The organism is Stappia sp. BW2, assembly GCF_008107695.1.
Taxonomy (GTDB): domain Bacteria; phylum Pseudomonadota; class Alphaproteobacteria; order Rhizobiales; family Stappiaceae; genus Roseibium.
The window spans coordinates 1,032,461-1,090,131 of record NZ_VIRG01000066.1 but is presented as its reverse complement, the minus strand read 5'-3'; the positions used below and the strand labels follow the sequence as shown (position 1 = coordinate 1,090,131).

Below are 57,671 nucleotides of genomic sequence, written 5' to 3'. Positions count from 1 at the left end.
TGTCTGCTCAGCCGGCTTCAGGACGATGCAGTTGCCGGCGGCAAGTGCCGGAGCCAGTTTCCAGGCTGCCATCAGGATGGAGAAGTTCCACGGAATGATCTGGCCGACAACGCCGAGCGGTTCATGAAAGTGATAGGCGACCGTATCGTTGTCGATCTCCGACATCGATCCTTCCTGGCCGCGCAGGACACCGGCAAAATAGCGGAAATGATCGACGGAAAGCGGAATGTCGGCGGCTGTCGTCTCACGGATCGGCTTGCCGTTGTCCCAGGTTTCCGCCTTGGCCAGAATATCGAGGTTCTGCTCCATGACATCGGCGATCTTCAAAAGGATATTGGCGCGTTCCGCTGCCGGGGTCCGACCCCAGCCATCCTTGGCCGCATGTGCGGCATCCAGCGCCAGATCCACGTCGGCGGCGTCGGAGCGGGCGATTTCGCAGACCGTATTGCCGGAAATCGGTGTGATGTTGTTGAAATACCGTCCGTTGACCGGGGCAACGAATTTGCCGCCAATGTAGTTGTCGTACCGGGATTTGAACGGAGACGTCGTGTCGACGTTAAAGCTTGGCATCTGGTTCATCTGGGGTCCTCCACAAGATCGGCAGTCAGCCAACCGAAGCTGCAACTGACCGAAGGTCCCGGTCCTCCACCGGGAATGGGCAGACTGTGCGGGAGGAGGTCGCGCGGCGATAGATGGGGGAATGTGTAACTGTGCGGCATGTGTCTCAGTTCTGAGACAGGTTGGCCGCGATTTCAGTCGACGCCGAGCCGTTTCATACGCCGATAAAGGGTTGCCCGGCCGATGCCGAGCGCGCGGGCCGCTTCGGAGACATTGCCACCGGCCCGCGTCAGGGCACGGATGACGGCTGCCCTTTCAGCCTTTTCAAAACCGCTCGGACCATCCTCCCGGCCAAGCAGATCGGAAGCGGGCAGGGGTTTCAGAGGGCCGCTTGCGCCAAGCCCGAAGGCCTTTCTGGCAGCGCGAGTCGCGCCAAGCACGATGTCGTCGCCGTCGACCGCGAGCAGCATCGCGTTGTCTGTGCTCTCGCCATCGGCGACAATGATACGGGCTCCGGGAAAGGCGGCTCGGAAGGTCTCGATCTCGATCTGTCTTGCTGTCTGCGAGACCATGGCGGCAATCAGCCGGTTGAAGGCTTCCGTCTGGTCGGACCGTGCGGAGGAGACGTCCAGGGCCCCGGCAAGCCGTCCGTCCGGGCCATAGATTGGCGCGTCCATGCAGCTCATGCCGACGTTGCGTGCCAGAAAGTGCTCCTGCCGGTGGACGATGAGATTGCGTTCTTCGGCGAGGCAGGTGCCGATTCCGTTGGTTCCGACGGCGGCCTCACTCCAGTTGGTCCCCTTGCTCAAGCCCCAGTCCTGAAAGGTATCCGCGTCGGCGGAGGTGCAGCGCTGGTCGAGGATGACACCGTCCGCATCGGTCAGAAGAACCGTGCAGCCGGACTGACCGACCAGGCCGAAAAGCTGATCCAGCTTGGAGGCTGCGATCGTCAGGAAAGCCCCCGTCTCTTCCAGGCGCTGGCAAAGCTGGTCGTCGCCGAGGCGCTGAGGAGGCTTGCCGGTGGCTGGATCCAGCCCATATTTGTCGATGGATCTACGCCAGGACGCCGCGATCCGGGAGAGCGCAGGCGCGGACGCGGATTGCACGGTTCGTAAAACTGTTTCGACGTGATCCTTCATTGTCGCGATCAGCGGTCCAAAGGCCTCCGGCACTTTCAGCCGGTTTCAAACCCTGAACCCGTTCCTCCCATGAACGCTCGTTTGAACGCAAAGGATGGCGGGATTGGAGGGCGATTGCAAGATGTCTGTCCGGCGGCGGTCCAGGATCTGTGACATGCAAGGTGCCCCCTCGACGGGCTTCTGTTGACATGCCGGAAAATCACCCGAAGAAGTACGTCCGCGTTAGGCTGCGTAGGGGAATAAACGTATTTCCTGTTATTTCTCCGGATGGTCTTCTGAGGAAAGAAGAAACCTGGAGTGATAATGTTAAAGAAGTTCGCGAAAAAGTAGTAAAATAAACTCAAGATGAGACTTAAAAGCAGAAATATGGCTGGAGCAGATTAGAGCGGCTTTAAGCAAATTCGTATAATCACACTATAAAATCCTGGGGGGCACCAGATGTACGGAATGCTGAACGAAGGCATTCGTAGCTTCGTTACGGAAAATCATGGACCTGAGGCTTGGCAAAGCATTTGTGAAACCGCGGGCCTGGATCAACTCGAATTCGAACGAATGTCGAGTTACGACGATGCCATCACTTACAAACTGATTGATGCCATCTGCGGCTTCACCGGTCTTCCCTTGGCGGATGTCATGGCCATTTTCGGCAGATACTGGGTTGACTTTGCGGGTGCTTCGCATTTCGGCAATCTCATGCGGCTTGCCGGCAATTCCTTCATCGAGCAGTTGAAGGGGCTCGACGACATGCACGACCGCATCCTCCTGACGATGCCTCATCTGAAACCGCCTTCCTTTGAGGTAGAGCAGAGGGACGATGGATCCTGTATTCTGCATTACTATTCCGAGCGCGAAGGACTGGCGCCGATGGTGATCGGCCTTCTGCACGGCCTAGCCTCGGAGACCGGTGAGCACATTGAGGTTAGCCAGGTCGCGGCGAAATCCGAGCAGTGCGATCACGACATTTTCGAAGTCAGGATTCTCGACAAAGCGCCACAACCTTCCAGCACCGGGGCCTGAATTTGACTTCATCCAAACTCGATCTGAGCGGCAAGGCCATCAACATGCTTTTTCCCATGCATGTCGTGCTGGACAGTCGCGGACGGATCGAAGGCCTTGGCCCAACACTGGAAAGGGTCCTGGGGACAGGCATTCTGGAGGCGGATCTCTTTGACGTTTTCACGGTGGAACGACCGCGAAACGTCAGGTCTATCGCAGATATCCGCGAGAGGCTCGGCACAAAACTGGTTCTGCGGGCGCATCTGCGAGACGGCGAGCCGGTACAGTTCCGCGGGTTTGCATTGGCCGGCGCGGACGAGGACACGATTTTCCTGGATCTGTCTTTCGGCCTCCACCTGTCCAAGGTCGTGGAACGTTTCAAGCTGACGGAAGCAGACTTCAAACCGAACGATTTTTCCATCGACCTTTTCTATTCCTTCGAAGCGCAGCGCACGCTTCTGGAAGACAGTCAGAAAATGGCCTCCGCACTCAAGGCGGCGAAGATTGAAGCGGAAAAGAAGGCCTCCCAGGACCCGTTGACGGAAATCGCCAACAGGGGAGCCCTGCACCGCCGCCTGGAAGACGTGTTGCATTTGCCGAACAAAGGGCAACTTTTTGCCCTGCTGCATATCGATCTGGATCAGTTCAAGTCGATCAACGACAATTTCGGCCACTCCGCAGGCGACATGATCCTCATGCGGACAGCGGAGGCAATGACATCTTTTTCCGGTCCGAACGATCTTCCAGCGCGCCTCGGCGGTGATGAATTCGCACTGTTTCTGGCGGCTCCCCCGGACAGGGAAGAGCTCTATGCCATGGCGCTGCGCCTGCTGGACGAGATCTCCATGCCGATCCGCTACAACGGGCAGAACTGTCAGGTTACGGCAAGCATAGGCATCGTGCTGTTCCACCCCGGCCAAGTCCAGAACGCCGACAGATTGATCGCGCATTCCGATATCGCGCTCTACGACGCCAAGACGACCAGGTCGTCCGTCAAAGTGCTGTCAAAGGAAATGATCCGGCGGCATGAGGAGACCAGCAGGCTCGTCTCGCTGATTGAGGAGGGGCTGAAACTCAGTCAGTTCGTTCCCTACTTTCAGCCGCAGATAAACAGCATGACGGGCCAGGTTTGCGGCCTGGAAGTTGTCGCCCGCTGGCAGACCGAGATGGAAGGGGTGCTGCCGCCGGCCCGCTTCCTGGAAACGGCGACCAGGGCGAATATCATGTCGGAAATCGACCGCCAGGTGCGCCGCAAGGCCTTCACGCATTTCGCAGAGTGGAAGGCTGAGGGCAAGGATATCGGCAAACTCTCCCTGAACGTGACCGCATCGAACCTCAGATCGGAGCAGTTTGCCGCGATTTTGCAGAGCGAACTTGATGACGCGGGCCTGACACCCGGCGATATTCAACTGGAACTTCTGGAATCAATCCTGTTCGAACAGTCGGACCAGGGGTTGATCGCCCAGTGCCGCAATCTGGAACAGGCCGGTTTTGCTCTGGCGCTTGACGATTTCGGCACGGGTCACTCTTCCATCGCCACCTTAATCGAAACACCTGTCGCGACCTTGAAGATAGATCGGTCGTTCGTCTCCGGCCTCGACAAAAGTCCGAAGATGCAGAGGATTGCGGGTGCCATGCTGGCGATGGCCCAGAATATGGGACTGGATGTTCTGGCCGAGGGAGTGGAAACCCGCGCGGAACTGGAGTTCCTGGAAAACTGTGGCTGCCGGCTGTTTCAAGGGTTCTACTTCTCACCACCCCTCGGCGCGGTGGAAATCCGGGAGTGGCTCGATGTCTGGGCGCCTGACCTGAAATGCGTGACGGCCTGATCGGGCCAATATTCCTGCCGTAAATAAAGAAAACCCCGTCTCCTTTTCTGGGAAACGGGGCTAAGTGGATTTCGCGGGGAACGCGAAGTCTCCTCTTTGGAGTGCCTGCTTATGCCTGCAGGCGGGATCTGATTTCCTTGCGGAGATCGTCGATAGGTGACGTCTTTCCGCCTTCGTTTATGTGCCAGAACGTCCAGCCGTTGCAGGCTTCCTGCCCCTGTACCAGGGCACCGACCTTGTGGATCGACCCGGTATGGTCGCCGGACTTGAGTGAGCCGTCCGCACGCACGATGGCAAGATGTTTGCCTTTCGGGCAGCTGAGTTCCGTGCCCGGCTGCAACAGTCCGCTCTCCAGCAACGTGCCGAACGGAATGCGCTTCTGGGCCCGCTTGCCCTGCTGCATTTCCAGCGATGCGGCGTCACCCGTCTCGATGGCCGAGATACGCGCCGTGGCCGCGTCGATATAGTCCTGCTCACGCTCCACCCCGACGAAGTGACGGCCGAGTTTCTTGGCGACGGCACCGGTGGTGCCGGTTCCGAAGAACGGGTCGAGCACGACGTCTCCCGGCTTGGAGGAGGCCGTCAGAACACGGTAGAGCAGGGCTTCCGGTTTCTGGGTCGGATGCACCTTTTGTCCGTCCTTGCCCTTCAACCGCTCGGCACCGGTGCACAGCGGCAGATGCCAGTCGGAGCGCATCTGAAGGTCCTCGTTGAACGTCTTCAGAGCGTCGTAGTTGAAGGTCGGCTTCGCATCTTTCGACTTCACCGCCCAGATCATGGTCTCGTGGGCATTGGTGAACCGTTTGCCACGGAAGTTCGGCATCGGGTTGGACTTCAGCCAGACGATATCATTCATGATCCAGAAGCCGAGATCCTGCAGGATCGCGCCGACACGGAAGATGTTGTGATAGGAGCCGATCACATACAGCGAGCCATCCGCCTTCATGACCCGGCGAATGGCCAGAAGCCAGGCCCGGGTGAAAGCGTCATAGGCTTGAAAACTTTCGAACTGGTCCCAGTGATCGTCACAGGCATCCACCTTTGACTGATCCGGCCTGTGCAAATCGCCACCCAACTGAAGGTTGTAGGGCGGATCCGCGAAGACCAGGTCCACAGAACGGGACGGCAGTTTCTCAAGGGCGGCTACGCAGTCGCCCTTCAGGATCGTGTTTAGCCAGGAAGCACCGGCTTCCGGTTCATTGGATAGACGGGGTGCCACGGTGGACACCCCGGTACGCAGTACACTCATTGCGACGCAATACCTCACGCAATTTCGAGTGTCATGGTTACCGGGTTTGGTAAACCAGCGGTTAAGCGATCGAAACAAAAATTCCCTTTGAATCAAAGCTTTGTTTACAATCGTAAAAGCTGAATGAGAAGTTAATGACCTGTCCCGACCGAAAAGGCCAGAATTCTGCTGATTTCGTTCAGACTGCGACCGGAAGTTGCTTTCCATTCGTTAAAAGCAGCCTGAATCGCATTCAGATTTTTTTTCGACAGGGAGTCCTTCTCTATGACATTTTCTCGGATGAGGGCGTTAACCACATCGCCGGAGAGGACGAAACTTTCCTTGCCCATGAAGCGCAAAGCGATTTGCCCGGTGTTGCCGCCGAGCCGGCTGCCCCGCTTCTTGAGCAGCTCCATCAGACCGATCTGGTCGTTCACCGGGTAATGCGCGAAAAATTTGGCTGCGCTGCCGTGTTCCCTGCCAAGCTCCTTCAGGAAAATCGCGTTCTGCTGAACGGACCGGATCTTGGCGCCATTGCGCACGATGCGTTTGTCGCCCAGCAGTTCCTCGAACGCTTCGTCGGGCAAGAAGGCGAGGCGGGCGACGTCGAAGCCCTCGAAGGCCTCTTCGAAGCCCGGCCACTTCTGATCGATCACTTTCCAGCTGAACCCGGCCTGAAAGACGCATCTGGTGAACATGGCAAGCCAGCGGTCGTCACCGATCCTCTCCAGGTCCTCCACCGTTTTGGGAGCGTCATGCTCTGCGAGAAGAGCGTTGAGCGCCTCCGGTCCGCCCTTTTTCTCTGCGGCCAGAGCTTCGATGTCTTCAAAGGAACGCATGCAAATCTCCGTCTCGCTGCAAATAGCCGCCCCCCCCCCCCGTAACCCTCATCAGGATGAGGAGCAGGAGGGGAGGTCGTCGGAGAAAACCTTAGCGCTCCTGGATCTGTTGTGTCCGTTCAAATTTGCGCAGGGCCAGCGAAAGCGTGATCGTCATCATCAGGTAGATGAGGGCGACGACGTTATAGGTCTCGAAATAGCGGAAGGAGCCTGCCGCATAGACCTTCCCGAGCTGGGTGATATCCGCGACCCCCAGAACCGACACCAGCGAACTGTCCTTGATCAAGGCGACGAAATCATTGCCGAGCGGTGGCAGAATGGTCTTCAGCGCCTGCGGGAAGATAATGAGGCGGAAGCGCAACCAGCCGTTCATGCCAAGTGCTTCGGCTGCCTCGATCTGGCCCTTGTCGACGGCCTGGATACCAGCCCGGAAAACCTCGGCGATAAAGGCCGAGTAACCGATTGTCAGTGCAAGAACCGCCCGCCAGAGCAGCGGAAAATCCCGGGTGCGCAGAAGGTCCAGCCCCAAGGGCTCCAGAATGGCGTTGACTGCCCCGATGAACAGCGGGGTCGCGACAAAGGCGATATAGAGCAGCAGCACGATGATCGGCATACCGCGCACGATTTCGACGTAGAATCGCGCTGTCTGCCGCAAGACAATCGATCCGGACAGCGAACCGAGTGCCAGCAGCAGCCCGAGCACGGAGGCGCAAAAGAAGGCGACCAGCGTTACGAAGACCGTCAGTCCGATACCGCGTGAAACCGTTGCCATGACCTGCGAATAGATATTGTTGGTCGCAATCTGGAACAACAGAAAGGCCGCGACACCGACGGCAACCACAAGCCAGTAGGGGAAGTCTTCCTTGGGCGCGCCGGACGGTCTCTTGTTGCGGAACATGGCTTGGTCTGGGCTCCAGCGGTGTTTACGGCGGTTCAAACGAAAACGGCCAGCATCGGGGCTAAGAACAGCCCGGATACCGGCCGTGGGTTGGAAAGTCCAGCCGCCTGCGGACGGAGATTGGCTTTACTGAGCGGCTTTGTAGTCGAAGAACCACTTCTTGTTGAGGGCATCCAGCGTGCCGTCGGAGCGCATGCTGGCAATGGCCGCGTTGACCGGTTCGATCAGGTCCGAGCCCTTCGGAAAGATGAAGCCGAAGTCTTCCGAGCCCATCGGGTCGCCAATCAGCTTGAAGGTGTCCGGGTTGGTCGAAACGTAACCCTGGCCGCCGGTGCTGTCGGTCAGAACCAGATCGACGTCACCAGTCTTCAGCGCCTGAACCGCGGCTCCGAAGGTTTCGAACAGCTTGATGCGCGGGTTGGCTTCGTCGCCATCCAGCACTTCATAGACGGTCACATAAAACGGTGTGGTGCCCGGCTGGGCGCCGGCCAGAAAATCGCTATTGGCAGCAAAGCCCTTGGCGTCGGTAAACCGGTCCTCGTCGGCGCGGACCAGCATGAACATTTCGGACCGCATATAGGGGACTGAAAAGTCCACCTGCTCGGCGCGGTCGGCGCGAATGGTGATACCGTTCATCGCCATGTCGTATTCGCCGGCCGATATGGCGGGGATCATGGCGTCCCAACTGGTGTTCTCGAAAGTGACGTTCAGGTTCAGCCGTTTGGCGATCTCGGCAACGGCATCATATTCCCAGCCGATTGCCTCGCCGGACTTCGGATCGACGAACTGCAGCGGCGGGTAGGTATTTTCCGTGGCGATAACGACGTCCCGGCCGCCAAGATCCGGCAGATTGTCGGCAAGGGCGGAGACGCCTGCGCCAATCAGGGAGGAAACGGCAACCGCAAGGGTCAGGACAGTGTTTTTCATGGGAAACTCCAGGTCAGAAATCAGCCGAAGCTTAGCCGCTTGCAACGCTTTGGGAAAGCCTGCTCAAATGCCACGCGAAGGGTCTTTTGCAGAAATTTTCTCTCTGCGAAAAAAAATTCAAAATCCGATGGTAGATCTATTGACCACGGGAAGCGTTAGCGGGACTGTGAACCCATAAGAACAATAAGGAGACAGTTTGTGTCCAACTCAAACAAGAACATGTTTCATCAAGCCGCCCGCAGGGTCCGGCATGCGCCTTCCCATCCGCTTGAGGTCTTTACCGACGCCGACAAGGCGGTCGACCGGCTGATCGAGATTTTTGAATCCAACACCGCCTTTCTGCGCAAGCATTTTCAGGATCTGCTGGAAGGCAGGGAAATCGACGGCCGCGTGCGCGCCTTCTATCCGCAGGTGCGGATCGTGACCGACAGCCACGTCCGGCTGGATAGCCGCCTGTCTTACGGTTTCGTCTCCCGGCCGGGCACTCACGCTTCGACGATCACCCGTCCGGACCTGTTCCGGCACTATCTGGTGTCCCAGCTGTCACTGCTGATGAAAAACCATGACGTGCCGATCCAGATTGGCGACAGCGACATGCCGATCCCGCTGCACTTCGCCTTTTATGACGGCACGCACGTGGAAGGCGGCGCGGCAGCAGCAAACCTCGATCGTCCCCTGGCGGATATGTTCGATCTGCCGGACCTCACCGTGATGGACGATTCCATTGCCAACGGCACTTATGATCCGGCCGACGGGGTCATGCCGCTTGCCTCGTTCACGGCGCCGCGGGTCGACTATTCCCTGCACCGCCTGCAGCACTACACGGCAACCAAAGCCGAGCACTTCCAGAACTACGTGCTTTTCACGAACTATCAATTCTACATCGACGAATTCTGCCGCATGTCCAAAGAGCTGCTGTTGCAGCCGGACAGTGGTTATGAGGCCTTCGTTTCTCCCGGCAACGTGGTGCTGGAGGCTGGCCAGAGCCAGCCGGATGGCGAAGAGCTGACAAAGCTGCCGCAAATGCCGGCCTATCACCTGAAACGGGCCGACGGCAGCGGCATCACCATGGTCAATATCGGCGTCGGGCCGTCCAACGCCAAAACCATCACCGACCATATCGCCGTTCTGCGGCCGCATGTGTGGCTGATGCTGGGGCACTGCGCAGGCCTCAGAAACAGCCAGACGCTTGGCGACTATGTTCTGGCCCATGGCTATGTGCGCGAGGACAATGTTCTCGACCAGGACCTGCCGATCTGGGTGCCGATCCCGCCGCTGGCGGAAGTGCAGGTGGCCCTGGAAGACGCGGTTGCGGAAATCACCGGCATCGATGGCTACGAACTGAAGCGCGTCATGCGCACGGGAACCGTCGTTTCGCTCGACAACCGCAACTGGGAACTCTGGGACCAGCCGGAACTGGTCAAGCGGTTCTCCCAGTCCCGTGCCATCGCGCTCGACATGGAATCGGCGACCATCGCCGCCAACGGGTTCCGTTTCCGCGTGCCCTACGGCACGTTGCTATGCATCTCGGACAAGCCACTTCACGGCGAACTGAAGCTGCCGGGCATGGCAACCGACTTCTACAAGCGCCAGGTCGCCCAGCATCTTCAGATCGGCATCCGGGCGATGGAGAAAATGCGCGACATGACCGCCGAGCGCCTTCATTCGCGCAAGCTGCGCAGTTTCACCGAAACGGCGTTCCAGTAAGGCGTCTTGAACGGCGAAGGCGTTTCATCAGACGAGCGCACGCCACGAAAGTGACAATGCGCGCCGCCTGACGTCACACGCGTTTAACACACCGAACAAAAAAAGCCGGTGCAGTGCTGCACCGGCTTCATCATCGCTTGGAAAATCGCGGCTTGAGGTCTTACTCGGCTTCGTCGGCCGGAGCGGCATTCAGCATGCCGTAGCGCTCGACACCGATCTTTTCCAGAAGCTCAAGCTGGGTTTCCAGAAAGTCGATATGGCCTTCCTCGTCTGACAGCAGCTCTTCAAAAAGCTGCATGGAGACATAGTCGCCTTCCTCACGGCAGATGTCGCGAGACTTGGCGTAGGACGTGCGGGCGTCATATTCGCCGGCAAGGTCAGATTCCAGCACTTCCTTGATGTTCTGCCCGATCCGCAGCGGTGCAACCTTCTGCATGTTCGGATGGCCTTCAAGGAAGATGATGCGGTCGACCAGCTTGTCGGCGTGCTGCATCTCCTCGATGGATTCTTCACGTTCCTTCTTGGCAAGGCGCGCGAAGCCCCAATCGCTCAGGAGGCGGTAGTGAAGCCAATATTGGTTGATGGCGCCAAGCTCCAGAAACAGAGCTTCGTTCAGGCGCTCAATGACTTTTTCGTTCCCTTTCACGGCAGAGCCTCCTTCTTGGAAATCGATTATTGTTTAGAATCATTCTAGGGTAATTCACTTCAGGCGCAAGGGGCCATGGCACCTTGAGTTGCTACTTCCACTGGTTATACCCCAAAGCAGCAAAATGAAACCGGCCTCGGATACCTCCATGTAAGGCAAAGAGATTGCAAGACTTTTCCGGGCGAGCAAATCAGGATCTTCATAGTGTCTGTTTGTTGCCGGTCGATGACGGCGGGCAGTTGAACGGACGTTCGCCCAATCGTTTGGACAAGCGAGAGATTGCGCGGAAATCCGCAGCGGGACTCAGCGAAAGCGGGGACCATGGCTCCAGCAGGTGAGGGAATACCGGCTTCCCTTGCTCACCGGCACCACCCTGTGCAGCATGAAACTGGCAAACAGCGTTGCGCAGCCCTGATCGCGCGAGGCAGCCATCACCTTGTGCCCGAGGCTGATTTCCAGCGCTCCGCCTTCATAGGTGTCCGACGGTGAAAGCTGGGTGACGATGGTCGCCTTGCGGAACTGGGCAATAGGGCCTTCGCCGACATCCGAATGCCAGTCGTAATGGCCTTCTTCGCTTTCATCGTAGATGGCGACCTGAAGTTTTTCCCGAAACTCGGTGATATCGAAATCGAAGGCCTCACGGTTGGCTTTGGCCACAGCGATCATCACACGGTTCATGACCCAGCCGGCGGTGCCTTCGTCATCAAGCCAGCTTATGCGCGCGCGGCGGATCTCACCCTGCTGCTTGCCACCGACAAGGCCACCTGTGTCCTGGGCTTCCGCCAGGCTCTGGCGGATGATTTCATCGCAGTCTTTTTGAGAAAAGAGTGCGTCATAGGAATAGGTGAACATGGGGGCTCAGATCCAGCAAACGTGTTCGCTGATCAACAGCCAATCCGGGTAAACTGCAACTGTTTTCTTGAGCCGGGAAAGAACTATTTCCGCGGCCGTTCGACAGCGGCAGCCAGCGCTTTTTTCATCACCGTGGGAAGTGCTTCGCTTTCAATGACTTCCGGGGACGACCACCAGGCATCGTCAAGTGGCGGCAGGGCGTCCGCCGCAAGATCGGCCCGGTAGACCGTGAGCCGCAAATGGAAGTGGGTGAAGGTGTGTTTCACTTCCACCGGGCGCTGCTGCCAATCCGCGGAAAACGGTGCAAGGCTGAGGGCCTGATCAAGATCGAAATCCTCCGCCCACTCTGTCCCTGGCACTTCGCTCATTCCGCCCAGCAGCCCTCGCGGCGGGCGGCGGCGCAGCAAGACTGCGCCCGTTGCCGCGTCGACTGCCACGAAAGCGGCGCCGAAACGCGTCGGCTTTTCCTTTTTCGGCGCCTTGCGTGGCAGCGTTTCGGCAAGGGCTGACGACTGTACCCGGCAGATGGAACGCCAGGGACAAAGCCCGCAGGCCGGTTTGCGGGGTGTGCAGATCGTCGCACCGAGATCCATCACAGCCTGTGCAAAGTCGCCGGGCCGCTTGTCCGGCGTCAGATCCGCCATTTTCGCCTTGATTTCCGGTTTGGCGTCCGGAAGCGGCGTTTCGATCTCGTAGAGACGTGTCAGAACCCTTTCCACGTTGCCGTCAACCACAGCCGCGTGCCGGTCAAAGGCAATGGTTGCGATGGCTGCGGCCGTGTAGGGGCCGATGCCCGGCAGCTTCTGCAATGCCACTTCGTCTTCAGGAAATTGGCCGTTGTGGTCCCGTGCAACGGTTTCAGCGCATTTTTTCAAATTGCGCGCCCGCGAATAATATCCAAGGCCCGCCCAGGCTTTCATGACGTCTTCTTCCGCAGCGTCGGCGAGATCGGTCACGGTTGGCCAGCGTCGCGTAAACTTCTCGAAGTAGTCTTTGACGGCGGCGACTGTGGTTTGCTGCAGCATGACTTCGGACAGCCAGATCCGGTAGGGATCCGGGACTTCGCCCAGGTTGCGGTCTTCCGGGGAAACCCGCCAGGGCAGGCGCCGGGCATGACGGTCGTACCAGTCAAGAAGCAGTCTGGAAGGGGAAGCAGAGGCCATGAGATCAGATGAACAACAGGTGGTGACATGAAGCAGCAAGCCTTGGATAGCCTGGGGACAACTTGGCTGATATAGGCAGTGCGGTGAGTTAGGTGTAAGTATTCGTCGTCGTTTTGTCGTATTCTATTGAGATACAACACCCCAATCTGGAAACTGACCGGCAAATCACCGGACTGTTTGTCTGGATGAGGAGGTAGGCTATTAGCGCTACAAAGGCAAACCCTGTGCACGCCTCGAGAGGGGCAAAACCGCTGGCCGATCTTGTCGGCAAGGCGATGACGCCTGTTTGCCGGAAACGGGGTTTTGCGTCCGTTGACATCATTGCCGCCTGGGCCGACATCGTTGGCGAGCGGTATGGCACGCGCGTACAGCCGGACAGGCTGATCTGGCCACGCCAGCCCGAGCGCAGCGATCCGGAAAAGCCGCCGGAACCGGCGACGCTTGTGGTGCACACAGATGGCGCAACAGCCCTGATGCTGTCCCATGACAGCGCGCAGGTGATCGAACGCATCAACACGTTCTACGGCTGGCGGGCCATTGGCCGCATCAAGATCCTGCAAAAACCGGTTCTGGTGAAGCAGCCGGTCAGCAAGAAGCCTTTGCGCGATCTGACGCAGTCCGAAGAACGTCAGCTTGAAGAGCGGCTGGAGGGCGTCGAGAACGACCGCCTTCGGCAAGCGCTGAAAAAACTTGGTGCCCAGATCATCGCCCGTCAGGCAGACGATGCCGCGTGAGGCGGTTGTGCCTGTCCCTTCAATAACAACTCTGTGAAACGGGGGGCGGCGGACAATTCTCCGGTCACGTCTGTTCCCGAAAATGGCCGGTTTACCCGACCCTTCGCTTGATCATGGCCCGGAATGCGGCAAAGAGGCCCTGCGGTTGACCGTCCTCGCTCATGCCGCATTTGATAAGCTTTGTTGACGCCGCCTGTCCGAGAGGGCAGAGAAGGCAGCAAGACGGTTCATCCTGCGTTCAGCTGAAGGCACATAGGGTGGCCCGGTACCATTGAACCCGATCGGCTTGGATATCCGTCAGGATATTCTTCGATCCATGCACCGGCCGGTGCAGCGCTTGACTATTGTGACAGGACGATCTTCGTGACCCAGACCCGTAGACAGTTTCTCAAAACCACTGCCCTGGCGATGGCCGCATTCTGCCTTGCCGGATCGAGCTTGGCTCTTGCGCAGACCGTAGACGAGGCCGAGCTGGTAACGCCCGGCCCCTTGGGCGACAAGATCCTAGGCGAAGAAAACGCGCCGGTCACCATTGTGGAATATGCGTCCATGACCTGCGGTCATTGCGCCAATTTCCACAAGCGTACCTATCCGGACCTGAAGGCCAACTACATCGATACCGGCAAGGTTCGCTTTATTTTCCGCGAGTTCCCGCTGGATCCGGTTGCCGCAGGCGCCTTCATGCTGGCGCGCTGCGCACCTGCCGACAAATATTTCGAGATTGTGGACATCATGTTCGAACAGCAGCGAGCCTGGGCGTTTACCGACAATCCGTACCAATCCATGCTCGACTTTTCCAAGCAGATAGGTTTTACAAAAGAGTCCTTTGAGGAATGTTTGGGGAACCAGGACCTGCTTGATGCCATCGAAGCGGTGAAAAACCGTGGCGCAAACGAGTTTGGCGTAGATTCCACCCCGACGTTCTTCATCAATGGCGAAAAGCACTCGGGGGCGCTTTCGATTGAAGAGATGGGCAAACTTATTGACGCGAACCTCTAGACTGGCGGTCAACCCGCCGGTCCGTTCGGTTTGCCTCGATCGAACCCATGATCTTCAGGTGTCCGTGTCCACGGGGCACGGGCGCCAATGAAATTCTCCAAACTCCGTATCGTCGGCTTCAAATCCTTCGTCGAACCGATGGAGTTCATCATCGGCAACGGCCTGACCGGGGTGGTCGGGCCGAATGGCTGCGGCAAGTCCAACCTTGTCGAGGCCCTGCGCTGGGTGATGGGCGAAAACTCCTACAAGAACATGCGTGCGTCCGGCATGGACGACGTTATCTTCTCCGGCAGCCTGAACCGCCCGGCGCGTAATACCGCCGAAGTGACGCTGTACCTTGAAAATCAGGACCGCACGGCACCAGCCGCTTTCAACGATGCCGATGCGCTGGAAGTCAGCCGCCGGATCGAGCGTGAGCAGGGCTCCAACTACAAGATCAACGCCAAGGATGTGCGCGCGCGCGACGTGCAGTTGCTGTTCGCGGATGCCTCCACCGGCGCCAGGTCGCCGGCGATGGTGCGTCAGGGCCAAATCGGTGAGTTGATTGCGGCCAAGCCGACTTCCCGTAGACAGATTCTGGAAGAGGCGGCGGGTATTTCCGGCCTGCATTCGCGCCGGCACGAAGCGGAAATCCGCCTGCGCGCGGCCGAGCAGAACCTGGAGCGGCTCGAAGACGTGCTTGTCCAGATCGACGGCCAGCTCGACAATCTGCGCCGGCAATCGCGCCAGGCATCGCGTTACCGCAACCTGTCTTCTGAAATTCGCGGAGCCGAAGCTTCGATCCTCTACATCCGCTGGACCGAGGCGCGTGATGCGCTGGGCGTTGCGGAAAGTCATTTTGCCGAAGCCCAGAAGCAGGTGAATGAAGCAACGGGCCTCCAGGCGGAAAGCGCCCGCATTCAGGCCATCGCGGCGCACAAGCTGCCGGAACTGCGCGACGATGCGGCCAAGGCAGGCGCGGCTTTACAGCGGCTTGTTATTGCCCGCAACGAACTGGACGCGGAAGAACGGCGTGTGAAGGAAAAGCTTCAGGACCTGGAGCGCCGTCTGGTGCAACTGGCGGAAGACATCCGGCGCGAACAGTCTTTGGTGTCTGAAAACGATGAGGTTCTGGAACGCCTGTCGGAAGAACGCGCGGAGCTTCTGGAAGAAAACGAGATGGTGCAGGAACGCACCGAAAGTGCCCGCGAAAAGGTGGCCGAGGCTGAAGAGATTGTCGGAAGCCTGGAAAGCCAGCTGTCCGATCTGACGGCAGCCGAGGCCCGTGCGACTGCCGAACGCCGCCAGTTGGAGCGCGCTGTTGCCGAAAGCCGTCAGCGCTCGGACCGGTTGCTCGCGCAGGCCCAGGACGCCCAGAAGGCCCTTGCCGAACTGAACGAACGCATGGCCGAGCAGGACGGCGTCACCGAAAACCGGGAAGCCCTGGAAGTGGCGGAGGAAGCCCTTCTGGAGGCGGAAGCTGCCGCCGAAGACGCCGAAACCGCAACCCGCGAAGCGCGTGAGCAGGAACAGTCGGCCCGTGGTCCCGTCGGCGACGCCCGCCAGATGCTTCAAGGCCTTGAGACCGAGGCCAGGACGCTTGAGCAGGTGCTGAACGTCCATTCCGAACAGGATCATACGCCGGTTGTCGAGCAGATCCGCGTGGAGCAGGGCTTTGAAACGGCTTTGGGCGCAGCGCTTGGCGAGGATCTGGATGCTTCTCTGGAAGAAGCTGCCGCTGTGCGCTGGGGCGGTGTCCTGTCTCATGAGGGTGACCCGGCGCTGCCGGCTGGGGCCCGCAGCCTGGCCGAAGTGGTGGAAGCGCCTGCCGAACTGAGCCGCCGCCTGCGCCAGGTCGGCCTTGTCGACCAGGCAGCGGGTCCGGATCTGCGCACATCCTTGAAGCCGGGCCAGTGCCTCGTTTCGGTGGAAGGCGACCTGTGGCGCTGGGATGGTTTCGTGATTGCAGCCAATGCGCCGACGCCGGCAGCACAGCGCCTGGCGCAAAAGAACCGCCTGGCCGAACTTGGTGACGAAATCGAACAGGCCCGGCGTGATCTTGAGGATCGCCAGCAGGCAATGGAAAGCGCTGCGACCAGGGTGCGTCAGGCGGTCGAGCTGGAGCAACTTGCCAGAGGCAAGGTACGTGACGGCCAACGCCAGACGGCGGCCGCGCGTGAAGCTCTTGCGGCAGCGGAACGGGCCGTCTCGCAGTTTGCTGCCAAGCTGGAAGCCGCACAGGACCGGGCACAGCGCCTCGGCGAAGAGGCTGAACTTGCGCGCGAACAGTTGGCCGAAGCCGAAGAACGTCTCGAAGAAGCGCCGGACGGAACCAGCTACCGCGATCGTATCGAGGACCTGCAGTCGCAGGTCGCGGCGGCGCGCGGTGCCCTGGCCGAAGCTCGTGCGGTGGCCGAAGGTCTTGCCCGTGAGCAGCAGATGCGCGACCGGCGTCTGGAAGCCATTGCCCGGGAATATGACGGCTGGAAAACGCGAGCTGCCAATGCCGCACAGCAGATTTCCATTTTGCAGGAACGGCGTGAAGAAGCGGAAGAGGAGCGGGGCGAGCTGATCGAGGCGCCCGAGGACATCGAGATCAAGCGCCGCGACGTGTTTTCCGCCATTGCCAAGGCCGAGGAAGACAAGAAGGCGAAGGACGATCAGCTTCAACAGGCGGAACTGGACCTTGCCGATGTCGACCGCGCGGCCAAGGCAGCAATGGAAGCGATGGCCGGAGCCAGGGAAGAGAAGATTCGCGCCGAGGAGCGCCTTGAAGCCGCCCGGGACCGCAAGCAGAACCTGGAACGGCGCATCGACGAGGACCTGGAAGTCGCGGTAACGGCGTTGCCGGAGATCGCGGGCTTGAAGGAAGGCGCGCCGCTGCCCGATCCCGATGCCATGGAACGCAAGCTGGAGCGGCTGAAGGCCGAGCGCGAGCGGCTCGGCGGTGTCAACCTGCGTGCGGAGGAGGAGCTGCGTGAAATCGACGATCAGAAAACCACGCTGACCTCGGAGCGTGATGACCTGATCGAGGCGATTCGACGCCTGCGGACCGGGATCTCGAATCTCAATCGCGAGGCGAGGGAGCGACTGCTGGCCTCCTTCGAAGTCGTCAACGGCCACTTCCAGCGCTTGTTTACACATCTTTTTGGAGGCGGTACGGCCGAATTGCAGCTCGTTGATTCCGATGACCCGCTTGACGCAGGTCTGGAAATCATTGCCCGTCCGCCCGGCAAGAAGCCGCAGACCATGACACTGCTGTCGGGCGGCGAGCAGGCGCTGACGGCCATGTCGCTGATTTTCGCGGTGTTCCTTACAAACCCGGCGCCGATCTGTGTGCTCGACGAGGTCGATGCGCCGCTCGACGACGCCAATGTGGAGCGTTACTGCGACCTCCTGGACGAGATGTCCAGGAGCACGGAAACCAGATTTGTGGTGATCACGCATAATCCGATCACCATGGCGCGCATGAACCGCCTCTTTGGTGTGACGATGGCCGAGCGCGGCGTTTCCCAGCTTGTTTCGGTCGATCTGGAGACGGCGGAGCGATTCCGGGAAACTGGCTAAGATCGCGTCTGGTGCGGCACTGCCGCGAAAAGCTTATGCAACTTAGGTCTGGCTGAATCGGCTTAAACGAAAAAATATATTATTTTTCAATTAGATAGACTTTGACGCAGGCTTCTTGACACGACATGAGGTGCCGACTATGGTGCGCGCGGCTTAGGGGGCTCCCCAGTTGTCGGATCAAGCATGTCGGCGCGAGCTGAGGACTTAAGAACATGTCTTCGCAAAACGGCGATAATAAGGATCGGACGGTTGGTTCCCCGGAAGCGGGTCTGTCGGAGCGGCGGGCTCAATTGAACCGGAAGCTTGACGACATAAGAGTGGTTGAAGAAAAGACCGCTCGGAAGTCTCAAAGCAGCTCATCCGGATACGCGCAGGCAATGAAACTCTCTTCGGAGTTTATCGCCGGTGTGCTGGTGGGGGCCGGGATTGGTTGGGTTGGCGACCAGTGGTTTGGGACATCGCCCTTCGGGTTGATTGTCTTTCTGCTACTGGGTTTCGTAGCCGGGGTCTTGAACGTTCTGCGCGCGGCCGGTGTCGTCGAGCAGCCGGATGCCAAGGTCCAGCGCGAAAAAGACGTTCAGAACGACAGATCGAAATAGAATTTGTCGCGCCTTCTGGCGCATTGATATGAACGAGCGAAGAAGGCTGGCCGGTGGCGAACGATCCGATCCATCAGTTCCATATCCAGACGCTATTCCCGATTGAAGTCGGGGGCATGGATTTCTCATTCACCAACTCTTCGTTGTTCATGGTTTTGACCGTGGCGGCGACGTCTGCATTCCTGATTTTCTCGACCAGCGGCCGCGGACTTGTTCCGACCCGTCTGCAGTCGATTTCGGAAATGGCGTATGAGTTTGTAGCCGGGACTTTACGAAGTGCGGCGGGAACGGAAGGGATGCGCTTCTTCCCTCTCGTGTTCTCGCTCTTCATGTTCGTTCTGGTCGCGAACCTTTTCGGGATGTTCCCGTACTTCTTTACCGTCACCAGCCACATCATCGTGACCTTCGCGCTGGCGATGCTGGTGATCCTCACCGTGATCATCTACGGCTTCATGAGAAATGGCATGAAGTTCCTCAAGCTCTTCGTTCCGAGTGGCGTGCCTGCGGCACTGATCCCGCTCGTGACGCTGATCGAGGTGATTTCGTTTCTTTCGCGTCCGATCAGCCTGTCCGTTCGTCTTTTCGCGAACATGCTTGCCGGTCACATAACGCTGAAAGTGTTCTCCGGATTCATCGTCAGCCTTAGCGCGATGGGTGCGGTTGGTATCTTCGGATCCATTCTCCCTCTCGGAATGACGGTTGCCCTGACGGCTCTGGAATTCCTGGTCGCGTTCCTGCAGGCATACGTCTTTACCGTTCTGACCTGCATGTATCTGAACGACGCCATTCATCCTTCACACTGAGGGTAACCCAATCACACGGCCTTTGCGCCGCGAGTGAGCAATCTGCAAACACCATTTAGGAGCACGTGTCATGGAAGCAGAAGCAGCAAAATACATCGGTGCCGGTATCGCATGCCTGGGCATGGGCGGCGCAGGCATTGGCCTCGGCAACATTTTCGGTAACTACCTCGCAGGCGCTCTGCGCAACCCGTCCGCTGCTGATGGCCAGTTCGGCCGTCTGATCTTCGGCTTCGCCGTGACGGAAGCTCTGGGCATCTTCTCCCTGCTGGTGGCTCTGATCCTCCTGTTCGCTTAATCGCTAATTCTTAGCGACTACCGATGCGACTCCGGTGGCGGCGCGCTCTAGCGCCGCCTAGCCGGATTTAGGAGACTGGAAATGGCAGGCCAAACTCACTCGACCACAGAAGGCATGCACGAAGCCATAGAAGTGCCGGCCGCAGAGCATGGCGCGGGTTTCCCGCCTTTTGACAGCACCACATTTGCTTCGCAGCTCTTGTGGCTCGCGATCACGTTCGGCGTGTTCTACTGGATCATGAAGAATGTGGCCGTTCCGCGGATCTCCGGTATTCTGGAAGACCGCCGGGACCGTATCGCCGGTGACATTTCCGAAGCCAACCGGCTGAAGGAAGAAACCGACGCTGCGATCGCAGCTTACGAGCAGGCGCTAGCCGAAGCCCGTAACAAGGCTCATGGCATTGCCCATGAAACGCGGGCCAAGCTCAAGGCAGATCACGAAGCTCGCCGCGAAAAAGTGGAAGCCGAGCTGAATGGGAAGCTGAAAGAGGCTGAAGCACAGATCGCCGCAACCAAGACCGATGCCCTTTCTCAGATCGGCGACATTGCCGGAGAATCCGCATCAGCGCTCGTCGAGCAGCTGATCGGCAAAGCTCCGACCAAGACCGACCTGAACAAGGCGCTCAAGTCGGCGATGAACTGAGGAGACCGTCATGGACGCTACATTTTGGGCCCTGATCGGTCTTATCCTGTTCTTCGTCGTGATCATCTACGTCAAGGTACCGGCCAAGATCAACGGATCGCTTGACGACCGCGCCGAAACGATCCGCAAGGAACTGGAAGACGCACGCAAGATGCGTGAAGAAGCCCAGGCTCTCTTGTCTGAGTATCAGCGCAAGCGTCACGAAGCCGAAGGCGAAGCCGAAGCTATCATTGCGGAAGCCAACTCGGAAGCCGAGCGCCTGACGCTCGAAACCGGCCAGGCTCTGGACGAAATGATCGCACGCCGCACCAAGTCTGCGGAAGACAAGATTGCACAGGCCGAAAGCCAGGCAATCGCTGAAGTCCGCGCCAAGGCTACCGACGTTGCCATTGCTGCGGCTGAGGAAATCCTCGCCGCCAAGGTGAAGGACAAAGTCGCCGACGACATCCTCGCCAAGAGCATCGACCAGGTGAAGGAGCGGCTGAACTAGGTTCGGTCTACTCTGCTGACGAATTGAAGAAGCGGCCTTTCGGGGCCGCTTTTTTGTTGCTGGTTACAAACCGCCCGAAGCCATGCCCTTCCTCACGAGCCGGCTGCCAGCCTGACCGGTTTGAAGCTCATGCGGTGGTGAACCGTCGGTCCATGGCGCTCCAGAGCCACCTGATGCTGCGGTACGCCGTATCCTTTGTGCCGGGCAAACCCGTAGTTCGGAAAACTGGCATCCAGATGCACCATCATCCGGTCCCTTGCGACCTTGGCCACGATGGAGGCCGCCGCCACGCACAGGCAGCGCCCATCGCCCTTGATCAGCGCTTGTCCGGCCTGTTTCAGACCCTGCGGCACGTCGCGGCCATCGACCAGAACGTAATCGGGAACAAGAGGCAGGTGATTGACGGCCCGCACCATGGCCGTCAGGGTCGCGGTGCGAATGTTCAAAGCATCAATGGTTGCCGGTGACGCACTTGCGAGCGAGACATGGGCCGTTGCGACAATCTGTTCGTAGAGCTCTTCACGCCGGGCCTCGGTCAGTTTCTTGGAATCGTTGAGGCCGTCGGGCAGCCGGTCGTAGTCAAGGATAACGGCTGCGGTTACGACAGGCCCCGCCCAGGGGCCGCGACCGGCTTCGTCGACGCCGCAAAGCCGACCGTCAAATGCGGCCGCGTGTTTGCGCTCAATCGCAAGATCCGGGCTATCGGGAAAGGCAAGATCGAAAAGGGAAGGGCTGAACGTCATGCCACGCACCCTGCCGCCGGACAGGCCGTTTCTCAAGATGCCGCGTCAAAAGAGATCCAATTGCACACCGCCTTTTTGCGGCTGGACGAAGGCTTCCGTATTGAGTTTCTTCCGACGGAGATTAAGGCCGAGCCGTTTCGCTGCCAGCGAGAACCGTTTGGCAATCTGATCGGCATAAGGGCCGCGTCCGCGCATGCGCTCCCCCCATTTGGCATCGTAGTCTTTGCCGCCGCGCATGGATCGGATCAGGTTCATCACATGGCGATAGCGGTCTGGCCGCTCGCGCAGCAGCCAGTCGCGAAACAGCTCGGAAACTTCCAGCGGTAGCCGCAGCAGGATGTAGGCGACTTCCGTTGCGCCATGCTCGGCTGCCGCTTCCAGCACGTTTTCAATCTCGCTGTCGGTCAGGGCAGGGATCACCGGCGCCATCATCACCGATGTTGGAATTCCGGCATCCGAAAGCGCCCGCACAGCCTCAAGCCGCTTGTGTGGCGCGGAGGCGCGCGGCTCCATCGCGCGGCAGAGCTTCTTGTCGAGCGTCGTGACCGACAAGGCCACCTTCACAAGGTTTCGCTCCGCCAGCCTCGACAATATGTCGATATCACGCGTTACCAGCGCCGACTTGGTAACGATGGCGACGGGGTGGGAGCAATTGTCCAGAACCTCCAGGATCTCACGCATCAGCTTGTAGCCGCGCTCCATTGGCTGATAGGGATCCGTGTTGGTGCCTATGGCGATCACGCGCGGTTGGTAGCCCTGGCGGGACAGCTCACGTTCCAGAAGCTGCGCGGCGTTGGGTTTGGCAAACAGCCTTGTTTCAAAATCGAGCCCCGGAGACAGCCCCATGAAAGCATGGCTTGGCCTGGCGAAGCAGTAGATACAGCCGTGCTCGCAGCCCCGGTAGGGATTGATCGAGCGGTCGAAGGAAATATCAGGCGATTCGTTCCGGGTGATGATTGTCCTTGCACGCTCTTCCTGAACCTGGGTCTTCAGCGGCGGCAGGTCTTCAAGGCTTTCCCAGCCGTCGTCAAAATATTCGCGTGACAGCTTTTCGAACCGGCCGGAGGCGTTGATTGCCGCCGCGCGTCCCCGCCGCCTGTTCTCGGCGACGGAGCGGACATCGGGCACCTTGCCGGTCACGTCGGCTGCAAGGGAAATCTCTTCGGGAGGGCTGAGGGGCACGCGGCAAGGTCCAGGTTATGGGTTGGAACATAACGAGAACATTATCACGGTGCCGACGTGATGCAAGGTGTCGTTTACGTCCCGCGCGGTCAGGACTTCAAAAGATGGTGGAGTTTTGCGCTAGCTGTAAACTCAGGAACCGTCACGGTCGCCGCTGCCTGGGTGGCGGCCAAGGTATTTTACCAGAATTGCATCCAGCGTGCCGTCCGACTGCATCTGGCGAATGGTTGCATCATAGCGCCCTGGCAGGCTCTCGATTTCCGGAAAAGTGGAGGCTTTGGAAAAGACGTTGTAATAGGGCTTGGTGATCAGCGGTTGAGGCAAAGTGGCCAGTTGAGCCAGACGCCCGGCCTTCTTTTCCTCGTAAAGCGTGCTGATCGTGTTCATGGGAACAGCATCAACACGTTTGGCCAGAAGCATTCCGATTTGCAGGTTGTTGCTGGCAATCGTCTGGAAATCGAGGCCGGACGCAAGAAACTCCGGCGTATAGGAAAAGTCCTGGGTGATGCCGATCTGAAGTCCCTGCAGGTCGTCATAGGAGTCAAACTGAATTGACCCGGCATCTTCCGCACGGATGAAAAAGCGCCAGCTGATGTCGATGTAACTTTCCTGCGGATAGATGAGATACTCCATCCTGTCCTGATTTTTGGAAAACAGCAGCAGCATGTCCGCACGCCCGGCACGTGCTTCCTGTTGAATGCGGGTGCCGGATTCGACAAATGTCAGCGAATAGGAAAGGCCGAGGCGGCGCATGACCTCATCGAGAACCTCTACGTCGATGCCTTGATAGACCCCGTGGTCGGCGAACTTGTAAGGCTCTTCAGGCGTAGCCAGCACCACGAGGTCTCGCGCTGACGCAGTCGCGGCCTGCAAAGCCAGTGCCAGGACAAATCCGGCAAACCCCGCAAATAACCGCCCAGGGGACCGCGCCAGGCAGTGTCGGCCGGAGTTTGGCTTTTGATCAGGTGTCGTCATAGCGCCTGTTGCCTGTGTCCTGGTCGGGAAGCAGGCCTTCAGCTTTGGCGTGCTCTCTTAAAATAAAATGAAATCCAGTCCGGCGTTTCGCCGAAACGGGTCAAATTTCCAAAAAAGTCTGCATGAACATCGCTCAATGGCAGGGTGAATCAAATTTTCAAAGGCATTTTCGTTATTTGGAACAGGTACTGGGGCAGCATTCACCCGGTCTTTTATTTTCCTGCGACCAAAGTAGACATTGCCACACGCTATATCACGTTGCGTACGTGGCCGATTATTGCATTGTGTCAAGAAGCCGAACAAAAAACTGCGCCTGCTTTGTCGGTGACACTCGCACTTTGAAAAAAATCATGTAAAACTTGAGGCCATGATTAGCGTCATCATTGCGACAAGAAATTCTGAATCCGAACTGATTCACGCGCTTTCAGCCCTGGTGCCGGCGGCGGCAGAAGGTGTTGTGCGCGAAGTCATCGTGGTTGATGGCGGGTCCTCGGATAACACGGAAAAAGTTGCTGACGCTGCAGGGTGTGTCTGGATCAACCGCAGCACCGCATCCCGCAGCGAGCGCCTGGCCTATGGGGCTTCAGTGGCAAGCCGGGGAGAGTGGCTTCTGTTTCTGCGGCCGGAAACGCTTCTGGAAAGCGGCTGGCATCATGAAGCCCAGGCCTTCGTCGAGCGTGCGGCCCGTGCGCCCAAGGGCCCGCGGACAGCAGCCAGTTTCAGCCTTCGCTACGAAGCCTTCGGCCTGAGCGCACGGCTGAGCGAGTCCTTCGCGGCCCTGCGGTCGCAACTGCTCGGCATGCCCTACGGCAACCAGGGCCTCCTCATTTCCAGGCAGTTCTATCAAAAGCTCGGCGGTCATCGGCCACTGCCCGAGTTGGAAGATCTCGATATCGCCAAGCGGATCGGGCGCGGGCGGATGGTGTTCCTGCGGGCGGCTGCGGTTTCTTCCGGAGAGCCTGAGCAGGAACAGCTTTTGTCACGCCTTCGTCAGGCCTTCGCACGGTTCTGCGTCGGCACTCTGCGTATTCCGGCAAGCGTTGCCGTCAAGCTGCACGGGTAAGGCCTCGGCGCTCACCGTTCGGGCACCTTCGGAACGATCAAGCGAGATCAGGCCTCGCGCAGTTTGCCGCGCTTCAGGTGCTCATCAAGCCGGGGCATGATTTCCACGAAATTGCAGGGCATGTGCCGATAGTCCAGCTGCCATTTCAAGATACCGTCCCAGGCATCTTTGCAGGCGCCCGGTGAGCCGGGCAGGGCGAAGATATAGGTCGCCCCGGCGACACCACCGGTGGCGCGCGACTGGATCGTTGACGTGCCTATCTTGTCGTAGGAGATCCGGTGAAAGACCTCGGAAAAGCCGTCCATCCGTTTTTCGAACAGCGGCTCCATGGCTTCCGGCGTCACATCCCGCCCGGTAAAGCCGGTGCCGCCGGTGGAGACGATCACATCCACGCCCTTGTCTTCGATCCACCCTTTGACGACCGCCTGAATGGCCGGAATGTCATCGGTGACGATCTGCCTGTCCGCAAGCACATGCCCGGCCTTTTTGATCCGGTCTGCCAGCGTGTTGCCGGACCTGTCTTCCTCCAGCTTGCGGGTGTCTGAAACCGTCAGCACAGCAATGTTGAGCGGAATGAACGGACGGCTTTCATCGAGACGGGACATGGCGAACTCCTTTGCTCTTCAGACATAGGCGATCGCCGCACCGGCTTCCAGAGGTTGCACGTAAACTGTCGTGGTAAATGTGTTTTGAAATAAAATTACAAAAAATAACAAGATTGAGACACTTGCAAAACAGTTAGGTCAGTATTATTGACTTAAATAGCCAATCAAAAAGACAATGAGCCAACAATGACAACCTGGGAAAGCCTCTACGCCCGACGCGCCAGTCGCATGCGCGCTTCGGAAATCCGTGAACTCCTGAAACTGCTGGACCAGCCGGATGTGATCAACTTTGCCGGCGGTATTCCCGATCAAGCCCTGTTTCCCGCTGAAGCGTTCAAGGCCGCCTATCAGGAAATCCTGGCGGGAGAGAGTGCAGGCCGTGCCCTGCAATACGGCATGAGCGAGGGCAGCGCCCGCCTTCGCAACTGGATCGTCAGCCATATGCGTCGCCTCGGGGTCGAATGTGGGCCGGAGAACATTCTGGTCACGTCGGGCTCTCAGCAGGGGCTGGATTACATCGGCAAACTGTTTCTGACCGAAGGCGACACCGCACTGGTGCAATGGCCGACCTATCTGGGCGCACTGCAGGCCTTCAATGCCTATGAACCTGGCTACGACCGGCTTGACCCAGGGGCCAATCGCCCGGCGCAAGACTATGCGGCGGCGGCACACGAAAGGGGCGGACGGGTCAAATTTGCGTATCTATCTCCCGACTTTGCCAACCCGACCGGCCTGACGGTCGATCTGGCTGAGCGAAAGCGTCTTCTGACGCTGGCTGGGGAACTCTCCTGCGCGGTCATTGAGGATTCGCCGTATGAGGCACTGCGTTACGACGGCGAACCGCTGCCGCCGATGTTGGCTCTCGATTGCGAAGCTTCGGGTGGGATCAATAACGCCCGCACGCTCTACTGCGGCAGCTTTTCCAAGTCACTCTCACCGGGATTGCGCCTCGGCTGGATCTGCGCGGCGGCTGACGTCATTTCCAGACTGGTGCTGATCAAACAGGCAAGCGACCTGAATTCGCCGGTGCTCAACCAGGAAGCCATGGCCCGGGTTGCCGAGAGTGTTTTCGAGGCGCATACGGCAAAGACGAATACGGTCTACAAGGCCCGCCGCGACGCGATGCTGGTGGCGCTGGAAAAGCATATGCCGGCAGGCGTTAGCTGGACCCGGCCGGAGGGCGGCATGTTCGTCTGGATGACGCTGCCCGAAGGGGTGGATGCAGCCGCTCTGCTGGAGACTTCCATCGAAACGGCACGGGTCGCCTTCGTGCCGGGACGCGCCTTTCATCCGGACGGCACCGGCGCAAACACCCTGCGGCTCAGCTTTTCCTGTAACGACTATCCGAAAATTGAAGAAGGTATTTCAAGGCTTGGACGCTTGATTACCGAAACTGTCACATCCAAGTTGTAAGTCCTTCGAAGGAAGAAGCAGGGGCGGGTGTTGGAGCCTATGGCGCTGACCGAAAAGCTGGACAATTATTGTGAGCGGACCGGGCCGGAGGTCTGGTCCGAGCCGCTCAATGCGCTCACCAATGCGGCTTTTCTGATTGCGGCGATCGCCGGCTATATGCTCTGGCGCCGGAAGACGCCGGACGATTTCTTCGCACTCGCCCTGATCGGCATCGTCTTCATCACCGGCGTCGGGTCGCTGCTGTTCCACACTTTTGCGACACGATGGGCGAGCCTTGCGGATGTCATCCCGATCGCGCTGTTCATCCATGTCTATCTTTATGCGGCGTTGAACCGGTTTCTGGGATTGGCCTGGTGGCTGGCGCTTGGTGTGGTGATCGCGTTTTTCGCCGCAACACCCTTCGTGGGACAGGCGCTCGCGCCGATCGTCGGCTCGTCTGCCGGCTACGTGCCCGCGCTCGTGGCGATATTCGCGGTGGGTGGGCTGTTTGTGCTCAGGAATGCCCCGCTCGGGCGCGAGGTGCTGCTGACCGGTGTCATCTTTGCCGTGTCGCTGACATTCCGGACCCTGGATGGTCCGATTTGCGATCAGCTTGCAATCGGCACGCATTTCCTGTGGCATATTCTGAACGGGCTTGTACTGTTTTTGTTATTACGGGTTCTCATCAGGCATCGTGCCGGTTAAATCTCACAGAGTATTCATAAAATTGCAGATCATCGTCGCGGACAGACCGGACGGCTTTGCGACACAACATAATGACCTTAGGGAAGAGGCAGGAGACAGGGACCGTCATGAGCGACAGTAAAAAGACCGGAAGTGATCTGACAGAAGCAGCCCTGTTCTATCACGAGCATCCACGCCCCGGTAAACTGGAGATCCAGGCGATCAAGCCGCTTGGCAACCAGCGCGACCTTGCGCTGGCCTATTCACCGGGTGTCGCCGCGCCGTGTCTTGCGATTGCCGACAACCCGGCCCTGGCCGCCAATTACACTTCGCGCGGCAATCTGGTTGCCGTCATCTCCAACGGCACGGCGGTTCTCGGTCTCGGCAATATCGGCCCGCTGGCGTCCAAGCCGGTGATGGAGGGCAAGGCGGTCCTCTTCAAGAAATTTGCGGGTATCGACGTTTTCGATATCGAGGTGGCGCAGACCGATGTCGAGAAATTCGTTGATGCGGTGTCCGTTCTGGAGCCGACCTTCGGCGGCATCAACCTGGAAGACATCAAGGCTCCCGAATGCTTCATGATTGAATCGAAGCTCCGGGAAAAAATGAACATTCCGGTGTTCCACGACGATCAGCATGGTACGGCGATCATCGTCGGGGCCGCGGTTCGCAACGGACTGGACCTTGCCGGCAAGAAGATCGAGGATGCCAAGATAGTGGCCTCCGGCGCGGGGGCGGCGGCGCTTGCCTGCCTGAACATGCTGGTTTCGCTCGGCGCGAAGCGGGAAAACATCTGGGTGACCGACATCGAAGGCGTCGTCTACGAAGGTCGTGAAGCCTTGATGGACGAATGGAAGGCGGTCTTTGCCCAGAAGACGGATCTGCGGTCTCTCGATCAGGTGATCGATGGGGCCGATGTTTTCCTCGGCCTGTCCGCTGCCGGTGTCTTGAAGCCGAGCATGGTGGAGAAGATGGGCAAGGGCCCGCTGATCCTGGCGCTGGCCAACCCCAACCCGGAAATCATGCCGGAGGACGCCAAGGCTGCCCGTGACGACGTGGTCATGTGTACCGGACGGTCCGACTATCCCAACCAGGTCAACAACGTCCTGTGTTTCCCCTATATTTTCCGGGGTGCGCTCGATGTCGGTGCGACCACCATCAATGAGGAAATGAAGCGGGCCGCCGTCGAGGCGATTGCTGGCCTTGCTCGCGAGGAACCGTCTGACGTTGCCGCGCGTGCTTATGGCGGCAAGACGGAAACTTTCGGCCCCAACTATCTGATCCCGTCGCCATTCGACCAGCGCCTGATCCTGCGCATTGCACCGGCCGTCGCCAAGGCTGCCATGGCAACCGGTGTTGCCACGCGCCCGATAGAGGACTTCACCGCCTATCTGGACAGGCTCAACCGGTTCGTCTTCCGGTCCGGCCTGATCATGAAGCCGATCATCCAGAACGCAACCAAGGACCCGAAGCGCATCATCTATGCGGAAGGCGAGGACGAGCGCGTTCTGCGGGCCGCACAGGTTCTGATCGAGGACAATATCGCCAAGCCGATCCTAGTTGGCCGTCCGGATGTGTTGCAGCAGCGCTGTGAACGCTTTGGTCTTCGCATCCGTCCGGATGTCGATTTCGAATTCATCAACCCGCAGGACGATCCGCGCTACCGCGACTATGTCGATGAATATTTCGAGTGTGTCGGTCGCAGGGGCATGCCGCCAAATGCGGCGCGGACGATTGTTCGAACCAATACCACCGTGATTTCAGCACTCGCGGTGCGCCGCGGTGACGCTGACGCGGTCATCTGCGGCCTTGAGGGACGGTTTATCCGGCACCTGCGCGATATCAAGCAGGTGATCGGCGTTTGCGAAACGGCAAGAGATCTTTCGGCGATGTCGCTGCTGATCAACTCGCAAGGGGCGATCTTCCTGTCGGATACATTCGTCACGGAAGACCCGACGGCGGAAGAGATCTCCGAAATGGCAATCCTCGCCGCCGAGGAAATTCAGCGCTTCGGGATCGAACCGAAGGTTGCCCTGCTGTCGCTGTCCAATTTCGGATCCCGAGACACCGCATCCTCACGCAAGATGCGCGAAGCACTGGACATGATCTGGGAGCGCTATCCGGAGCTGGAAGCCGATGGCGAAATGCACGGCGACAGCGCCCTCAGCGTCGATCTGCGGGAGCGGGTGATGCCGGACAGCAAACTGAAAGGGGAGGCCAACCTGTTGCTGTTCCCGAACCTGGATGCGGCCAACATTGCCCATAACCTGCTGAAGGTCTCGACACAGGCACTTCATGTCGGTCCCATTCTGCTGGGCACCGCCAAGCCTGCGCATATTCTGACACCGTCGGTGACCTCACGCGGCGTCGTGAATATGTCGGCGCTTGCCGGCGTCGAGGCGCAGACCCGGTCTTCCCGCTAGGTCCGGCTTGCAACAGCGCTTTCTTCCGATCAAGGCGGACCGGCACCACCGGTCCGCCTTTCCATTTTGAAAAACGGCCCACCATGACCCGATTGAAACAGCCCGCCGACTGCGTCAGCAAAACGGACATCCGGTCCGCCATCGATGCGCTCGACGAGGACCTCTTGCAGCTCTTTGCCCGCCGCCAGGGATACGTCCGCCGCATGGCGGAACTGAAACAGCATCCTGATGAGGCTTTTGACGCCCAGCGGATTGAAACAATGATTGCAGCCCTGAAGAGCAGGGCAGAGGAACTGGGCCTGGAAGGCGAGCAGGCCGAGGCTGTCTGGCGTACGCTGATCGACTGGAACGTGGCCTTCGAGAAACGCACGATTGCCGCTCGGCTGGAGCGACTTCGGGACATGCCGTCGAAACCGGGTTCCGATTTTTAGCGCCTTGCCGGGTTTCGCGGACGGATCAAACACCTACCTAGTATCGGATATGGATCGTTCGTGGAGCCGTCATGACATTGAATTTGTCTATTCTTCCGGGAGTAGCTGCACTAGCCACCGTGCTTGGTCTGCCGCTTGCCCCTGCCGCGCTGGCACAATCCGCCGTTCAGCTCGAAACCGTCGGCGCCGGCTTGTCCTATCCCTGGAGTGTCGCCATCCTGCCAGACGAGGGTTTTCTGGTGACGGAGCGCGACGGCGCGGTAAAGCATATTGATCCATCCGGCAGGCAAAGCGAGGTTGCCGGCGCGCCGGAAGTGTTTGCGCAAGGGCAGGGTGGTTTGCTGGATGTGGCGCTCAGCCCCGATTTCTCCTCCGATCGAACGGTTTTCCTGACCTATTCTCAAGGCTCCCCCGAAGGCGCCGGCACGTCCCTGTTCCGGGCGCGGCTGGCCGATGCCTTTGAAGGCGGCTTTGTGCTGGAAGACGGGCAGACCATCTTTTCCGGCAATAACCGGGCCTACGGTGGCCGCCACTTCGGTTCGCGGCTTGCCTTTGCGCCCGACGGAACCTTGTTCATGACAGTCGGAGAGCGGGGAGACGGTGAGCGTGCGCAGGACACGGCGGACCATGCCGGCTCGGTGCTGCGGCTGACGCGGGATGGGCAACCTGCACCGGACAATCCCTTCGTCGACCAGGAAGGCGTAAAACCGGAGATCTGGTCCTACGGCCACCGAAACCCCCAGGCGGCTGCGATCCATCCGGATACCGGAGTGCTCTGGACGGTTGAACACGGTGCGCGCGGCGGCGACGAGATCAACATTCCCGAAGCTGGAAAGAACTATGGCTGGCCGGTGATTTCCTACGGCCGTCATTACTCGGGTGGAAAGATCGGCGTTGGCACCTCAAAAGACGGGATGGAGCAACCGATCCACTATTGGGATCCGTCTATTGCGCCGTCCGGCATGGCCTTTGTGACCAGCGATCTCTATCCGGAATGGAAGGGCGACATGCTGGTTGGCGCTCTGGCCGGGCGGCATCTCGCGCGTGTTGACCTGGAAGATGGCAAGGTGGTTGGCGAGGAAAAGCTGCTGACGGATCTGGGTGAGCGGATCCGTGACGTCCGTCAGGGGCCTGACGGCTACATCTATGTCCTGACCGACAGCGACGATGGCCGCCTGCTTCGTCTGAAGCCGTGAGATCAGTCGAACTTTTTGAGCTATAAGAGCTTTTCTGGCTTCTTTGCTTGACATTGCGCCCCATCCCGTCGATATAGCGCAGTGCAACCACTGCCGCGTGAGCAGAGAGTGCGCCCCGTACAGGAACACATTCCTGGCGGGCAGTCGCAAGAAAGTTGCCACTTCAAGAACCCAATGAGGGGTTCAACCAGTTCCCATTTCACGCGAGGGTCTGGCGGTAAGGAGACCGAGCAGCGATGGCTGCCGTCTGTACCGCACTCCAACTTTGAGCCGCACCGTCATCGACGTGCGGCTGACCAAGCGTTTGTTTTCGCTTGAACCAAGGATTTTATATTGACCGACTTTCAAAGCCTGGGACTCTCCAACGGCCTCGTAACTGCCGTTTCCGAGAATGGCTATGACACTCCGACGCCGATCCAGCAGATGGCCATTCCGTTGATTCTGGAAGGCCGGGACCTGATGGGTCTGGCGCAGACCGGTACGGGCAAGACGGCGGCTTTCGGCCTGCCGTTGATCGACCGGCTTCTGATGGAGAACAAGAAAGCTGCCCCGAAGGGCACACGGGCGCTGATTCTTGCACCCACGCGCGAACTGGTGAACCAGATCGCCAAGAACCTGATTTCCTTTCTGAAACATACGCCACTGCGGGTTTCCTCCGTCGTGGGTGGTGTCTCCATCAACGGGCAGATCAAGCGCCTTTCGAAGGGCACCGACATTCTGGTGGCAACGCCGGGCCGCTTGCTTGATCTGGTCGACCGCCAGGCGATCGATCTGCGCACGGCCTCCCATCTGGTCCTCGACGAAGCGGATCAGATGCTTGATCTCGGCTTCATCCATGCCCTGCGCAGGATTGCAGGACTGGTCGCCGACAAGCGCCAGACGTTGCTGTTCTCCGCCACCATGCCGAAACAGATCAACGAACTGGCACAGTCCTATCTGCGCAACCCGGAGCGGGTTGAAGTCGCTCCGGCAGGCAAGACCGCCGACAAGGTCACTCAGTCGGTTCATTTCATGGACAAGACCGCAAAAGGCGACTTCCTCGTCGATCAGCTTCGCGACAACCCGGATGGGCTTTCGCTGGTGTTCTGCCGCACCAAGCATGGCGCCGAGCGGCTGATGCGCAAACTGTCGCATTCTGGCATTTCCGCTGGCTCGATCCACGGAAACAAGAGCCAGAACCAGCGCGACCGTGCGATCAAGGAACTGCGGGAAGGCACCATCAACGTGCTTGTGGCAACGGATGTTGCCGCCCGTGGCATCGATATTCCAGGTGTCAGCCACGTCTATAACTTTGAGCTGCCGGAAGTGGCGGAAGCCTATGTTCACCGGATCGGCCGTACGGCCCGTGCCGGTGCCGATGGTGAGGCGGTTGCCTTGTGTGCTCCGGAAGAAATCGGCCTTTTCCGTCAGATCGAAAAGCTGATCGGTATCGAGATTACTGTGGCAGGTGGCGATGTTCCGCCGATGTCCGCAGCATCCTCCGGCCGTGCCAAGCGGGGCGGGAACAGGAACAGCAACGGCGGTAACGGCAAACCGGGCGGCAAGAAGCCGTTCCGCAAGCAGTCGTCCTCCGGTGCGAATGACAACGCATCCGAAAACCGCCGGCCCCCGCGTCGCCGTCGTCAGAACACGCGCAGAGACGCTGCCTGAGGTTTTCAGTACGAGAACCTGGAAAGAAATAGCACCGGGAAGTGGCCTTCCCGGTGCCGAACCTTGTGGTCGATGGGTTTCAGAACTGCTTTGACAGCACTGAATGAATTTGGTGGATGAACCGCCGGATCAGAGCCAGAACCGCCGCAGCCTAGCCATGCGCCTGCATACTTCCTGTCCACAAGGTATCCAGCCGCGTGCGCAGCTCGATCTCGTCAATCTTTCGGGAAAACTGCGGAAGAATCCCGCAGACCTTGCTGAAAACCACCAAAAGCTTGGTGAGTTGCTACAAATTAGCCCCGTTGAAGTAAACGTAAATTAACAAACACGAGACTGCAATCACAACCGTTTATGCGGGCCTGATCGTGTGGAAAAAATATTTATTTAATAAATACAGTAACTTAAGAATATTTATGCGTATAAGACTTTGGTTTAAGTGACAACCTGAGGTCGAGTGAGTCTTCAATCGTTTTAAAGAAGTGCTTAGATTTCAAAGAATTGGCGTTTTCATTTTCTTTATCTATCATTGTATAGAAAAAATTTATGGCGCCTATCTGAAGGGGTAGGTTGACTATCGCCTTGTTTGGAAAAGAAAAAACGGGCCCGTGGTTTTCTCGATAAATATCGCGATGCGATCAGCGTCTTTCTATCCGATTTTGTGAAATACCGGTGAGGTCTTTCGCGTGCGTTTGTCTGATCGAATTTTTTGACCAATTGGTATTATTTTGCCTTTTGGAGCCATAACAAGTTTTTATTTAGTGAATAAATTAATTGACCTTGCCGTTGGGTGAGCCTATTTCGGCGCCATCAAGGTTTTGGTTAACCGATTTAAGTGAATCGAAACCTGAAAAAAAATCCAGAGCTTTTCTGGGATAATGTGCACGCTGGCTCCATCGGGACCATCGACCTCATAAAGAACAGCCCGTCGTCAGTACGGGTACGAACTTGTGGCGCGGGCAAAGACGCGGCGGCAAGCCGAGTGGCATGACTGCTCGGTCCTGTCACCGCGTTCGATAACCGCAACAGGCTGGACCCCCACAACAGCCAGCCTGATTACGACCCATCGGCCACAAGACTGCAGCACCGGAAAGGTTTCCTTTCCGGTGCTGTCCGTTTTTTGCAAACGAAAAAAGCCACGCGTTACCACGTGGCTTTCAACGATTGGCAGTCTGCCAGACTTACTTACATGTTCGGATAATTCGGACCGCCGGAGCCTTCCGGAACCGTCCAGGTGATATTGCCGTTCGGGTCCTTGATGTCGCAGGTCTTGCAGTGCACGCAATTCTGCGAGTTGATCTGGAACCGCGGCGCATCTTCGCCTTCCTCGATCCACTCATAAACACCCGCCGGGCAATAACGGCTGGAGGGGCCGGCAAAGACGTCGTGTTCCGAACGCTTCTGCAACGCTTCGTCCTTCACCTTCAGATGGATCGGCTGATCCTCTTCGTGGTTGGTGTTGGACAGGAAAACAGACGACAGCTTGTCGAAGGAAACGACGCCATCCGGCTTCGGATAGTCGATCTTCTTGCAATCCTTGGCCGGCTTCAGCGTGTCGGCGTCTTTTTTGCCGTGCTTCATCGTCCCGAAGAAGGAGAAGCCGAACAGCTCGTTGGTCCACATGTCGAGCCCGCCAAGGGCGATACCGATTGCGGTGCCGAATTTCGACCACAGCGGCTTGGCATTGCGCACACGCCACAGATCCTTGCCGATCGGGCTTTCGCGCCAGGCCGTGTCGTAGTTGCTCAGCTCGTTATGGGCCTCACCGCGGCCGATGGCTGCCATCACTTCCTCAGCTGCCAGCATGCCGGACAGCATTGCGTTGTGGGAGCCCTTGATGCGGGGCACATTGACGAAGCCCGCGGAACAGCCCATCAGCAGGCCGCCGGGGAAGGAGAGCTTCGGAACCGACTGGTAGCCGCCTTCGGTGATGGCACGGGCGCCATAGGAAATGCGCTTGCCGCCTTCGAAGGTATCGCGGATGGCCGGATGCGTCTTGAACCGCTGGAATTCATCGAAAGGTGACAGCCAGGGGTTTTCGTAATTGAGGTGAACGACGAAGCCGACAGCTACCTGGTTGTCTTCCAGATGATACAGGAAGGTGCCGCCGCCCGTCTTGCCGTCCAGCGGCCAGCCGAAGGAGTGCTGCACGAGGCCGAGCCGGTGTTTCTCCGGGGCAACCTGCCACAATTCCTTGATGCCGATGCCGAACTTCGGAAAATCACTGTTCTTGTCGAGGTCGTATTTCTCAATGAGCTGCTTGGCGAGAGAGCCGCGGGCACCTTCGCCGATCAACGTGTATTTGCCGCGCAGCTCCATGCCGCGCGTGAACATGGCGTTGGGCTTGCCGTCCCGGCCGATTCCCATGTCGCCTGTTGCAACGCCAACCACGTTGCCGTTGTCGTCATAAAGAAGTTCGGCGGCGGCAAAGCCCGGGTAGATTTCGACACCCAGAGCTTCAGCCTTCTCGGCGAGCCAGCGGCAGACGTTGCCGAGCGAGACGATATAGTTGCCGTGGTTGTTCATGAGCTTCGGCATGAACATGTTCGGCAGGCGCATGGAGCCTGCAGGCCCCAGCACGAGGAAATGGTCGTCGGTGACCGCCGTCTTGATCGGCGTCTCTTCTTCGCGCCATTCCGGAAGCAGCTGGTCGAGAGCGATTGGGTCGATCACTGCGCCGGAGAGAATATGCGCACCGACCTCGGACCCCTTTTCCAAGACGACGACGCTCAGCTCCTCGCCCTTGTCATTGGCGATCTGTTTCAGCCGGATCGCGGCTGCCAGGCCTGCGGGCCCGGCGCCAACGATCACAACATCCACATCCATGCTCTCGCGTTCGCCAAGCGCTTCTTGTTCGCTCATCTTTTTCTCCCTCCGCCCAAAGGGCAACATCTGCGCCGCAAGGAGCTCTGTTCAGGTCAGCCAGCGTCTCGATAACGGCTGATATCCGACTGTCAGAGCAACTTGACCGCGTTCGTTCTGAACCAGTGCCTATTAGCCCTTACCGCTTATTTGCCTTATTTTGCAGCGCAAAACACGACATTTTTCATCGGCAATTGCGAAATCAGGACGCTGATCCTCCTGTTGAGGCCCAGATAGACCAAAGCAGGCAAAGGGCGTCAAGTGCCGATATTCCGCTTACGTAAACGTTATATCGTGCAGGGTGATCTTCGCTCTCGTGTGCACAGGCTTTGGAAAACCGGTCGCATTGAGCGTGTCACACTGCTGCATGCTTGTAGAAATGAACGGGGTCGTTAAACTCCGCGCCGGAGGCAGCCACTTGCAACAGATCCCGAACGACCCAAGACATCTCGAAGCCCTGCTGGATTTCTACGCGGGGGCGGGGGTCGATTGTTTTCTTCAGGACAATCCCGTCGATTGGGTGGCGCTCACACGAGAGCACGCCGCGCAAAGGGCGCAAGCCGCTCCGCAAGCGGCAGGACACAGCCAGCCGCAGCAGCCGCGGCATCAGACGCCTGCAAACAATTTTCAGGGTCAGACAGCGGCGCCGGTTCCGGCCGCACCCATTGCAGCTCCGGTTGGCACAGCACCGCCTGCGTCTGCGGGCCAGGCACCGGTTTTGCCCGACAGGGAAATCATCGCTGCTGCCCGGGATCTGGCGGCGTCGGCCCCGACGCTCGACGAGCTGCGCAAGTGCCTGAGTTCCTTTGAAGGGTGCAACCTGAAACTGACGGCCAAAAAGCTTGTGTTTGCCGATGGCAATCCTGGGGCGAAGCTCATGTTTGTTGGCGAGGCGCCAGGGCGTGACGAGGACTTGCAGGGCCTGCCGTTTGTCGGCCGTTCCGGTCAGTTGCTGGACAGGATGCTGGCAGCCATCGGTCTGGATCGCTCTTCGGCCTACATCGCCAACGTGGTGCCATGGCGGCCGCCGGGCAACCGGACGCCGACCCCGCAGGAAACCGAAATCTGCAAACCGTTCATTTTACGCCAGATCGAGCTGGTCAACCCGGATGTGCTCGTCTTTCTCGGCGCGGCGTCCGCCAAGACCCTGCTCGGCGTTCAGGACGGGATTCGCAAGATGCGCGGTCGCTGGATGACCTACCCCTGCAAGGGGCGGGATATCTCGGCCATCGCCACTTATCACCCGGCCTACCTCTTGCGCAGCCCACTTGAAAAGCGGCTGTCCTGGCGAGATTTTCTGGCAATCAAACAGAAGCTTGGTGAAAAGACGCCGGATTGATCAGCGCGCAGTGGGATTGCAGCTTGCCAGGCAGGAAGCGCTTTTGCCTGCTGTTTGGTGCTGAGCCACTTCGCTGCAAACCGCGCGGATCCTCCTGTTGGCGTCGAAAGTAGCATTTCGGCAAAAGGGAGCGGCTGGCAGAATTCGGGCGGGAATGTGCTATTTTGCCGGAACTCTGAGCAACCTGGTCACGACAATGGATGCAGACAAATGCATTGCGGCGCTTGTCGTCGACTTGGCGGACATGTCCTGTTTCGAAGCAACCGCCTATGATCTGACGGACAAGGGCTGCTGGATCGCGTCCGACAAGGTTGACCTCCTGAAAGAGCATGTTGGCTTGCGTCTGGCAGGATTTGACAGGCTGGTGCGCGGGACGGTGATTGCCTATGGCGACCAGCAAGCCCAGATATCCTTTCAGGTTGAACACCAGAGCCAGGGAGAAAAACGCCGTGAAGCCCGGCGTCAGGTCCGGATCACGGCCATTGTCTGCGGAAAGACCAACCCGGTGACGATGAAGTGCCGGATAATCGATGCCAGCAGATCCGGCTGCCGGCTGCAGGGAGACAGACTGGATCGTCTTCCTGCGGATATCGAAGTCTTCATTCCCGATCTTGATCTGCCCATCAGCGCAAAGATTGTCTGGCGCAAGAACAGCGAGGCCGGAGCCAGGCTCACCTGGCCGTTTGAACCGGCGCAGAAACCCGAACCGGAGGATCTGCTGGAGCGCCTGAAGGAAGAAGAAGCCAAGCCGAAACGCAAGGCAAAAAAGAAGATCAGCGCGTTCGGCAGTTGAGCTGGTCTTCGCGTTATAAAAGCGCGCAGCACGGTTTTGACGGTCAGAGCCTTTGCAAGCGGCCCTCGCGTACATATATCGGAAGGAGATTGTGAACTCTTTCAGGGCTTTTTTCGCGTGATTTCATCCCTTCGCCGGTTACTTCCCAAACGCTTTCGAAATGACAAGACGGTAATCCCGGTCGTGCGCCTCAGCGGCGCGATTGGCGGCGGTGGACCGCTGCGGTCCGGATTGTCCCTTGCGACCGCGTCCATCCCGCTGGAAAAGGCCTTCTCGATGAAGAAGGCGCCGGCAGTGGCCCTGGTCATCAATTCGCCGGGCGGGTCGCCCGTTCAGTCGCGGCTTATCTTTAAGCGGATACGCGACCTGGCGAAGGAAAACGAGAAGGACGTTCTGGTCTTCGTCGAGGATGTGGCAGCCAGCGGCGGCTACATGATTGCGCTCGCGGGGGACGAGATCTTCGTTGATCCGTCGTCCATCGTCGGCTCTATCGGCGTGGTTGCGGCCGGGTTCGGCTTTACCGAGATGATCAAGAAGATCGGTGTTGACCGGCGTGTCTATACAGCCGGTGAAAAGAAAGTCACGCTCGATCCGTTCCAGCCGGAAGTGCCGGAAGACATCGAATATATCAAAAGCCTGCAGCTTGAGATCCACGAGACCTTCATCGACATGGTCAAGTCGCGCCGGGGCGATGTGCTGGCAAACGACCCCGACCTTTTTTCGGGCAAGTTCTGGACCGGCCGAACCGGTATCGAACTGGGGCTTGTCGATGCAATTGGCGACCTACGTGGCGTGATCAAGGATCGCTTTGGAGACAAGGCCGAACCGAAACTGATTTCCGCGCCTCGGGGGCTTTTGGGCCGCAAGGCCGGGGTTGGGGTCAACCTCGGCAAGGGTAGGCTGCTGGAAGGCGTTGGCGAGGAATTGATCTCCTCTGTTGAAGAGCGGGCAATGTGGATGCGCTATGGCCTTTAAAAAGGCACAATGAGTGTGTGAAAATTGGGCGAGCAAGGGGAAACGATATGACCGAACTGATAGGCGTGGCCGCATTGGCAGTGGGTGGCTACTGGATCGTGCAGCGCGTGAAGCGCAAGATGGCCGAGGTTGAAAACCAGATTTCCCGGGCCGCTGCCAAGGCAGATCCGAATGGCCGTGGCGCCAAACTGGTGCAGGATCCGGTCAGCGGCAAATACCGTCCGCAAGCCTGAGGAAACGGCGGGCAATTTGATCACCCGCCGTCACTATTCTTTCTTTCGTCAGCGTTATTTCGCCGGAACTGCCCGGAACAGGCCCCAGCGGGCCGGTCCACTGCGCGCGGTAACGGCCAGCAGCACGAGCGTCACCACCAGCAACATCAGTTCAGCCAGAGGGCTGGACAGCCAGATGCCGCTCTCTCCGAAATAGGCCGGCATCATGAACATCAGCGGCAGGAAGAAGGCATAGGGCTTGGTGAGGCTCAAAAGTGCCGCCCGGCCAGCGTCCCCCAGCGCCTGAAAATAAGTCGCCACCATGAACTGCGGTCCCGCCACAAAATAGAGCGCCACGATCACCGGAAGGATCCGGCCGACGTCCTTTGCGACAAGGGGATCGTCGACAAAGGCGAAGCCGATCTCGTGCGAGACCAGTGTCAGCAGCAACTCCGCGAGACCGCAGTAGGCAAATGCCGTAACCAGCCCCAAACGCAACGTATTGTCCGAGCGATGCCACAGGCCCGCGCCGGAATTGTTGCCGATCATGGCCTGCAGCGCCTGGGCAAGGCCCAGGAGAGGCAAATAACAGAAGGTCATGATGCGAGTGACGATGCCGTACGCGGCAACCGTTGCCTCGTAGCCGCTGGCACCAGCCGACTGAAGCGCGGCGATGGTCGCCGCGGAACCGATGGCAATGCCAATGAAGCTCAGGCTTTGGGGGGCGCCAAGCATCAGGATGGCGCGCCAGGATGACGTCAGCGGGTACCGCAGAAGGGCGACCGGAGACAGGCCCGTTTTCCCGCTCAGCCGAAAGGCCAGCATGATTGCAAGCGCCAGGGCTTGCGCCAGCATGGTACCGACCGCACTGCCGGCTACGCCGTAGTCGAAGACCGCGATCAGCAGATAATCGAAAACGATATTGGCCAGCGAAACAAGCAGGCTGAAGACTGCCATCAAGACGGCAAGGCCTTCATTGCGCAGGGCATCCGCATTTACCGACAGCACGAACATCAGCGGAGAGAAAGCAACCGTGATGGCCAGATAGGTATGGCTCATACCGGCAATCTCCGCCGAACCGTCGGCGGCGGCCCGGGTAAGCCCGTCGCCGAAGACAACGAACAGCGTGATCACGATCGCTGCAATGGCGAGGGCCAGTCCGTGGGCACCGGCGAAAACCGCTTCAGCATCGGCCCCAAGGCCCGCTCCGAGCTTGCGGGCAAGCACGCTGGACATGCCGCTTGCAACCAGGGTGGCCAGTGCCGCCAGCAGCATATAGGCGGGGAACATCAGCGTGACCGCGCTGAGGGCGTCCGGCCCGGCGAAAAGGCCGAGGAATATGGCGTCGACCACGGTCAATAACCCGTTCATGCTCATCACCAGGATGATGGGCAAAGCGGTTCTGACCAGGGTCGTAAGGATTGGCCCATGCGTAAATGTATTGGGCCGGGATATGTCGGAAGACATTCCGTTCTCCATCAATGGGCATTTCGATCAGGAAGGAGGGGCTCGCATTGCCACCAGCGCGAAATGCGTGGGGAACAGAAAGTCTTGAAAACCAGAATTTCACCGTGACTGACGTCCGCGAGCGGCAGGCATTCTGGAGCCGGTGCGAGGGATAGCGTGGAGCAGTCGGTCCGTCAATCTGAAACAGCCACGCCCGCTTCGCCTTGACCTTGCCCCGACATCGTGGCACCTGTCGCCCGAACCGGCGGTCGTTGAACGCCGGGCAGAGCCACATTCGCGGAACATCTTCATGTCGACTGAAACCCTGCCGGCGCACATGCGGCCGGAAAATTCCTTTCAAGGCCTGATCCTGACCCTGCAGCGCTACTGGGCCGACCAGGGCTGCGTTGTGCTTCAGCCTTACGACATGGAAGTCGGCGCCGGTACGTTTCACCCGGCAACCACGCTGCGCTCGCTCGGCCCGCGTCCGTGGCGCGCTGCCTATGTGCAGCCGTCGCGCCGGCCGACAGATGGCCGCTATGGCGAGAACCCGAACCGCCTGCAACACTATTACCAGTTCCAGGTAATCCTGAAGCCGTCGCCGTCGAACCTTCAGGAGCTCTATCTGAACTCGCTCTATGCCATCGGCCTCGATCCGAAGCTGCACGATATCCGCTTTGTGGAAGACGACTGGGAAAGCCCGACCCTGGGCGCCTGGGGGCTTGGCTGGGAATGCTGGTGCGATGGCATGGAAGTTTCGCAGTTCACCTATTTCCAACAGGTGGCCGGCTTTGAATGTTCGCCTGTCTCCGGCGAACTGACCTATGGTCTGGAACGCTTGGCCATGTATATCCAGGGCGTCGATAACGTCTATGACCTCAACTACAACGGCATGGAAGGCGACGCGAAGGTTACCTATGGCGATGTCTTCCTGCAGGCCGAGCAGGAATACTCCCGGCACAATTTCGAGCACGCGGATACGGAAATGCTGTTCCGCCACTTCAAGGATGCCGAAGCCGAATGCCGCTCGTTGCTGGAAGCAGGTGCCAAGGCGCGCGAAGCTGCCGGTGCGAACGTGCATCAGGTGGTTCTGCCGGCCTATGACCAGTGCATCAAGGCCAGCCACGCCTTCAACCTGCTGGACGCGCGTGGCGTCATCTCCGTGACCGAACGCCAGAGCTATATTCTGCGTGTGCGTGAACTGGCCAAAGCCTGCGGCGCTGCCTTCCTGGAAACGGAAGCCGGCGGTGTCGGCTATGACAACCAGGCGGCCGGCTGAACGCACTCCACGTTCTTGAGCTGACCCTAGAAAATCGCGTCATTTGACCAGTGCATTTGCGACCGCTGACACGCGGCTTGCGTGCTGTGGTGTTTCCCGCCACCAGCGCGAGCCTGCGCAGTTCGCGAACGGAGGCGCACGGTCATTCCGTCACCCATCTGCTACCAACCTGAACACCGGTGAGGCTTCGACCGCATGACCGGTCGTTCTGCCACGCGCAAGGTGTCCGTTTCGGGCTGCGGGACGCATGTGCTTCACACAAGACCGGGCGCCATCGCGCAGGCCTGGAAAGTGGCCGGAGACCGGTTGCGGGAGCGCGCTGAGCCGTCAATTTGCAAACTGGAATTATTATAAAAATCAATATGTTGATGCAAAAATGCAACTATCGGTAAATGGTCGTAACGTAAGTTTTGATATCGGTCCCGATGATTTGATCCATCTCAATGTTGGCCCATCTCCAGGCGCCTACGCCGGACGGACAGCGCGCTTCTGCGCGACGACTCATGGAGACTGAAATGAACAGGAAATGGAGCGGCCTTGCAGCCGCAGCCTTGGCGATGACGTGTGCCCAGCAGGCGCTGGCAGCCGATCTTGGAAGCAGCGAGCCGCCGGCGGCATTCGAGGCCGTTGCGCCGAAGAGCCCCTGGCAAATCCGCGTTCGTGCACTCGGTGTCATCACCCAGGACAGCGGCTCGGTGGACGGCATCTCCGGCTCCGACCTTTCCTACTCGGATACCGTGATTCCCGAACTCGACATCACCTACTTCTTCACCAACAACATCGCTGCGGAACTGATCCTCGGAACGACCTTTGCCAAGGTCAACGGTGAGGGATCGATATCGGCCCTGGGAGAAATCGGTGAGACCTGGCTGCTGCCGCCAACCCTCACGCTGCAGTATCATTTCACCAACTTCGGCAAGTTCAAGCCCTACGTCGGTGCCGGTGTGAACTACACGATCTTCTACAACCAGTCGGCAGATAGTGCAGACAACCTGCATATCAAAAACAGCTTCGGCGCGGCGTTGCAGGCTGGTTTCGACTATATGATCGATGACCACTGGGGTGTGAACCTCGACGTCAAGAAGATCTTCCTGGAGCCCGACTACGACGTCACGGTCGCGGGCAACAAGTTGCACGGTACGGCGGAAATCAATCCCTGGCTCGTGGGTGCCGGTCTCACCTACCGGTTCTGATCGAGGCACTTTAAAGTTTGCGAATTGATGCGGCGAATGAGCCGGGGCTGCCTAGCGGTCCCGGCTTTTTCGTGTCCGGGGGCTCCAGGCCATCCAGTCCGGCTTCTATCTCTGAGGAGGTTCCCGTGGCCCGATCTGGAGCGAGGTAAAGGGCAATTGCGCAGAGAAGCGAAAATCACTGTTTTCGCAGTGGAGACCCGCCGCCTTGAAAAGAACGGAGCCGGTTCAGATGGTTTTGGCCCGGTAACCTGTGTTCCAGATTACTGTTTGTCGTTTCACGACTGCCTGTAGAGCCGATCCGGATGACAAGCTATTCGTCAGCGGTTAGCTTCCTCGGCAGATTCCGGAGGTTCATATGGTCTTTGCCTGGTTCATTCTCGCGCTTCTAATAGCGCTATCCCTGATAGTGATTGTTCTTTACAACGCTCTGGTCCGCAAACGGCAGATGGTCGAGGAGGGCTGGAGCGGCATCGATGTGCAGCTCAAGCGCCGAGCCAATCTCGTTCCCAATCTGGTCGAGACCGTCAAGGGCTATGCATCCCACGAACAGGACACCTTGAACGCGGTCACTCAGAAGCGCGCGGAGGTGACATCCATGTCCAGGAACGATGTTGCAGGCCGCGCCAGAGCGGAAGGCGAACTCAGTCAAGCGCTGGGCCGGCTCTTTGCGGTGGCGGAAGCCTATCCGGATTTGAAGGCCAGCCAGAACTTTTCCGACCTGCACAAGTCACTCGACGAGATCGAGAACGCCATTCAGATGGCCCGCCGCTATTACAATGGTGCTGTCAGGAACCTGAATGTCGCTGTCGAGAGCTTTCCGTCCAATCTGATCGCCAGTCAGTTCAAGTTTGAAAAGGCCGAGTATTTCGAAATCGAAGACGAGGCCGACCGCGCGGTGCCAAAGGTCCAGTTCTGAGGAGCCCACTATGCTGAACCGGATCTCAGCCTGCATTCTTGCTGCCTTCGTCCTGCTGGCCGCGGGCATCGGGGCACAGGCGGACGAACGCATCTTGAAGTTCGTTTCCGATATCGACGTTGCCCGCGATGGTACGCTCACGGTCACGGAAACGATTACCGTGCGTGCGGAGGGCAATCAGATAAAGCGCGGTATCTTCCGCGATATTCCGCTTGCGGTGGAGGGGGCGAACGGGCGCATCTACAAGGCCGGGTTCAAGCTGCTTTCCGTGCAGCAAGACGGTGTTCCTGCGCCGTACCACATCAACGAAAACAGCCAGGGTGTCCGGATCTATGTCGGGGAGGAGAACACCTTCCTGGAGGCGGGCAACTACACCTACACCTTCAGCTACGAAACCGACCGGCAGATCCGCTTTTTTGAAGACCATGACGAGGTCTACTGGAACGCGACCGGCAATGAATGGATCTTCCCCGTCGATGAAGCCATCGCCCGCGTCGTTCTACCGAAGGGCGTGAAAGCCAGCGAATGGACGGCCTACACGGGCGGTTACGGAGAAACCGGCAAGGCTTTCGAAGCGCGGAGCGCTCAAGGCGGTTCGGAAGTGATCTTCCGGACGACGCAGGTTCTGCCACCCTACGAAGGCCTGTCGGTCAACGTCAGCCTGCCAAAGGGCGCGATTACGCCGCCCTCGGACGCTGAAAAGCTCGAGTATTTCGTCAACGACTACAGATCGGAACTGATCGGCGGAGCCGGGGTGCTGCTGGTGCTCCTGTATTACTTCGCCGCCTGGTGGATGGTTGGACGTGATCCTGCTGAAGGTGTTGTGTTTCCAAGGTTCTCACCTCCCGCTGGCATCTCGCCGGCGCTTGCAAAATATATTCAGAATCAGGGCTTCGGTGACGGCGGCTGGGTCGCGTTGTCGGCCGCCTGTCTCAACCTGGCCGTCAAGAAACGTTTGCGGCTTGAGGAAGAGGACGGCGACACGACGCTGGTGTTGAACCGAACTGGCCGGGAAGGGCAAATTCCCGGATTTGGCCTTCCAAAGGGCGAGGCGGCGCTGGAGGAATGGTTGAGCGGACGGGACAGCCCGTTGCCCCTGAACAAGACCAACGGCAAATCGATCCAGGCTTTGGGCAGAAAATTCCGGGCGGCGATAGAGCGGGAAAGCCGGGACGTTTATTTCAGAACCAACAAGCGGTTTCTCATACCCGGTTCCATTCTGAGCCTGGTCACCATTGTCGCTCTTCTGGCTTTCGGCGGGCTGCAGCCCGGCCAGGAAGGGTTCGTCATCATCTTTCTGGTCTTTTCCATGTTCGCGACCGTCTTTGCGATCAATATCGGCAAAGCCATTTTCCGCTTCGCCAGTATGAAACTGCGCATGGCCCTGATATTCGTGGTCTTCGGCCTCGGCGTTGCAGGAGCGGCCTTCGGTGCCTTCCACGTGAATGGCGGAGTGGACTCCCTGCCTGTTCTGCCGTTCATCGCGGTGGCGCTGGTCGCCCTGAACATTCTGTTCTTTTTCCTGATCAGTGCGCCGACGGCGCTTGGGCGTCAGGCTCTTGACGAGATCGAGGGACTTCAGATGTACCTGAGCGTGGCTGAAAAGGAACGGCTCAACATGGCGAAAGTCCCGGACATGAGCACCGATCACTTTGAGGAGCTTCTGCCGTATGCCGTGGCGCTTGGTGTTGAAAAACCTTGGGCGAAGGCCTTTGAAGCCTGGCTGACCACGGCGGCAGGGGCGGCAGTTGCTGCCAGCTATCATCCGGGCTGGTATGGCGGCAGCCATTTCGACGCCCGGCATGTGTCTGACAGCCTGGGCCGGACGGCAAGTTCCATGGCCGGGTCTTTCCAGTCCTCGCTTCCTGCGCCCAAGTCGTCGAGCTCGGGATCGTCTGGCTCTTCGGGCGGTTTTTCCGGCGGTGGCGGCGGCGGTGGCGGCGGAGGAGGCTGGTAGGCAACCCTCGGTCGGCAGGTCTTCCTTGCACAAGCCGCTTCGTAAGGCATAGTGGAAGCCTGAGACAGGGGCGGGAATGCAGATGGCCGGCGAAACGATCACGCTAACGGAATTTGTCAGCTTCAATCTGGCGATCCTTGTCTATTTTCTAGGGGTGCGGCTGAACAAGAAGATTGGCCTTCTGGACAGGTTCAACATACCAGAACCTGTGTCCGGCGGTCTGCTGGTGGCGCTGTTCTCGCTCGCTGTCTATCTGAGCCTTGGAACAGAAATCGGGTTCTCCCTGCAGTCTCGCGACTACCTTCTGTATTGCTTCTTCACCGCAATCGGCCTGAACGCGCGCTTTGCGGATCTTGCCAAGGGCGGCAAGCCGCTTTTGATCCTGCTGATGCTCACCGTCTGTTACATGCTGCTGCAAAATGCGGTTGGCACGGGGCTGGCGGCGGCGATGGGGCTGCCCACAGGTTTCGGTTTGCTGGGCGGGACCATTTCGCTGGTCGGTGGCCATGGTACGGCAATCGCATGGGGGCCGAAGCTGGCCGCCGACTACGGCGTTGCGGGGGCCGTCGAGATCGGGGCCGCAACGGCAACGCTCGGCTTGATCGCCGCAAGCCTTCTGGGCGGGCCGGTCGGCAAGTTCCTGATGGAGAAACGGGGCGGCAAGCCCGATCCGAACCGCCCGGAAGAAGCCCCGATGATCGGCCTTGAGATGGATCAGGAAGCGGACGCAAGCGTGACGCACACCGGGCTGATGCGTTCCCTGCTGGTTCTCAATATCGCAATCGGTCTCGGCGCCGCGCTTCAGGAAGCTTTGAGCACGGGCACAGGGCTGGACCTTCCAGTGTTCGTCTGCTGTCTTTTCTGCGGCATCCTGCTGTCCAACACCGTGCCACTGGTCTTTCCGAGGATGACCTGGCCGGCCAGGTCCAAATCCCTGGCGGTCTTGTCCGACCTTGCGCTTGGCATCTTTCTGACGATGTCCCTCATGAGCCTTCAGCTTTGGACCATTGCGGGTCTGGCGGGGCCGATGCTGCTGATCCTCTTCACGCAGATCGTCGTCGCAGCCGCCTTCATTATTCTGGCGCTCTATCCGCTGATGGGACGCAATTACAATGCGGCGGTGCTGGGGGCTGGTTTTGCAGGGTTCGCCCTGGGGGCGACACCGACCGCCATTGCCAATATGACCGCAATCACCAAACACTTCGGACCGGCAACCCAGGCTTTCCTGATCCTGCCGCTGGTTTCGGCTTTCTTCGTGGATCTGGCCAACGCAGTCATCATCCTCCTGTTTCTGGGCGGATGAGGGCAGGGCGATCAGGCAGCGTCTATCGACTTGCTGAAGGGCAATCGGCCGTTGATCTGGGATGCCAGCAGGCCGGAAGCGTCTTCTGAAGAAACCGCAGCGGCATAAAGGAACCCCTGGCCGTAATGGCAGCCGTTGGAATTGAGTGCGTCATGAACCGCACTATCCTCAATCCCTTCCGCCACCGCATCGATGTCGAGCCCCTTGGACAGGACCAGAATGGCTTCGACGATGGCCCCACACTGCTTGTCTTCCAGCATGCGCTCGGTAAAGGACTTGTCGATCTTGACCTTCTTGATCGGGAAATCGCGCAGATAGCTGAGACTGGAATGGCCCGCGCCGAAATCGTCGAGCGCTATCGAGATGCCTGCTTCCGTCAGTTCGGTCAGGATTCGTTTGGCCGATTCCGGGTTTTTCACCAGCGACGTTTCCGTGATTTCCAGAACCAGCCGGCTGGGACTAAGCCCGTTCTTGTTCAAGATGGTGCTGATCTGCACCGGCAAGGCAGGGTCCTGCAATTGCACCGGAGAGAGATTGAAAGACAGATAGAGATCGTCCGGCCAGGTGACGGCGACCTTGCAAGCGTCCTCCAGCAGATGGTGCGTCAGTTCGGAGATTATGCCGCAGTCTTCCGCGATCGGAATGAACTGCAGCGGGGGCACGTTGCCGAAATCCGTGTCGGTCCACCTTGCCAAAGCCTCGAACCCGGCAATGCGGCCCGAATCCATGTCCAGAATCGGCTGGTAGTAAGCCCTGACCTGATGCTCCGATATCGCGCGGCGCAGACGCTGTTCCAGAAGGGTCCGATGCAGGATCGAGGCATCCATGTCGACCTCGAAAAACCGGTAGGTCGAGCGCCCGGAGGATTTGGCACGGTAAAGCGCGATGTCCGCCCTGCGCAAAAGTTCGGTAATCGCATGACCGTCATGAGGGTAGAGCGCGATACCGATGCCGGAGCCAATGGAAATTTGCCGATTGCCGAATTCGAAACGGTCACTGATGCGGGTCAGCAGCCGCCGGGCGAATCCGGCCGCCTCCGACTTCTCATTGAACACAGGAGAGACAATGGCGAATTCGTCACCACCGAGCCGGGCGACAATGCCCTCCTTGCCGAGGATTTCCGCCAGCCGATCAGCAAAGCTGCGCAGCAGGTTGTCGCCAAAGGCGTGGCCATAGACGTCGTTGATCGGTTTGAAACCGTCGAGGTCGAGCATCATCACGGCGCGAAAACACTCCGGCTTGACCTCGTGGGTCAGGTCGGCAAAGGCTTCCAGCAGACGGCGGCGGTTGGGAAGCCCGGTCAGCGGATCGTGCTGGGCAAGGGCCAGGGCTTCGGAATGGGCCGAGGACCTGGCTTTCAGCTCCTTGCGCAATCGCTGGGTCGCCCATGCCCCATAGGCGAGACTGAAGATGGCAATGCCCAGCACAAGGCTGGTAATGAAATCAAACGTCAGTTGGGAATGATCGATTTCAAAAGCAGGAAAGAATACCGGTATCACCTTGATACCCGTAAAAATGACAAGGACTATAGCAAGTAATGCAACTATAGATCGCGTCGTATATCCGTGCTCTGCAACTTCCCGTTTCACTTTAGGTTGATCCCAATACATGCAACTGCTAACAGGTTGCGAAGTTTCACATGCAATTCTTGAAGAAGAATGAAACAAAGCAGACGAGCCGTTGTCTGAACGGGCCAGCCCTTGGCGGGCGCTGCCTCGAAAAGGGGTGACAAGTCTTCATTGTCTTGGTAACGGACGGCGCAAACCGTTTCCGGTGTTATCCCACCAGACCAAAGGTCCAGACATCCATGCCCGATCTTCTGCTTGAACTTTTCAGCGAAGAGATTCCGGCCCGCATGCAGCGCAAGGCGGCCGAAGACCTGAAATCTCTCGTGACCAATGCCCTGGTGGATGCGGGTTTGCCGTATGAAGGCGCAAAGGCTTTCGCGACACCGCGGCGTCTAGCCTTGCATGTCGCAGGTGTTCCAGCGGGTTCTGCCGCCACACGCGAAGAGCGCAAAGGCCCGCGTGTCGGAGCCCCGGAAAAGGCGCTGGAAGGCTTCCTGCGAGGGGCAGGCCTGACGTCGATCGATCAGGCAACCATCCAGACCGACCCCAAGAAGGGGGACTTCTACGTTGCCGTCATCGAAAAGCCGGGCCGGTCTGCGATTGATGTGATTGCCGAATTCATGCCGGGCATCCTGCGTAACTTCCCCTGGCCGATTACCATGCGCTGGGGCGCCGCGACGACCCGCTGGGTGCGGCCGCTGCACTCCATCGTCGCCACCTTTGGCCCGGAAACGGAAGAACCGGACGTCGTTCCGTTTGAGTTCGACGGCATCAAGGCCGGCAAGACCACACGTGGCCACCGCTTCCTGGCGGATGAGGCCTTCGACGTGCGTCGCTTCGACGACTATGCGCCGGCCCTCGAGAAGCACAAGGTCGTGCTCGATGCGGATCGCCGCAAGGACATCATCCAGAATGATGCCAAGGATTGCGCACTGGCGCTCGGCCTCGATCTGGTCGAGGATCCGGGTCTTCTGGAAGAAGTCGCCGGCCTTGTCGAATGGCCGGTGGTCCTGACCGGCAGCTTCGACGAGGATTTCCTGACGATCCCGGACGAGTGCATTCAGCTGACCATCAAGGTCAACCAGAAGTGCTTCGTCTTGAAGAACCCGGCCACCGGGCGCCTTGCCAACAAGTTCGTGCTGGTCTCCAACATCGTCGCCGATGATGGTGGCAAGCTGATCGTGGCCGGAAACGAGAAGGTGATCCGCGCACGCCTGTCCGACGCCCGCTTCTTCTGGGAAACGGACCTGAAGTCGAAGCTGTCGGACAATCTGCCCAAGCTGGACGAGGTCAAGTTCCACGAAAAGCTCGGCAGCGTCGGAGAGCGGGTGAAGCGCATGATTGCGCTGTCGGCCGAACTTGCTCCGGTTGCCGGGGCGGACGAGGCAAAGGCCAGGCGCGCGGCAGAACTCGCCAAGGCGGATCTCGTCTCCCATATGGTGTTCGAATTCCCGGAATTGCAGGGCCTCATGGGCCGCTATTATGCAACGGCCCAGGGCGAGGATGCATCGGTGGCAACTGCCATCGAAGAGCATTATAAGCCGCAGGGGCCGAGCGACAGCCTGCCGAGCAACCCTGTTGCCGTGGCCGTGGCGCTTGCCGAAAAGCTGGACCTTCTTGCAGGTTTCTGGGCGATCGACGAAAAGCCGACCGGTTCCAAGGATCCCTATGCCCTGCGCCGTGCGGCTCTCGGCGTGATCCGGATCGTTCTGGAAAACAATCTCAGGATCAGGCTTGGCGATATTCTCCGGTCCGCTCTGGATCTTCAGGGTGTGAAAACGGCAGACCCTGCGGCTCTTGTCGCCGATCTGCTGTCGTTCTTCGCCGACCGCCTGAAAGTCCACCTCAAGGACGAAGGCGCGCGTCATGACTTGATCGACGCCGTTTTTGCGCTCGAAGGCCAGGACGATCTTCTGATGGTGGTCCGGCGTGTCGAGGCGCTTGGCAAATTCGTTTCCTCCGACGACGGTACCAACCTGCTGGCTGGCTACAAGCGCGCGGTCAACATTCTGAAGGCCGAGGAAAAGAAGGACGGGGCTCCTGTTTCCGGCAAACCGCATGCGGACCACTTGCAGGAGCAGGCCGAAATCGATCTGGCGTCTGCCATCGATATCGCCCGGGCCGAAGCGGCAGATGCCGTGGCAAGCGAGAATTTCGAGGGCGCCATGGAAGCTCTTTCAAAACTGCGCGCGCCGGTCGACCGTTTCTTCGATGACATTCTGGTCAATGCCGAAGACGCCACGCTGCGCATGAACCGCCTGCAGCTTCTCGCCGAAATTCGCGATGCGACCCATGTGGTGGCGGATTTCTCAAAGGTCGCCGGATAAGCCGACCAGACCTGAAAACAAAAAAGGCGGGCCCTGGGTCCGCCTTTTTTCGTTCTGGAGCTGTAGCTGGGGAAGCCTTGGAACGTCACCACATGCAGCTTTGGCTCAGCTTATAACTTCCGCGCCTCACTCTGCCGCCTGAGCCGCCAGCCGGTCGACAGGTTTTTCCTCGATCGGCCAATGCACGATGGCGGCGAAGATGCCGAGAGCGATGCCAAGCCACCAGATGGGATCATAGGAGCCTGTTTCGTCATAGATTTTGCCGCCCAACCACACGCCCAGGAACGAGCCGATCTGGTGGGAGAGAAAGACGAAGCCGAACAGGGTCGCCATGTACCGCGGACCGAACATGACCGCGACGAGGCCGGATGTCGGCGGCACGGTGGACAGCCACAGGAGACCCATGGCAGCGGAAAACACCAGCAACGATGCGGGGGTGACCGGCAGCATGATGAAGGCGAGGATCGCAACGGAGCGGGCAAGGTAGATCAGCGACAGGAAGACCGGCTTGGAATAGCGGCCGGAAATGTAGCCTGACAGCAGCGACCCTGCGATGTTGCTCAGGCCGATGAGCCCGAGAGCGGCTGCCCCCCAGGCCGGATCGAGACCCTGATCGGCGATATAGGGCGGCAGGTGTACCGTGATGAAGGCGAGGTGAAAGCCGCACACGAAAAAACCGAAAGTCAGCAAGATAAATCCGCGCGTTCTGAAGGCCTCTGCAATGGCGGAGGTCAGCTTCTGATCGTTCGCCGGATTGCTGTTTTGGGGCAGTTCCGACTTTCCCCGGAGCGCAATGGCCAGAAGCGGCACAAGAGCGACGAGCCCGGCAAAGACGACAAGGGTCTGCTGCCAGCCGATGCTGGCGATCAGCGTACCGCCAAGAGGGGCGAACAGGAACTGGCCGAGTGAGCCGGAAGCCGTGCCGATGCCGAAGGCGAGCGTTCTCTGCTCTGGAGTGACCGTGCGGCCGAAAGCGGCCAGAACCAGAGAGAAGGACGAACAGGAAATGCCAAGCCCGATGAGCACACCAGCCGAGATATGCATGGCGACGGCGCTTTCCGCGTCGATCATCAGCAACAGACCGGTGCAGTACAGCACGGCTCCGAGCGTCATGGTCTTCCAGGTGCCGAACCTGTCGGCCATCATGCCGGCAAGCGGCTGGCCGATGCCCCACATCAGGTTCTGGATTGCCAGCGCCAGCGCAAAAATCTCTCGGCTCCAATCCCGGGCGTCGGTCATCGGCTGGAAGAAAAGGCCCATCGCGGAACGCGGGCCGAAGGAAATGAGTGCGATCAAACAGCCGCAGCTAATCACCAGCGGGATATTGGGGCCAGCCCGGCCAGTGGAGGTAGCTGTTGTCATGGAGGTGTCTCTGATCGTCAAACTACGATCAGGATAGGCGGAAATCAGGCCCCCGAAAAACGCGTAATTTTGATGGATTGATCAGCGTCTCGAATGGAACGTACGCCGATAGACACGCTGGCTCGATGTGTCAGGAAGGTGGCCAGCCACCCGGTTTTCGCGAGGAGAGGGGGGCTTGGGAGCTGTTTTTTAATGCAGGAAGATGGGGTGAATTGTTAGCCGGCTGTCAGAGGTTTGAAAAATTTCTTCTTAAGCTTCGGAAAAGAAAGGAGAAACGGTAGGCGGGCAATAATTTTTCGGATTTTTGTAGATTTTCGATTTGTCCACGACTATATAAACTCCGAAAGAGCAAAAGTATGGGCCAGCCAGCCCGTTTTCTTTTACTCTAAATATGCTCAAGTTGAGTATAATTAAGTTGCGGCATCATCCCCCCTCACGCCGCGCAATAAAGGGAGGTCGCGATGACCATAGCCCAGACCAATGCACCGGTTGGAACTCCGATTGCCGCCGGACTGACGGCAGTGGAGCGTTTCGGCAAACTGGAGCGCCCGGACCTGCGGTACACGCCGGACGTCGCCGAGGCGACTGCGCAGATCTATGAGAAGGTCAAGCACATCATCCCGGCCATCGAATGGCCCGCTCTGGCGCCAACCATCCATGCGATCAACCAGCTGAAGAAGCAGCGCAACGCGGTTATTCTGGCTCACAACTACATGACGCCGGATATCTACCATGGGGTGGCCGACATCGTGGGCGACAGCCTGCAACTGGCGATCGAAGCGACCCGCACCGATGCCGACGTCATCGTCCAGTGCGGCGTGCACTTCATGGCGGAGACCTCGAAAATCCTGAGCCCGGAAAAGACGGTGCTGATCCCGGATATGCGCGCAGGCTGCTCCTTGGCCGAATCCATCACGGGGGCGGATGTGCGGGCTCTGCGCGAACGCAACCCTGGCGTCCCGATCATCACCTACGTGAACACGTCAGCCGATGTGAAAGCGGAATGCGACATCTGCTGCACGTCTTCCAACGCGCTGCAGGTGGTTGAAAGCTTCGGCGTCGACAAGGTGTTCCTGATCCCGGACAAGTATCTGGCCGCCAATGTCGGCAACAAGACCGACGTCGAGGTTCTGGTCTGGGACGGCGCCTGCGAGGTGCATGAGCGCTTCACCGCGGAAGAGCTGCGCGACTATCGCAAGATCGAGCCGGATGTGAAGATCATCGCTCACCCGGAATGCCCGCCCGAAGTGGTCGCGGAAGCCGACTTTGCCGGGTCTACCGCGCATATGATCGACTGGGTGAAGACCAAACGTCCGGAAAAGGTGATGATGATCACCGAGTGTTCCATGGCGGACAACATTGCCAGTGAAACGCCGGGTGTCGACTACATCCGTCCGTGCAACCTGTGCCCGCACATGAAGCGGATCACGCTGACCAAGATCCTCGACTCTCTGCTGGAGATGAAAGAGGAAGTGGTCGTTGACCCGGCGGTGGCCGACAGGGCCCGCACCGCGGTCGAGCGGATGATCAACTTGAAACTCTGACCGGCTTCGGTCTAAACCGCACTTATGCGATTGCTTCCGGGCTTCTCCGGCCCGGAAGTTTCTTTTGGGGCTCATGCCCGTCTGTTCCAGGAAGTTTCCCATGGCCGTGTCGGTTGAGGATTTTGCACCTGCCCATATGGGCAAGGATGTGGATGATGTCGTCATTCTGGGAGGAGGCCTGGCGGGGCTCTTCTGCGCGCTGAAACTCAGCCCGCGTCCTGTCACCGTCATCACCAACGCGCCGATCGGGCAGGGGGCGTCCTCCGCCTGGGCGCAAGGCGGCATCGCAGCCGCGATCTCCGAACAGGATTCGGTCGAAAAACACCGCGACGATACGTTGGTGGCCGGTTGCGGCATCTGCGAGGAAAAGATCGTCGACCAGATGACCCGTGAAGGCAGCGCCCGGGTGCACGATCTCCTGTCCTACGGCGTTCCGTTCGATCAGGATCTAGAAGGCCGGCTGAAGTTTTCGCGCGAAGCTGCCCATTCGCACAGCCGGGTCGTGCGTGTGCGCGGCGACATGGCCGGACGGGCCATCATGGATGCCTTGATTGCCGCTGTTCGCAAGACACCCTCGATCCGCATTCTGGAAGGCTATATCGGCGAAAGCTTCATTGGCGAAGGCCGGTATGTGACGGGTGTCCTCGCCCGCAAACGCGGCGGCCTGGAGCGTCTGGTCTTCCCGGCGAGGGCCGTGGTGCTCGCCTCTGGCGGCATCGGTCATCTTTACGCTTTGACGACCAACCCGCATGAAGCCAACGGCCATGGTCTTGCCATGGCAGCCCGTGCAGGGGCCGTGATTGCCGATGCCGAATTCGTTCAGTTCCACCCGACTGCCCTTGATCTCGGCAAGGATCCGGCACCGCTGGCGACCGAAGCCTTGCGCGGTGAGGGGGCAACGCTCGTCAACAAGGCCGGTGAGCGTTTCATGGAAGGCGTTCACCCGGATCTCGAGCTGGCACCGCGCGACATCGTTGCCCGGGCAATCCACCGGGAAGTCTCCGAAGGCCGAGGGGCCTTCCTGGATTGCAGAACTGCAATCGGCGACAGGTTCAAGGACGATTTCCCGACCGTTTTCGCGGTCGCTGCCGCGGCCGGCCTCGACCCTGCGAAAGATCTGCTGCCTGTGGCACCCGCCGAACACTACCACATGGGCGGAGTGCTGACCGATGCCAACGGCCGGACGTCTCTAGACGGTCTGTGGGCTGCTGGCGAAGTTGCTTCGACCGGAGCCCATGGCGCCAACCGTCTGGCATCCAACTCGCTGCTGGAAGCGGTGGTGTTTGCCGCACGCATCGCCGAGGATATCCAGGGCCTGATGCCCACCCCGCGCAGCGCCTACTGGAACGAGATGGACGACGCTCCCGGCTTGCCAAGCCAGCGCAACGCCGACGAGCGGCAGGCCATCAGCGTTCTGCGCAAGACGCTGGCGCGCAATGTCGGTGTGCTGCGCGATGCCGAAGGGCTCAAGAAGGCTCTGGCAGATATCGTCAGGGTGGAACAGGACTGCGTGCGCCGGTCAATCCTCAACATGATGGTGACCGGGCGTATCATCACGGCAGCTGCGCTGAAGCGCGAGGAAAGCCGCGGCGGGCATTTCCGCAAGGATTTCCCGCAGGAAAACCCCGACATGGCAAGCCGCTCTTACACCACCTTGAAGGAAGTCGAGGCCATCACCGCCGAGGCCCTTGAAACTGCCTGACCGGAGAGGCGCATGACCCGCAGATATTTGCCTGAGCTGCCACGCCTGATGGTGGATGAAGCCGTCAAGGCGGCCCTTCTGGAAGACTGGGGCCGGGCAGGCGACGTGACCAGCCAGGCGACGCTCCCGCCGGAGGCAAAAGCTTCCGCCGTGATTGCCGCACGCAAACCGGGGGTTCTGGCCGGGCTTGCCTTTGCCGAAAGCGCCTTCCGCCAGACCGACGCCGGGCTCCGCTTCGAGGCGGTTCTGACCGACGGTGACCGGTTGTCGCCGAAAGCAGTTGTCGCCCGGATCGAGGGGCCGGCCCGGGCGCTCCTGGCCGCTGAACGTGTGGCGCTGAATTTCTTGGGGCATCTGTCCGGCATCGCAACGGCGACGTCGCACTTCGCCGATCTGATCGCCCACACCAAAGCCGACATCGTTTGCACCCGCAAGACGACACCGGGCCTGCGGGCTTTCGAGAAATATGCGGTCAAATGCGGCGGGGGTTCCAACCACCGCTTCGGTCTGGATGATGCGATCCTGATCAAGGACAATCACATCGCGGTCGCCGGCGGCGTGACGCAGGCCATCGAAGCCGCGAAGGCGTTTGCCGGGCACCTGGTCAAGATCGAGGTGGAAGTCGATACGCTGGAGCAATTGCAGGAGGCGCTTGCGGCCGGACCGGACGTGGTCATGCTCGACAACATGCCGCCCGAGATCCTGAAGCAGGCTGTCACAATGGCCGATGGCAAGGTTCTGCTGGAAGCTTCCGGCGGCATTGAACTCGATACGGTCAAGGCCGTCGCCGAAGCCGGTGTCGACCTGATCTCCTCAGGCTGGATTACCCATTCAGCCCCGGTTCTGGATTTGGGTCTCGATATCGAGATCGGCTGACGTTTTACCGGCGATCGTTCAAAGTTCGGCCCTGTCTGCCCTCTCACTTCCACCTCGTCCTGAGGAGGACCGCGAGAATCCATCTCGACGGATGGGCCACTTGCTCTGGAGTCTGTCGCCCATCCTTCGAGACAGCGCTCACGCGCTTCCTCAGGATGAGGTTGGGGGGCGTCAGCCAAGGCGGTAAATCAATCAGTCACTGAAACTCACGCCGCGGCGAGGTAGAGCCCGCCGAGGGCGGTCAGCACACCCAGGCTGCGAATGATCCGCGGGGCCCAGGCCGGATCGTTGCGCGTGGCCACATTGGCGCCATAGCCGATCAGGAGGCCGGCTGCATGGAGCAGCGCTGTTGCCAGAACGAAGCCGCCGGCATAGGCCAGTTCGGCGGCCGAGCCGATTTCGCCCCCGTGGGCATGACCGTGGCAGATACCGAAAATGCCCACCAAAGCCGCGCACAGACCAAGCGGCAGACGCAGCGCAAGGGCGACGGCAAGACCCAGAACAACCACCGAAGTCAGGATGAAGGGTTCGACATAGGGCAGGGGAACGCCCGCTAGCGAAAGCAGAAAACCGACGATCATCGAGCCGACGAAAGCGGTTGGCAGGACCCAGACGGCACGACCGCCCAGGAGAGCGGCCCAAAGGCCAACGGCGATCATGGCCAGCACATGATCGGTGCCAAACACCGGATGCGAGAAGCCGGCGGCGAAGGAGCCGTGTTCGGAAGGATCCAGATGGGCAAGGGCAGGAGAGGCGGTCAGCAGGCCGAATGCGGCAGCAAGGCCG

The 57,671-nt window shown here is 59.2% G+C and carries 50 protein-coding genes (2 of these 50 running past the window's edge); 32 read left to right on the top strand and 18 right to left on the bottom strand.

The window, feature by feature from the left end; all coding sequences use genetic code 11:
• Both adh and FMN63_RS16445 read right to left on the bottom strand, forming a co-directional pair.
• A protein-coding gene (adh, locus tag FMN63_RS16450) for an aldehyde dehydrogenase (RefSeq protein ID WP_148585181.1) crosses the window boundary here: on the bottom strand, nt 1–579 show its start. 942 nt of this gene lie to the left of the window's left edge; the window shows 579 of its 1,521 coding nt (coding positions 1–579); the start codon lies at nt 577–579; its stop codon lies off the left edge, out of view.
• A gap of 173 nt (nt 580–752) precedes the next feature.
• Nucleotides 753–1,697 (bottom strand): GAF domain-containing protein, encoded by a 945-nt coding sequence (locus FMN63_RS16445; protein WP_205514054.1) that lies wholly within the window; start codon nt 1,695–1,697, stop codon nt 753–755.
• Nucleotides 1,698–2,135: 438 nt separating this feature from the next.
• Here FMN63_RS16445 and FMN63_RS16440 point away from each other — a divergent pair, with 438 nt between their 5' ends.
• Both FMN63_RS16440 and FMN63_RS16435 read left to right on the top strand, forming a co-directional pair.
• Nucleotides 2,136–2,714, top strand: a complete 579-nt coding sequence (locus FMN63_RS16440) for a heme NO-binding domain-containing protein (RefSeq protein ID WP_148585179.1) — start codon at nt 2,136–2,138, stop codon at nt 2,712–2,714.
• A gap of 2 nt (nt 2,715–2,716) precedes the next feature.
• Complete coding sequence (locus FMN63_RS16435) at nt 2,717–4,522, top strand: putative bifunctional diguanylate cyclase/phosphodiesterase (RefSeq protein ID WP_148585178.1); 1,806 nt, start codon at nt 2,717–2,719, stop codon at nt 4,520–4,522.
• Nucleotides 4,523–4,631: 109 nt separating this feature from the next.
• On the opposite strand, the gene FMN63_RS16430 is transcribed toward FMN63_RS16435, so the two are convergent.
• The 4 genes from FMN63_RS16430 to FMN63_RS16415 form a co-directional block, all read right to left on the bottom strand.
• Complete coding sequence (locus FMN63_RS16430) at nt 4,632–5,771, bottom strand: site-specific DNA-methyltransferase (RefSeq protein ID WP_148585176.1); 1,140 nt, start codon at nt 5,769–5,771, stop codon at nt 4,632–4,634.
• Nucleotides 5,772–5,902: 131 nt separating this feature from the next.
• Complete coding sequence (locus tag FMN63_RS16425; RefSeq protein ID WP_148585174.1) at nt 5,903–6,589, bottom strand: DNA-3-methyladenine glycosylase I; 687 nt, start codon at nt 6,587–6,589, stop codon at nt 5,903–5,905.
• A 91-nt stretch (nt 6,590–6,680) separates the two neighbouring features.
• On the bottom strand, nt 6,681–7,487 hold the full coding sequence (locus FMN63_RS16420) for an amino acid ABC transporter permease (RefSeq protein ID WP_148585172.1): 807 nt from the start codon (nt 7,485–7,487) through the stop codon (nt 6,681–6,683).
• A 126-nt stretch (nt 7,488–7,613) separates the two neighbouring features.
• Nucleotides 7,614–8,414, bottom strand: a complete 801-nt coding sequence (locus FMN63_RS16415) for a transporter substrate-binding domain-containing protein (RefSeq protein WP_148585170.1) — start codon at nt 8,412–8,414, stop codon at nt 7,614–7,616.
• Between the two features lie 219 nt (nt 8,415–8,633).
• Between FMN63_RS16415 and FMN63_RS16410 the strand changes: the two genes are divergently transcribed.
• Nucleotides 8,634–10,121 carry an AMP nucleosidase gene (locus tag FMN63_RS16410; RefSeq protein WP_148585613.1) on the top strand — a complete coding sequence of 496 codons (1,488 nt, stop codon included), beginning with the start codon at nt 8,634–8,636 and terminating at the stop codon, nt 10,119–10,121.
• 160 nt (nt 10,122–10,281) lie between these two features.
• Here the strand turns inward: FMN63_RS16410 and bfr are convergent, their stop codons facing one another.
• From bfr to mutY, 3 genes are all read right to left on the bottom strand, one after another.
• Nucleotides 10,282–10,767 (bottom strand): bacterioferritin, encoded by a 486-nt coding sequence (gene bfr / locus FMN63_RS16405; RefSeq protein WP_148585168.1) that lies wholly within the window; start codon nt 10,765–10,767, stop codon nt 10,282–10,284.
• Nucleotides 10,768–11,070: 303 nt separating this feature from the next.
• Nucleotides 11,071–11,619, bottom strand: a complete 549-nt coding sequence (locus FMN63_RS16400; protein ID WP_148585166.1) for a 2OG-Fe(II) oxygenase — start codon at nt 11,617–11,619, stop codon at nt 11,071–11,073.
• A gap of 83 nt (nt 11,620–11,702) precedes the next feature.
• Nucleotides 11,703–12,782, bottom strand: coding sequence for an A/G-specific adenine glycosylase (gene mutY, locus FMN63_RS16395; protein ID WP_148585164.1), 1,080 nt, complete (start codon nt 12,780–12,782; stop codon nt 11,703–11,705).
• 224 nt (nt 12,783–13,006) lie between these two features.
• Here mutY and FMN63_RS16390 point away from each other — a divergent pair, with 224 nt between their 5' ends.
• The 8 genes from FMN63_RS16390 to FMN63_RS16355 all read left to right on the top strand — a co-directional run bounded on the left by FMN63_RS16390 (nt 13,007) and on the right by FMN63_RS16355 (nt 20,890).
• Nucleotides 13,007–13,516, top strand: a complete 510-nt coding sequence (locus FMN63_RS16390; protein WP_148585162.1) for a DUF721 domain-containing protein — start codon at nt 13,007–13,009, stop codon at nt 13,514–13,516.
• A 363-nt stretch (nt 13,517–13,879) separates the two neighbouring features.
• Nucleotides 13,880–14,515, top strand: a complete 636-nt coding sequence (locus FMN63_RS16385; protein WP_148585160.1) for a DsbA family protein — start codon at nt 13,880–13,882, stop codon at nt 14,513–14,515.
• Nucleotides 14,516–14,602: 87 nt separating this feature from the next.
• Nucleotides 14,603–18,061 (top strand): chromosome segregation protein SMC, encoded by a 3,459-nt coding sequence (smc, locus tag FMN63_RS16380; protein ID WP_148585158.1) that lies wholly within the window; start codon nt 14,603–14,605, stop codon nt 18,059–18,061.
• A 212-nt stretch (nt 18,062–18,273) separates the two neighbouring features.
• Nucleotides 18,274–18,660: an AtpZ/AtpI family protein gene (locus FMN63_RS16375; protein WP_148585156.1), complete on the top strand. Its 387-nt coding sequence runs from the start codon at nt 18,274–18,276 to the stop codon at nt 18,658–18,660.
• A gap of 53 nt (nt 18,661–18,713) precedes the next feature.
• The gene (locus FMN63_RS16370; protein ID WP_148585154.1) at nt 18,714–19,463 is read left to right on the top strand and encodes a F0F1 ATP synthase subunit A; all 750 of its coding nucleotides are present in this window, start codon (nt 18,714–18,716) and stop codon (nt 19,461–19,463) included.
• Between the two features lie 70 nt (nt 19,464–19,533).
• The gene (locus tag FMN63_RS16365; RefSeq protein ID WP_006935776.1) at nt 19,534–19,758 is read left to right on the top strand and encodes a F0F1 ATP synthase subunit C; all 225 of its coding nucleotides are present in this window, start codon (nt 19,534–19,536) and stop codon (nt 19,756–19,758) included.
• Nucleotides 19,759–19,839: 81 nt separating this feature from the next.
• Nucleotides 19,840–20,400 carry a F0F1 ATP synthase subunit B gene (locus tag FMN63_RS16360; protein WP_148585152.1) on the top strand — a complete coding sequence of 187 codons (561 nt, stop codon included), beginning with the start codon at nt 19,840–19,842 and terminating at the stop codon, nt 20,398–20,400.
• A gap of 10 nt (nt 20,401–20,410) precedes the next feature.
• Nucleotides 20,411–20,890 carry a F0F1 ATP synthase subunit B family protein gene (locus FMN63_RS16355; RefSeq protein WP_148585150.1) on the top strand — a complete coding sequence of 160 codons (480 nt, stop codon included), beginning with the start codon at nt 20,411–20,413 and terminating at the stop codon, nt 20,888–20,890.
• Nucleotides 20,891–20,982: 92 nt separating this feature from the next.
• Here FMN63_RS16355 and rnhB read toward each other — a convergent pair whose 3' ends face one another.
• The 3 genes from rnhB to FMN63_RS16340 all read right to left on the bottom strand — a co-directional run bounded on the left by rnhB (nt 20,983) and on the right by FMN63_RS16340 (nt 23,652).
• On the bottom strand, nt 20,983–21,633 hold the full coding sequence (gene rnhB, locus FMN63_RS16350; RefSeq protein WP_148585148.1) for a ribonuclease HII: 651 nt from the start codon (nt 21,631–21,633) through the stop codon (nt 20,983–20,985).
• 45 nt (nt 21,634–21,678) lie between these two features.
• Nucleotides 21,679–22,791: a PA0069 family radical SAM protein gene (locus tag FMN63_RS16345; RefSeq protein ID WP_286192689.1), complete on the bottom strand. Its 1,113-nt coding sequence runs from the start codon at nt 22,789–22,791 to the stop codon at nt 21,679–21,681.
• Between the two features lie 156 nt (nt 22,792–22,947).
• Nucleotides 22,948–23,652 carry a substrate-binding periplasmic protein gene (locus FMN63_RS16340; RefSeq protein WP_209001143.1) on the bottom strand — a complete coding sequence of 235 codons (705 nt, stop codon included), beginning with the start codon at nt 23,650–23,652 and terminating at the stop codon, nt 22,948–22,950.
• A gap of 505 nt (nt 23,653–24,157) precedes the next feature.
• Between FMN63_RS16340 and FMN63_RS16335 the strand changes: the two genes are divergently transcribed.
• Complete coding sequence (locus tag FMN63_RS16335; protein WP_148585142.1) at nt 24,158–24,853, top strand: glycosyltransferase; 696 nt, start codon at nt 24,158–24,160, stop codon at nt 24,851–24,853.
• A 47-nt stretch (nt 24,854–24,900) separates the two neighbouring features.
• Here the strand turns inward: FMN63_RS16335 and moaB are convergent, their stop codons facing one another.
• Nucleotides 24,901–25,458 carry a molybdenum cofactor biosynthesis protein B gene (gene moaB / locus FMN63_RS16330; RefSeq protein WP_148585140.1) on the bottom strand — a complete coding sequence of 186 codons (558 nt, stop codon included), beginning with the start codon at nt 25,456–25,458 and terminating at the stop codon, nt 24,901–24,903.
• A gap of 186 nt (nt 25,459–25,644) precedes the next feature.
• Here moaB and FMN63_RS16325 point away from each other — a divergent pair, with 186 nt between their 5' ends.
• The 7 genes from FMN63_RS16325 (at nt 25,645) to FMN63_RS16295 (ending at nt 33,556) form a co-directional block, all read left to right on the top strand.
• Nucleotides 25,645–26,871, top strand: a complete 1,227-nt coding sequence (locus FMN63_RS16325; RefSeq protein WP_148585138.1) for an aminotransferase-like domain-containing protein — start codon at nt 25,645–25,647, stop codon at nt 26,869–26,871.
• A 39-nt stretch (nt 26,872–26,910) separates the two neighbouring features.
• Entirely contained in the window at nt 26,911–27,555 is a 645-nt protein-coding gene (locus FMN63_RS16320; RefSeq protein WP_148585136.1) for a ceramidase domain-containing protein, read from the top strand.
• 107 nt (nt 27,556–27,662) lie between these two features.
• Nucleotides 27,663–29,957, top strand: a complete 2,295-nt coding sequence (locus tag FMN63_RS16315) for an NADP-dependent malic enzyme (protein WP_148585135.1) — start codon at nt 27,663–27,665, stop codon at nt 29,955–29,957.
• Nucleotides 29,958–30,040: 83 nt separating this feature from the next.
• Nucleotides 30,041–30,388, top strand: coding sequence for a chorismate mutase (locus FMN63_RS16310; RefSeq protein WP_148585133.1), 348 nt, complete (start codon nt 30,041–30,043; stop codon nt 30,386–30,388).
• Nucleotides 30,389–30,459: 71 nt separating this feature from the next.
• Nucleotides 30,460–31,584, top strand: coding sequence for a PQQ-dependent sugar dehydrogenase (locus tag FMN63_RS16305; protein WP_148585131.1), 1,125 nt, complete (start codon nt 30,460–30,462; stop codon nt 31,582–31,584).
• Between the two features lie 333 nt (nt 31,585–31,917).
• Complete coding sequence (locus FMN63_RS16300) at nt 31,918–33,234, top strand: DEAD/DEAH box helicase (protein WP_148585130.1); 1,317 nt, start codon at nt 31,918–31,920, stop codon at nt 33,232–33,234.
• 103 nt (nt 33,235–33,337) lie between these two features.
• Entirely contained in the window at nt 33,338–33,556 is a 219-nt protein-coding gene (locus FMN63_RS16295; protein WP_148585129.1) for a hypothetical protein, read from the top strand.
• An 860-nt stretch (nt 33,557–34,416) separates the two neighbouring features.
• On the opposite strand, the gene FMN63_RS16290 is transcribed toward FMN63_RS16295, so the two are convergent.
• On the bottom strand, nt 34,417–36,093 hold the full coding sequence (locus tag FMN63_RS16290) for an electron transfer flavoprotein-ubiquinone oxidoreductase (protein WP_148585127.1): 1,677 nt from the start codon (nt 36,091–36,093) through the stop codon (nt 34,417–34,419).
• A gap of 379 nt (nt 36,094–36,472) precedes the next feature.
• Here FMN63_RS16290 and FMN63_RS16285 point away from each other — a divergent pair, with 379 nt between their 5' ends.
• From FMN63_RS16285 to FMN63_RS16270, 4 genes are all read left to right on the top strand, one after another.
• A complete protein-coding gene (locus tag FMN63_RS16285; RefSeq protein WP_209001142.1) occupies nt 36,473–37,432 on the top strand; it encodes a uracil-DNA glycosylase in 960 nt (319 codons plus the stop codon).
• A 196-nt stretch (nt 37,433–37,628) separates the two neighbouring features.
• Complete coding sequence (locus FMN63_RS16280) at nt 37,629–38,225, top strand: PilZ domain-containing protein (RefSeq protein ID WP_162530056.1); 597 nt, start codon at nt 37,629–37,631, stop codon at nt 38,223–38,225.
• A 117-nt stretch (nt 38,226–38,342) separates the two neighbouring features.
• Nucleotides 38,343–39,200 carry a S49 family peptidase gene (locus FMN63_RS16275; protein WP_148585121.1) on the top strand — a complete coding sequence of 286 codons (858 nt, stop codon included), beginning with the start codon at nt 38,343–38,345 and terminating at the stop codon, nt 39,198–39,200.
• Nucleotides 39,201–39,247: 47 nt separating this feature from the next.
• Complete coding sequence (locus FMN63_RS16270; protein WP_006935813.1) at nt 39,248–39,433, top strand: hypothetical protein; 186 nt, start codon at nt 39,248–39,250, stop codon at nt 39,431–39,433.
• Nucleotides 39,434–39,487: 54 nt separating this feature from the next.
• Here FMN63_RS16270 and FMN63_RS16265 read toward each other — a convergent pair whose 3' ends face one another.
• The gene (locus tag FMN63_RS16265) at nt 39,488–40,879 is read right to left on the bottom strand and encodes an MATE family efflux transporter (RefSeq protein ID WP_162855041.1); all 1,392 of its coding nucleotides are present in this window, start codon (nt 40,877–40,879) and stop codon (nt 39,488–39,490) included.
• Nucleotides 40,880–41,195: 316 nt separating this feature from the next.
• On the opposite strand from FMN63_RS16265, the gene FMN63_RS16260 reads away from it, so the two are divergent.
• The 5 genes from FMN63_RS16260 to gltS all read left to right on the top strand — a co-directional run bounded on the left by FMN63_RS16260 (nt 41,196) and on the right by gltS (nt 47,506).
• On the top strand, nt 41,196–42,137 hold the full coding sequence (locus FMN63_RS16260; protein WP_205514114.1) for a glycine--tRNA ligase subunit alpha: 942 nt from the start codon (nt 41,196–41,198) through the stop codon (nt 42,135–42,137).
• Nucleotides 42,138–42,652: 515 nt separating this feature from the next.
• Complete coding sequence (locus FMN63_RS16255; RefSeq protein WP_148585116.1) at nt 42,653–43,330, top strand: OmpW/AlkL family protein; 678 nt, start codon at nt 42,653–42,655, stop codon at nt 43,328–43,330.
• 355 nt (nt 43,331–43,685) lie between these two features.
• Nucleotides 43,686–44,246, top strand: a complete 561-nt coding sequence (locus FMN63_RS16250) for a LemA family protein (protein ID WP_148585114.1) — start codon at nt 43,686–43,688, stop codon at nt 44,244–44,246.
• 10 nt (nt 44,247–44,256) lie between these two features.
• On the top strand, nt 44,257–46,203 hold the full coding sequence (locus FMN63_RS16245; RefSeq protein WP_148585112.1) for a DUF2207 domain-containing protein: 1,947 nt from the start codon (nt 44,257–44,259) through the stop codon (nt 46,201–46,203).
• Nucleotides 46,204–46,285: 82 nt separating this feature from the next.
• A complete protein-coding gene (gene gltS, locus FMN63_RS16240; RefSeq protein ID WP_148585111.1) occupies nt 46,286–47,506 on the top strand; it encodes a sodium/glutamate symporter in 1,221 nt (406 codons plus the stop codon).
• Between the two features lie 11 nt (nt 47,507–47,517).
• On the opposite strand, the gene FMN63_RS16235 is transcribed toward gltS, so the two are convergent.
• Entirely contained in the window at nt 47,518–49,005 is a 1,488-nt protein-coding gene (locus tag FMN63_RS16235) for a putative bifunctional diguanylate cyclase/phosphodiesterase (protein ID WP_148585110.1), read from the bottom strand.
• A gap of 308 nt (nt 49,006–49,313) precedes the next feature.
• Here FMN63_RS16235 and glyS point away from each other — a divergent pair, with 308 nt between their 5' ends.
• Nucleotides 49,314–51,401, top strand: a complete 2,088-nt coding sequence (glyS, locus tag FMN63_RS16230) for a glycine--tRNA ligase subunit beta (protein WP_148585108.1) — start codon at nt 49,314–49,316, stop codon at nt 51,399–51,401.
• Nucleotides 51,402–51,527: 126 nt separating this feature from the next.
• Here the strand turns inward: glyS and FMN63_RS16225 are convergent, their stop codons facing one another.
• Nucleotides 51,528–52,763 (bottom strand): MFS transporter, encoded by a 1,236-nt coding sequence (locus tag FMN63_RS16225; RefSeq protein ID WP_148585107.1) that lies wholly within the window; start codon nt 52,761–52,763, stop codon nt 51,528–51,530.
• A 461-nt stretch (nt 52,764–53,224) separates the two neighbouring features.
• Here FMN63_RS16225 and nadA point away from each other — a divergent pair, with 461 nt between their 5' ends.
• From nadA to nadC, 3 genes are all read left to right on the top strand, one after another.
• Nucleotides 53,225–54,307, top strand: a complete 1,083-nt coding sequence (nadA, locus tag FMN63_RS16220; protein ID WP_148585105.1) for a quinolinate synthase NadA — start codon at nt 53,225–53,227, stop codon at nt 54,305–54,307.
• A gap of 100 nt (nt 54,308–54,407) precedes the next feature.
• Nucleotides 54,408–56,009 (top strand): L-aspartate oxidase, encoded by a 1,602-nt coding sequence (locus FMN63_RS16215; RefSeq protein ID WP_148585103.1) that lies wholly within the window; start codon nt 54,408–54,410, stop codon nt 56,007–56,009.
• Nucleotides 56,010–56,021: 12 nt separating this feature from the next.
• On the top strand, nt 56,022–56,885 hold the full coding sequence (nadC, locus tag FMN63_RS16210) for a carboxylating nicotinate-nucleotide diphosphorylase (RefSeq protein WP_148585101.1): 864 nt from the start codon (nt 56,022–56,024) through the stop codon (nt 56,883–56,885).
• A gap of 206 nt (nt 56,886–57,091) precedes the next feature.
• On the opposite strand, the gene FMN63_RS16205 is transcribed toward nadC, so the two are convergent.
• Nucleotides 57,092–57,671 carry the 3' portion of a HupE/UreJ family protein gene (locus FMN63_RS16205; RefSeq protein ID WP_148585100.1) on the bottom strand. The gene runs 14 nt beyond the window's last position, so only the last 580 of its 594 coding nucleotides appear in the window; the start codon falls outside the window, past its right edge; it ends in the stop codon at nt 57,092–57,094.

Bases quoted from the DNA above. Each gene is read 5' to 3' on its own strand.
- FMN63_RS16430 (WP_148585176.1), bottom strand. From the start codon at position 5,771: ATGAGTGTACTGCGTACCGGGGTGTCCACCGTGGCACCCCGTCTATCC.
- FMN63_RS16270 (WP_006935813.1), top strand. From the start codon at position 39,248: ATGACCGAACTGATAGGCGTGGCCGCATTGGCAGTGGGTGGCTACTGG.
- smc (WP_148585158.1), top strand. From the start codon at position 14,603: ATGAAATTCTCCAAACTCCGTATCGTCGGCTTCAAATCCTTCGTCGAA.
- FMN63_RS16280 (WP_162530056.1), top strand. From the start codon at position 37,629: ATGGATGCAGACAAATGCATTGCGGCGCTTGTCGTCGACTTGGCGGAC.
- moaB (WP_148585140.1), bottom strand. From the start codon at position 25,458: ATGTCCCGTCTCGATGAAAGCCGTCCGTTCATTCCGCTCAACATTGCT.
- FMN63_RS16360 (WP_148585152.1), top strand. From the start codon at position 19,840: ATGGCAGGCCAAACTCACTCGACCACAGAAGGCATGCACGAAGCCATA.
- FMN63_RS16445 (WP_205514054.1), bottom strand. From the start codon at position 1,697: ATGAAGGATCACGTCGAAACAGTTTTACGAACCGTGCAATCCGCGTCC.
- FMN63_RS16250 (WP_148585114.1), top strand. From the start codon at position 43,686: ATGGTCTTTGCCTGGTTCATTCTCGCGCTTCTAATAGCGCTATCCCTG.
- FMN63_RS16260 (WP_205514114.1), top strand. From the start codon at position 41,196: ATGCGGCCGGAAAATTCCTTTCAAGGCCTGATCCTGACCCTGCAGCGC.
- gltS (WP_148585111.1), top strand. From the start codon at position 46,286: ATGGCCGGCGAAACGATCACGCTAACGGAATTTGTCAGCTTCAATCTG.
- mutY (WP_148585164.1), bottom strand. From the start codon at position 12,782: ATGGCCTCTGCTTCCCCTTCCAGACTGCTTCTTGACTGGTACGACCGT.
- FMN63_RS16375 (WP_148585156.1), top strand. From the start codon at position 18,274: ATGTCTTCGCAAAACGGCGATAATAAGGATCGGACGGTTGGTTCCCCG.
- FMN63_RS16305 (WP_148585131.1), top strand. From the start codon at position 30,460: ATGACATTGAATTTGTCTATTCTTCCGGGAGTAGCTGCACTAGCCACC.
- nadC (WP_148585101.1), top strand. From the start codon at position 56,022: ATGACCCGCAGATATTTGCCTGAGCTGCCACGCCTGATGGTGGATGAA.
- glyS (WP_148585108.1), top strand. From the start codon at position 49,314: ATGCCCGATCTTCTGCTTGAACTTTTCAGCGAAGAGATTCCGGCCCGC.
- FMN63_RS16320 (WP_148585136.1), top strand. From the start codon at position 26,911: ATGGCGCTGACCGAAAAGCTGGACAATTATTGTGAGCGGACCGGGCCG.
- FMN63_RS16420 (WP_148585172.1), bottom strand. From the start codon at position 7,487: ATGTTCCGCAACAAGAGACCGTCCGGCGCGCCCAAGGAAGACTTCCCC.
- FMN63_RS16415 (WP_148585170.1), bottom strand. From the start codon at position 8,414: ATGAAAAACACTGTCCTGACCCTTGCGGTTGCCGTTTCCTCCCTGATT.
- FMN63_RS16440 (WP_148585179.1), top strand. From the start codon at position 2,136: ATGTACGGAATGCTGAACGAAGGCATTCGTAGCTTCGTTACGGAAAAT.
- nadA (WP_148585105.1), top strand. From the start codon at position 53,225: ATGACCATAGCCCAGACCAATGCACCGGTTGGAACTCCGATTGCCGCC.
- FMN63_RS16215 (WP_148585103.1), top strand. From the start codon at position 54,408: ATGGCCGTGTCGGTTGAGGATTTTGCACCTGCCCATATGGGCAAGGAT.
- FMN63_RS16355 (WP_148585150.1), top strand. From the start codon at position 20,411: ATGGACGCTACATTTTGGGCCCTGATCGGTCTTATCCTGTTCTTCGTC.
- FMN63_RS16400 (WP_148585166.1), bottom strand. From the start codon at position 11,619: ATGTTCACCTATTCCTATGACGCACTCTTTTCTCAAAAAGACTGCGAT.
- FMN63_RS16290 (WP_148585127.1), bottom strand. From the start codon at position 36,093: ATGAGCGAACAAGAAGCGCTTGGCGAACGCGAGAGCATGGATGTGGAT.
- FMN63_RS16285 (WP_209001142.1), top strand. From the start codon at position 36,473: ATGAACGGGGTCGTTAAACTCCGCGCCGGAGGCAGCCACTTGCAACAG.
- FMN63_RS16295 (WP_148585129.1), top strand. From the start codon at position 33,338: ATGAATTTGGTGGATGAACCGCCGGATCAGAGCCAGAACCGCCGCAGC.
- FMN63_RS16265 (WP_162855041.1), bottom strand. From the start codon at position 40,879: ATGTCTTCCGACATATCCCGGCCCAATACATTTACGCATGGGCCAATC.
- FMN63_RS16225 (WP_148585107.1), bottom strand. From the start codon at position 52,763: ATGACAACAGCTACCTCCACTGGCCGGGCTGGCCCCAATATCCCGCTG.
- FMN63_RS16255 (WP_148585116.1), top strand. From the start codon at position 42,653: ATGAACAGGAAATGGAGCGGCCTTGCAGCCGCAGCCTTGGCGATGACG.
- FMN63_RS16315 (WP_148585135.1), top strand. From the start codon at position 27,663: ATGAGCGACAGTAAAAAGACCGGAAGTGATCTGACAGAAGCAGCCCTG.
- FMN63_RS16325 (WP_148585138.1), top strand. From the start codon at position 25,645: ATGACAACCTGGGAAAGCCTCTACGCCCGACGCGCCAGTCGCATGCGC.
- FMN63_RS16425 (WP_148585174.1), bottom strand. From the start codon at position 6,589: ATGCGTTCCTTTGAAGACATCGAAGCTCTGGCCGCAGAGAAAAAGGGC.
- FMN63_RS16245 (WP_148585112.1), top strand. From the start codon at position 44,257: ATGCTGAACCGGATCTCAGCCTGCATTCTTGCTGCCTTCGTCCTGCTG.
- rnhB (WP_148585148.1), bottom strand. From the start codon at position 21,633: ATGACGTTCAGCCCTTCCCTTTTCGATCTTGCCTTTCCCGATAGCCCG.
- FMN63_RS16410 (WP_148585613.1), top strand. From the start codon at position 8,634: ATGTTTCATCAAGCCGCCCGCAGGGTCCGGCATGCGCCTTCCCATCCG.
- FMN63_RS16310 (WP_148585133.1), top strand. From the start codon at position 30,041: ATGACCCGATTGAAACAGCCCGCCGACTGCGTCAGCAAAACGGACATC.
- FMN63_RS16335 (WP_148585142.1), top strand. From the start codon at position 24,158: ATGATTAGCGTCATCATTGCGACAAGAAATTCTGAATCCGAACTGATT.
- FMN63_RS16365 (WP_006935776.1), top strand. From the start codon at position 19,534: ATGGAAGCAGAAGCAGCAAAATACATCGGTGCCGGTATCGCATGCCTG.